General features: G+C 61.9%; 33 protein-coding genes (1 of these 33 running past the window's edge). 23 read left to right on the forward strand and 10 right to left on the reverse strand.

Translation table 11 applies throughout. The features are described from left to right. The 9 genes in view from HX807_RS01220 to HX807_RS01260 are tightly spaced (at most 51 nt apart) and all read left to right on the forward strand, a layout consistent with a single transcriptional unit that may run on beyond the window. Positions 1 to 162, forward strand: partial view of a fimbrial protein gene (locus HX807_RS01220; protein WP_023659208.1) — the 3' end only. Its footprint begins 360 nt before the window's first position; the window shows 162 of its 522 coding nt (coding positions 361-522); its start codon lies off the left edge, out of view; its stop codon occupies positions 160 to 162. 51 nt (positions 163 to 213) lie between these two features. Then, positions 214 to 774: a fimbrial protein gene (locus HX807_RS01225; protein WP_023659209.1), complete on the forward strand. Its 561-nt coding sequence runs from the start codon at positions 214 to 216 to the stop codon at positions 772 to 774. Between the two features lie 16 nt (positions 775 to 790). Beyond that, positions 791 to 3,403, forward strand: a complete 2,613-nt coding sequence (locus HX807_RS01230) for an outer membrane usher protein (RefSeq protein ID WP_158213531.1) — start codon at positions 791 to 793, stop codon at positions 3,401 to 3,403. Further along, positions 3,400 to 4,152 (forward strand): fimbria/pilus periplasmic chaperone, encoded by a 753-nt coding sequence (locus HX807_RS01235; protein ID WP_134327278.1) that lies wholly within the window; start codon positions 3,400 to 3,402, stop codon positions 4,150 to 4,152. The genes HX807_RS01230 and HX807_RS01235 overlap by 4 nt, the downstream gene beginning before the upstream one ends. A 21-nt stretch (positions 4,153 to 4,173) precedes the next feature. After that, positions 4,174 to 4,755: a fimbrial protein gene (locus HX807_RS01240; RefSeq protein ID WP_003216422.1), complete on the forward strand. Its 582-nt coding sequence runs from the start codon at positions 4,174 to 4,176 to the stop codon at positions 4,753 to 4,755. Between the two features lie 10 nt (positions 4,756 to 4,765). Then, positions 4,766 to 5,263, forward strand: a complete 498-nt coding sequence (locus tag HX807_RS01245; RefSeq protein WP_177036182.1) for a fimbrial protein — start codon at positions 4,766 to 4,768, stop codon at positions 5,261 to 5,263. A 14-nt stretch (positions 5,264 to 5,277) separates the two neighbouring features. Next, positions 5,278 to 5,757, forward strand: a complete 480-nt coding sequence (locus tag HX807_RS01250) for a fimbrial protein (protein ID WP_003216426.1) — start codon at positions 5,278 to 5,280, stop codon at positions 5,755 to 5,757. Between the two features lie 11 nt (positions 5,758 to 5,768). After that, positions 5,769 to 6,302 carry a fimbrial protein gene (locus tag HX807_RS01255; RefSeq protein WP_023659210.1) on the forward strand — a complete coding sequence of 178 codons (534 nt, stop codon included), beginning with the start codon at positions 5,769 to 5,771 and terminating at the stop codon, positions 6,300 to 6,302. A 36-nt stretch (positions 6,303 to 6,338) separates the two neighbouring features. Next, positions 6,339 to 7,310, forward strand: a complete 972-nt coding sequence (locus HX807_RS01260) for a fimbrial protein (RefSeq protein ID WP_177036181.1) — start codon at positions 6,339 to 6,341, stop codon at positions 7,308 to 7,310. Between the two features lie 13 nt (positions 7,311 to 7,323). Here HX807_RS01260 and HX807_RS01265 read toward each other — a convergent pair whose 3' ends face one another. From HX807_RS01265 to HX807_RS01275, 3 genes are all read right to left on the reverse strand, one after another. Beyond that, entirely contained in the window at positions 7,324 to 12,429 is a 5,106-nt protein-coding gene (locus HX807_RS01265; protein ID WP_177049074.1) for an NEL-type E3 ubiquitin ligase domain-containing protein, read from the reverse strand. A 135-nt stretch (positions 12,430 to 12,564) separates the two neighbouring features. Further along, positions 12,565 to 15,657, reverse strand: coding sequence for a transglycosylase domain-containing protein (locus HX807_RS01270; RefSeq protein ID WP_177049075.1), 3,093 nt, complete (start codon positions 15,655 to 15,657; stop codon positions 12,565 to 12,567). Between the two features lie 253 nt (positions 15,658 to 15,910). Beyond that, positions 15,911 to 16,369, reverse strand: coding sequence for a transposase (locus HX807_RS01275; RefSeq protein ID WP_032899435.1), 459 nt, complete (start codon positions 16,367 to 16,369; stop codon positions 15,911 to 15,913). A gap of 638 nt (positions 16,370 to 17,007) precedes the next feature. Between HX807_RS01275 and HX807_RS01280 the strand changes: the two genes are divergently transcribed. Then, the gene (locus HX807_RS01280; protein WP_003216436.1) at positions 17,008 to 18,420 is read left to right on the forward strand and encodes an amino acid permease; all 1,413 of its coding nucleotides are present in this window, start codon (positions 17,008 to 17,010) and stop codon (positions 18,418 to 18,420) included. Positions 18,421 to 18,465: 45 nt separating this feature from the next. On the opposite strand, the gene HX807_RS01285 is transcribed toward HX807_RS01280, so the two are convergent. From HX807_RS01285 to HX807_RS01300, 4 genes are all read right to left on the reverse strand, one after another. Continuing rightward, a complete protein-coding gene (locus HX807_RS01285; RefSeq protein ID WP_177049076.1) occupies positions 18,466 to 19,590 on the reverse strand; it encodes an OpgC family protein in 1,125 nt (374 codons plus the stop codon). A gap of 143 nt (positions 19,591 to 19,733) precedes the next feature. Then, positions 19,734 to 20,030, reverse strand: coding sequence for a cupin domain-containing protein (locus HX807_RS01290; RefSeq protein WP_003216439.1), 297 nt, complete (start codon positions 20,028 to 20,030; stop codon positions 19,734 to 19,736). Positions 20,031 to 20,096: 66 nt separating this feature from the next. Continuing rightward, positions 20,097 to 21,716 carry an FMN-binding glutamate synthase family protein gene (locus tag HX807_RS01295; protein WP_003216444.1) on the reverse strand — a complete coding sequence of 540 codons (1,620 nt, stop codon included), beginning with the start codon at positions 21,714 to 21,716 and terminating at the stop codon, positions 20,097 to 20,099. Between the two features lie 130 nt (positions 21,717 to 21,846). Beyond that, the gene (locus HX807_RS01300; protein WP_003216446.1) at positions 21,847 to 22,611 is read right to left on the reverse strand and encodes a LuxR C-terminal-related transcriptional regulator; all 765 of its coding nucleotides are present in this window, start codon (positions 22,609 to 22,611) and stop codon (positions 21,847 to 21,849) included. Between the two features lie 93 nt (positions 22,612 to 22,704). Here HX807_RS01300 and HX807_RS01305 point away from each other — a divergent pair, with 93 nt between their 5' ends. The 5 genes from HX807_RS01305 (at position 22,705) to HX807_RS01325 (ending at position 27,441) form a co-directional block, all read left to right on the forward strand. Beyond that, positions 22,705 to 23,526, forward strand: coding sequence for a carbon-nitrogen hydrolase family protein (locus HX807_RS01305; protein ID WP_177049077.1), 822 nt, complete (start codon positions 22,705 to 22,707; stop codon positions 23,524 to 23,526). Positions 23,527 to 23,754: 228 nt separating this feature from the next. Next, positions 23,755 to 25,080, forward strand: a complete 1,326-nt coding sequence (locus HX807_RS01310; protein WP_003216451.1) for an APC family permease — start codon at positions 23,755 to 23,757, stop codon at positions 25,078 to 25,080. Between the two features lie 100 nt (positions 25,081 to 25,180). Beyond that, positions 25,181 to 25,453, forward strand: a complete 273-nt coding sequence (locus HX807_RS01315; RefSeq protein ID WP_003216453.1) for a type B 50S ribosomal protein L31 — start codon at positions 25,181 to 25,183, stop codon at positions 25,451 to 25,453. A gap of 182 nt (positions 25,454 to 25,635) precedes the next feature. Further along, complete coding sequence (locus tag HX807_RS01320) at positions 25,636 to 26,982, forward strand: HD domain-containing phosphohydrolase (RefSeq protein ID WP_023659212.1); 1,347 nt, start codon at positions 25,636 to 25,638, stop codon at positions 26,980 to 26,982. A gap of 48 nt (positions 26,983 to 27,030) precedes the next feature. After that, positions 27,031 to 27,441 carry an NUDIX domain-containing protein gene (locus HX807_RS01325; RefSeq protein ID WP_008435540.1) on the forward strand — a complete coding sequence of 137 codons (411 nt, stop codon included), beginning with the start codon at positions 27,031 to 27,033 and terminating at the stop codon, positions 27,439 to 27,441. A gap of 113 nt (positions 27,442 to 27,554) precedes the next feature. Here HX807_RS01325 and metR read toward each other — a convergent pair whose 3' ends face one another. Together metR and HX807_RS01335 are read right to left on the reverse strand one after the other, a co-directional pair. Beyond that, complete coding sequence (metR, locus tag HX807_RS01330) at positions 27,555 to 28,472, reverse strand: transcriptional regulator MetR (RefSeq protein ID WP_003216460.1); 918 nt, start codon at positions 28,470 to 28,472, stop codon at positions 27,555 to 27,557. Positions 28,473 to 28,568: 96 nt separating this feature from the next. Continuing rightward, positions 28,569 to 34,145, reverse strand: a complete 5,577-nt coding sequence (locus tag HX807_RS01335; RefSeq protein WP_177049078.1) for a dermonecrotic toxin domain-containing protein — start codon at positions 34,143 to 34,145, stop codon at positions 28,569 to 28,571. Positions 34,146 to 34,348: 203 nt separating this feature from the next. On the opposite strand from HX807_RS01335, the gene HX807_RS01340 reads away from it, so the two are divergent. Together HX807_RS01340 and HX807_RS01345 are read left to right on the forward strand one after the other, a co-directional pair. After that, entirely contained in the window at positions 34,349 to 35,368 is a 1,020-nt protein-coding gene (locus tag HX807_RS01340; protein ID WP_177049079.1) for an alpha/beta fold hydrolase, read from the forward strand. Between the two features lie 62 nt (positions 35,369 to 35,430). Continuing rightward, positions 35,431 to 36,084: a DsbA family oxidoreductase gene (locus tag HX807_RS01345; RefSeq protein WP_003216466.1), complete on the forward strand. Its 654-nt coding sequence runs from the start codon at positions 35,431 to 35,433 to the stop codon at positions 36,082 to 36,084. A gap of 203 nt (positions 36,085 to 36,287) precedes the next feature. Here the strand turns inward: HX807_RS01345 and HX807_RS01350 are convergent, their stop codons facing one another. Beyond that, positions 36,288 to 37,058, reverse strand: coding sequence for a MipA/OmpV family protein (locus HX807_RS01350; RefSeq protein ID WP_102606049.1), 771 nt, complete (start codon positions 37,056 to 37,058; stop codon positions 36,288 to 36,290). A 229-nt stretch (positions 37,059 to 37,287) separates the two neighbouring features. On the opposite strand from HX807_RS01350, the gene HX807_RS01355 reads away from it, so the two are divergent. Genes HX807_RS01355 through HX807_RS01380 form a run of 6 tightly spaced genes read left to right on the forward strand, consistent with a single transcriptional unit; the run spans position 37,288 to position 44,548 of the window. Continuing rightward, positions 37,288 to 37,992 (forward strand): MtnX-like HAD-IB family phosphatase, encoded by a 705-nt coding sequence (locus HX807_RS01355; protein ID WP_008435530.1) that lies wholly within the window; start codon positions 37,288 to 37,290, stop codon positions 37,990 to 37,992. After that, a complete protein-coding gene (locus tag HX807_RS01360; protein ID WP_003216473.1) occupies positions 37,985 to 39,379 on the forward strand; it encodes an aspartate aminotransferase family protein in 1,395 nt (464 codons plus the stop codon). The genes HX807_RS01355 and HX807_RS01360 overlap by 8 nt, the downstream gene beginning before the upstream one ends. Further along, positions 39,376 to 40,242 carry a carboxylesterase gene (locus tag HX807_RS01365; protein WP_003216475.1) on the forward strand — a complete coding sequence of 289 codons (867 nt, stop codon included), beginning with the start codon at positions 39,376 to 39,378 and terminating at the stop codon, positions 40,240 to 40,242. Before HX807_RS01360 ends, HX807_RS01365 begins: the two co-directional genes overlap by 4 nt. A 16-nt stretch (positions 40,243 to 40,258) precedes the next feature. Further along, complete coding sequence (locus HX807_RS01370) at positions 40,259 to 41,383, forward strand: GNAT family N-acetyltransferase (protein ID WP_177049080.1); 1,125 nt, start codon at positions 40,259 to 40,261, stop codon at positions 41,381 to 41,383. Then, complete coding sequence (locus tag HX807_RS01375) at positions 41,383 to 43,161, forward strand: HAMP domain-containing sensor histidine kinase (protein WP_003216479.1); 1,779 nt, start codon at positions 41,383 to 41,385, stop codon at positions 43,159 to 43,161. The genes HX807_RS01370 and HX807_RS01375 overlap by 1 nt, the downstream gene beginning before the upstream one ends. Continuing rightward, complete coding sequence (locus HX807_RS01380; RefSeq protein WP_177049081.1) at positions 43,151 to 44,548, forward strand: sigma-54 dependent transcriptional regulator; 1,398 nt, start codon at positions 43,151 to 43,153, stop codon at positions 44,546 to 44,548. The genes HX807_RS01375 and HX807_RS01380 overlap by 11 nt, the downstream gene beginning before the upstream one ends. Positions 44,549 to 44,851: the final 303 nt, after the last annotated feature.

Here is a 44,851-nt window from a genome sequence, read left to right on the forward strand (position 1 = left end):
GGTGGCAAAGCGATTGAGCTGGGCGTGCCAACCACTCCGCAGGCCATTGTTGCCGGTAATAACACCCTGCAGTTCGGCGCCTACGTACAAGGCCAGGCGACAGGCGACATCGTTCCTGGTGATTTCAGCGCAGTCACCAACTTCACCTTGGCTTATCAGTAAGTGTTTCCCCCGCCACCACTGGTGGCGGGGGAAAACTGGCGGGAGATCAAGGTGAAAACATTCATAAGTCTCGCTATTGCCTCTTCATTGACGTTGTTCATCAGCCCTTGTGATGCCGCGCAGACGCGTGTGCAAGGCGATGGGCTCGTCACGCTGGGAGGCGAGATCATCGACTCGGCCTGCGGGCTGGAAGCGGTCACTGCCGATCAGACCATCGACATGCCTCCCGAACCCATCGGCCGCCTGTTGCGAGAGGGCGCGGGGCAAATGCAGCCGTTCCAGCTACGGCTGGTCAACTGCACCGTGACGCGTCCCGACCCGCTGCGCCCCGGCGAAACGCTGCCGGACTGGGAGCATCTTCGCGTGACGTTCGACGGGCCCAGCGATATGGGCGGGCGCACCTTTGCGGCCTTTGGGGCCTCGCAGGGGGTTGCTTTCCATATTGAGGACGCCGCTGGCCAGGTGAGTGTGCCGGGAGTGCCGATGGCGCTGCTGCCGGTGGTTGATGGCGACATGACACTTCATTACAGGCTCCGCCTGGTGGGCAACGGAGTGCCGCTGTTGGCAGGGGCTCACCGCGCGGCAGTGCGGTTCAAGTTGGAATACTTTTGAAGATTGAGTTGCGTGTATGTTGAATACGTCGAAAGTCATGAATACGCTGCGCCCCAGCCTCTTTGGCGGGTTGATATCACTGGCTGGAACTGCAATGGGCGCCGGGGATATTGAGTTTAATACCGACGTTCTTGATCTGATTGATCGCTCCAATATTGACCTGTCTCAGTTTGCACGCAGTGGGTTTATCTTGCCTGGCACCTACTCGATGGTGGTCCAGCTCAATACCCAACCTATATCTGAACAATCGGTGGCGTTCTTTGCCCCCGATGATGATCCCAAAGGCAGTGTGCCCTGTTTATCGCGCGAGCTTGTCGAGCAACTGGGCCTCAAGGCGTCCGGTGCTGACCAGTTGAAGTGGTGGAAGGGCGGGCAGTGCCTGGATGTCACGGGCTTGCCTGGCATGGAGGTCAGTGCCGACCTGGGCACGTCCACCCTGGACATCAACCTTCCCCAGGCCTACCTGGAATACAGCGCCATCAACTGGGACCCGCCGTCACGTTGGGACGAGGGGGTGCCGGGGCTGCTGGTCGACTACAACATGACGGCGCAGTCCAGCTACCGCAAAGGTGACGGTACGCGCAATGACCTCAGCGGTAACGGCACACTCGGGGCCAATGCCGGGGCCTGGCGCCTGCGGGCGGATTGGCAAGGGCGTGTCGAGAAAGACCGCGAGGCGCAGGCCAGCCGGCAAAAACTGGAGTGGAGTCGCTATTACGCATATCGCGCCATTCCTGCGCTGAAGGCACGCCTGGTGTTGGGCGAGGACTACCTGTATTCGGACCTGTTCGACAGCTTCCGCTTTACCGGTGCCGGGCTCAAGTCAGACGAAAGCCAGCTGCCGCCCAACCTGCGGGGCTATGCACCGGAAGTGGTCGGGGTGGCCAAGACCAATGCAAAGGTTGTCATCAGCCAGCAGGGGCGTGTGCTCTATGAAACGCTGGTGGCGGCAGGCCCTTTTCGGATCCAGGACCTTAACGACGCCGTGTCCGGCACGCTGGATGTGCGGGTCGAGGAGCAGGACGGTTCGGTACAGAAATTCCAGCTCGATACGGCAGGCGTTCCCTACCTGACGCGTCCCGGGCAGGTTCGTTACAAGCTGTCTGCCGGGCGACCGTCCAACCTGCAGTACCACTCCCACGGTGACTTTTTCGGCACCGGCGAATTTTCCTGGGGAATCAGCAATGGTTGGTCGCTGCTGGGCGGTGCGATAACGGATAACAACTACCGTGCGCTGTCGGTGGGGGCGGGGCGGGATTTGCTGGCGTTCGGGGCCGTTTCCCTGGACGTCACCCAGTCTCGCGCCAGCCTGTGGAACCAGACACTTTCGGGCAAATCCTACCGCCTTCAATATTCCAAGAACTTTGAAGAGTACGACAGCCAGGTCACCTTCGCCGGTTACCGGTTCTCCGAGAAGAACTACTTGAGCATGAGCCAATACCTGGATGCTCGGCACTATGGGTTGAACGGTGAATTGGGTGGGCGCGGCGTGTTCGATGAAGACGGTAACTTCATTGAACACTGGAAACCCATTGGCGGTAACAAGGCGCTGTATACGGTCACGGTGAACAAACAGTTCCGCGATCTGAACACCACGGTGTATGCCAGCTACAACAAACAAACCTATTGGAACCGGCCGGACACCCAGCGCTGGAACCTGTCGGCGTCTCGTTACTTCAACGTGGGCTCTGTCAGGAACATGAGCCTGTCGCTGAATTTATATCGCACCCATGAATACCAATATAAGGACAACGGAGCAGCGCTGACGGTCAGCCTGCCATTGGGACCCACCGGCACCCTGTCGATGGATGCCAACAGGGCCGGCGGCAAAAACAGCTTTACCACACGCTACGCCGATCGCCTGGATGAACGTAACAGCTACCAGGTCAGTGCCAGCGACACCTCGGCCAGCGGCTACCTGAGCCATATTGGTGACCAGGCCGACATCGACCTCAGCGCCACGACGCAACAAGGCAATAACCGCACCCTCAGCGCATCCGTGCGTGGCGGCGGCACGCTCACCCCTTACGGCGGGGCGCTGCATCGAACCACCAGTACCGGCGGAACCCGGCTGCTGGTCGATACCGCCGGTGTGCCCGATGTGCCCGTGCGGGGCTACGGCACGCCGACCCGCAGCAACGCGTTCGGCAAGGCGGTCATCTCCGACATCACCAGCTACCAGCGTACGGCGGCCAGTGTTGACTTGGAGAAATTGCCCAGCGATGTCGAGGCCACTCAATCCGTGACGCAACTGACCCTCACCGAGGGGGCCATTGGCTACCGATCCCTGGAAGTGATTTCCGGCCAGAAGGCCATGGCGGTTCTTCGCCTGCCGGATGGCAGCGCACCGCCCTTCGGCGCCACGGTGAAAAACCGCAAGCAGCAGGACACCGGGGTGGTGAATGACGGCGGGGATGTCTACCTGAGCGGCATTCAGGCCGGCGAGCAGATGATCGTCAGCTGGGGCGGCACCGAGCGTTGCGTCCTGACGCTGCCTGTCGAGTTGCCAACGGATGCGTTCACCGATGCCCTGCAACTGCGCTGCCAGAGGGTAGCCGTCGATCAAGCCTCACCCGAGCCAGCCAGCCTGACCGGCCAGCGAAACACTATGGAGAACCCATCCTCATGAAACACCACATACGTTTTACCTACGCACTGCTGCTGACGGTCTTGAGCCAGAGCGCCAACGCCGCTGTCGGCCTGGACCGTACCCGCGTGATTTTCGACGGTGGCAAAGACGCAACCAGCGTTAACATCACCAACAACAACCCCCAGTTGCCGTACCTGGCCCAGGGCTGGATCGAGGATGAAGAGGGCAACAAGATCACCTCGCCGTTGATCGTGCTGCCACCGGTCCAACGCCTGGAGCCCGGCAAGCAGAGCCAGGTAAAAGTCCAGGCGTTGCCGGCCGCCAAATCGCTGCCCCAGGATCGGGAGACGGTCTACTACTTCAACCTGCGGGAAATTCCGCCGCGCAGCGACAAGCCCAACACCCTGCAAATCGCCCTGCAAACCCGGATCAAATTGTTTTACCGGCCGCAGGCAATTACCCCCACCCAGCAGGACCTGTCCAACCCATGGCAGGAAAAGCTGACCCTTACCCGGCAAGGCGATCACTACCAGGTGAATAACCCCACGCCTTACTACGTGACCCTGGTGGATGCGCGCAGCAGCAAGGACGGCAAGACCATACCGGGCTTCGAGCCGGTGATGGTCCCGCCCAAAGGCACGCAGGCCCTGGGGCCGACTGCCAAGGAGCTTGGCACCACCCCCTATTTGTCCTACGTGAATGATTACGGTGGCCGTCCGCTGCTGGCGTTCACCTGCAGTGGCGAGACATGCAAGGTGAACACGCAACTGTCTGTGGCCAATCAGTAGTGCCTGCTGCCGGAGAACGTCATGAAGTTGCACACAGTGAAGGTCTTGGGCGGTCTGTTGCTGGCCCTGATGGGGCCGGCGCACGCCGCGGATGACGAGGATGTGGAGGGCATGGTCGGGATGCTCAACATTCTCGGGTCCATGCATGAAACCCCCTGCAGCCTGGAGATGGCATCCCTGCACCAGACGATCGACCTGGGCCCGGTGTCGGCCAGCCAGTTGCAACGGCCCGGTGACCAGGCGACCTCCGTGGCCTTTCAACTGCTGTTCGAGGATTGCCGGCGCACCGCCGGCCGCATCGCCAGTGAACGCACGGGGAACCTGACATGGAGTGCTTATCAACCGGTGCTCTCGGTAGCGTTCATCGCACCAGCCGATGCCGACGATTCACGGCTGGTCAAGGTGCAAGGCATCACCGGGATGGGCCTGCGCCTGACCGATTCCCAGGGGCGCGATGTACAGCTGGGTTCAAGGGGGGAGCCATTGTTCTTGCCCTTGGGCCGCAACACGCAGACCTGGAACGTCCAGCCCACGCGCACCCCGGCACCCCTGACCAGCGGTGCATTCCGGGCCGTGGTGGATTTCAGGCTCAATTATGAGTAAGGGCAGAACAATGACCAGGTTAACCGGCCCGTGGGCCATTTTTATCGGTGCGGGACTGCTGTGGGCGGTCAGCCAGGGCGTGCAGGCCGATACCAACCTGACGATCCGCGCGACCATCATTGCACCTCCACCGTGCGTGATTAACAGCGGCGGCACGCTGAATGTGCCGTTCGGCAATGACCTGCTGACGTCACGGATTGATGGCGTGAATTATCGACGGGACGTGCCGTATACCGTCACCTGCAGTCCTCCCGTTTACAGCAACGCGATGACCCTGGAACTCAAGGGCGCGGCAGCCGGGTTTGATAACAAAGTGCTCTCGACCCCCAAGACCGACCTGGGGATAAAACTCTTCGCCAATGGGGCGGACTGGCCGCTGAACACGCCGCTCAGGTTTACCCATCCGACCTTTCCGGCCGTGCAGGCGGTGCCGGTCAAGCGCGCAGGCAGCACGCTAACGGGCGGGGCATTTGCGACCGCCGCCACCCTCGTGATCGAGTACCAATAATGAGGAAACGATCAATGAAATGTTGGCCACAGCGAACGTTGCTCGGCTTGTGTTGCTTCGGCTTTTTCAGTGCTGCGTCGGCCAACCTGACGTTCAACGGAACGCTGAACGAGCCGCCGCCCTGCACGATTGATTCGGGCAGCACGATTGAAGTCGATTTCGGGGATGTCGGCACCAAGCGTGTCGATGGCGTGAAATATCGCAGGGCCGTCGGCTACACCATCCGCTGCGGCGCCTCCACGCTGCCGTGGCTGTTGAAGTTGAGCGTCAAGGGCGCAGAGACAAGCTTTGATAACGCGGCCCTGCAGACCACTGCGCCTGACCTGGGCATTCGGCTGTACCAGAACAACGCGCCGTTTCGCCTCAACACGCCGCTGGACATCAGCCTGGCGGCACCGCCGACCTTGGAAGTGGTGCCGGTCAAACGGCCGGGTTCGGTCCTGAAGGCCCAAGGGTTCACGGCGGTGGCCACGCTGTTGGCTGAATACCAGTAGGAGTCGAGTGTATGCGACACGCAATGATTCATAAGGGCCTGGCCCTGCTGCTGACCTTCGGCCTGGCGGCCACGGCGCAGGCGGTGGACAACCTGAGGTTCAAGGGCAACCTGGTGGAACAGGCCTGCACCATCCGCCCGGGCGATGAAGCCATCACCCTGGAGCTGTGGGACCTGACCAGCAAGCACCTCTACATCAACACGCGCTCAGTGGGCAAACGTTTCACCCTGCACCTGGATGACTGCAATACCACCATCAGCGACTCGGTGACCATCCTGTTCAACGGTGCGGAAAACCGCGCGCTGCCCGGTTTGTTTGCGCTGGACGGTGGCAGCGGTGCCTCTGGTATCGGGCTGGGTTTGGAGACACTGAGCGACAAGCCGGTGCCGGTGAACAAGGTCGGCGACGAACAGAAATTGAGCCCCGGCAACAACGTCATCCTGCTCAAGGCCTATGTGCAGGGTGAGCCGGATGCCCTGCGGGACAAGACCATCGGGCACGGCAGCTACCGTGTGACTTCGACGTTTACGCTGGATTATCCGTAACGGTAAACCGTTATGCATGGGATGAAAGAGAACAACATGAAACGACTATTTGGAGCCGTTGTGCTGCTTGCCCTGGCTGGCGTCACGACGACCGTGAAAGCGGCTGATTGCCGGGTCAATGGCGGCAATTGGCAACGGGTGAGCATTGGCGGGACGTTGAACCTGCAGGTTCCGGTGAATGTGCGGCTGGAGGTGAATGAGCCGCGCATTCTCCTGTCCGGGGTGAGGATCGAATGCCGGTTTGAACCGGACAGCTATACCCCGGATGGACGGCAGGACTACTGGGCCACCGGGACGAGGATCGGGCCGGCCTGGTCGCCTGGTCCGAAGTTCGTCAGCCAGACGACCGGCTTGCGTATCAATGGCAGTTATTGGAACACGCCTATCCAGGCGGGTATCAGGATTGCGACCATGCCTAACAATACGTCTCCGATCCCGATCGATGTCATCCCTTATATATTGATCCGCAACAACCCGACCAACCCGATCGACATTCGAATAGGTGACACTCTGGGCGTGTTACGTCTCGACCAGACCAACAACTACGATTCCTTTTCCACGAGCCTGCAGCTTACGTACATCGCCAACAACGACTTCACCATCTCCCCGTCGTCGTGCACGATCAACAATAACCAACCGATCGAAATCAACTTCGGCAACGTGCACCAGAGGGCGATAGGCACCGACCCCGTATCAACCACCGTTCGTACCGATCGCACGCTCACCTACCGGTGCCCGGACCCGGGGATTACCACGCCGATCACCATTACCTACAAAGGCACGCCGTCCTCGTTCAACGCCAATGCGCTGGTGATGAGCAATCCGAACGTGGGCACGGCCCTTGTCCGTCAGGGGGCTGCGGTTCGAGTCAATGGCTCGTTCCTGACCCGTATCACCAACAGTTCCGGGAGCGACGTTGTAACGTTCGCCCTGGTCAAGCAGGCGGGGTCCCTGCCTGTCGAGGGGCCGTTGAACGGCAGCGGCGTACTGGTAATGGGGGTGCCATGACACACCCATACGGTCAGACCTGGCGCGTGACGCGGTTACGTTGTTGGCTGTGGCGTTCCAAAGCCTGGTGGGTCAACTCGCGCATCCATTGTTTTTCGCGGTAGCCCAGTTCGTTGAGCAGCAGGTTGTAGCTGTCGTCCGTCATGGGTTGCCCGGTCAGCACCTGCGGGTGCGGTACACCCAGGGCGTCGGCGAGGCCGATAAGCGTGAGCCTCAACGCTTCCTTCTGCTCGGCGGGTAAGCCGTTGGCCTGGGCCAGCCTGGCCTGGGCTTCCTGCAGTTCATCAAGGCGTGCGCATTGTTCGTCGAAATGCCGGGCATTGGCCTCAAGGGTGTTCGGGTGGTGGTCGTGCAGGTACTGTTCCCAATAGGGCTCCAGCAACATCTGGTTGACCAGGCCATCGCCTTCGCCCAGCTCCAGCACCGTGCTGTAGGCCTGTTCGATCTGCGTGGGTTTTACGTCGCCGGTGTCGCGGTACAGCATGTGTTCCGACAGCCAGGGCAGGTCGAGGCGCTTGGCCAGGGAGGTCTGGTAGCTCAGGTAGACCTCCACGTCGTCCACGTTACCCATCACGCCCTCCCGTCGTTGCGAACGCAGCCATTGGCCGAGGCCGCCTTCGGCTTCGGGTTTGAGCCGATGGGCAATGTCCTCGCTGGTGATGCGGTTCAATTGCTTGAGCCGTGCATTGCCCTTTGCCAGCGTCACCAGTTTGCCCTCGCGCTCGCTGGCCGAGGCGGAGTAACGCTGGGCTTCGCTGACCAGCACTTCGATGCCCAGGTCATTGAAAATCTGTGCACTGCCGTCGGCGCACAGGCCGGGAAAACTGGCCATCTTGAACAGCTTTTCACGCAGCGCCGTATCGTTGTGGGCCGCCTCCAGCAAACGCCAGACGCGCTCGCGCAACGTTTCAAGATTGTCCCAATAGGTGTCCATGTCCTGGGGCCGCTGGAAGAAGTCGGGCGCTTCAAGGGCCTTGATCACCTCGAACAAACCCTGGGAGCCGTGCTCGCGCTCCACCGCTTGCCACAGCTCCTGGCGCCTGCCCAATAACGGCGGCCTGACCCGTTCCAGCCACGGGCCGCTCTCTCCACGGGGTTCATAGCTGCGGTTGGGGTCCAGTCCGGCGGCTTCGCGGTACTGCTCGTACAGCAGGCGCTGGTCGTTGAGCAGGGTGTTGCGGTCCAGGCGGGTATGGGCGACGGTCCGGGCCTCGGCGCTATCGGCCATGAGCGCTGGCACATGATCAATCCGGGTTTGGCTCAGGTCCAGCAGGAAACCCTCCTCCCGTGGGTGGGCAAACAGCCCGGTGGGCCATTGGGTGATGGGGGTGCGGCTCAGGAACAGGCGGCGCAGGTGCGGCATTTTCGAGATGTTCGGTGGCTGCGTCAGCGGGTTGCGGTACAGGTTCAGGTTGCGCAGGTGCTTGAGGTTTTTCAGGCGCGCAACGTCGCCGTTGAGCAGCGTGATCTGGTTTTCCCCCACGTTGAGGTCGCGCAGGTAGCGCATGTTGGCGATGGGCTCGGGCAGCCGCGTCAGTTCGTTCGCACTGACGTCCAGCTCCCGCAGGGACGGGAATGCCTGCAGAAAGGGCCACTGGCTGTCGTTGAACATGCAGTTGGCCAGCTTCAGTTGGGTGACGTGCTCGAAACCATTGCCCAGCAGCGGCAGGCTGCCGGGCAGGTCGAGGGCGCTGAGGTCCAGGCTCGCGCCGCTCTGCACCTGGCCCAAGTCGTCGCGGTGCTCGGCGAGGCGGTCTTCCCAGCAGCGATAGAGTTTGTGCGCAATGATATTTTTACGCAGTTTTTCCTCCCGGGCCATGCGGCTGTTTTTGGGATGGGGGCCGGGCAGGCGCTTCCATTGCTCCAGCTCCCGGTACAGGTTGTGCCGCTGCAGGACCAGGCGATTGAGGACATCGTTGTTCAGCCCCGGGCCGATCTCATTGAGGAACCGCTGCAGGCGTTCCTCCTCCAGGGTCGGGAACAGACTGGCCAGCACCTCCCGGGCGCGGGCCTGGCCCAGGTGCTCCTGGGCGCGGCGCAACCCGCCGAGGGCCGCGCCGCCGAGCAGGGTGGTGGTCTGCACATCTGCCGTACTGCGCAGCGGTGGCTCGGCCAGCACCCGGCGCCGTTCGGCCAGGGGTTCGAGGGTTTCCATCAGCCAATGCTTGAGCCCGGCGCCCTGGCCGGGCCGGTAGCCCAGTTCACGTTGCTGCGCTTCGGACAGCGCGCGCAACAGGCATTCATACAGGGTATCCGGCCCATGCAGGCGCTGGCCCTGCTGATCGAACAGTTCGTAGCCCACGTCGTTCTGGCGCACCAGCACCCGGCGCCGGCGGGCATCGGCCGGCCCGGCTTCACAACGCAGCGTACCGCTGACCAGGCGATCGCGGATTTGCAGGTGCAGGTCGCCAAAGCCATCGCTGTAGCGCTTGAGGGTATTGAGCACCAGGCGCTCGGTACCTTCGGTGATCGCCCAGGGCGGGAAGAACCCCGCGTAGGCCTGGACACTGTGCTGGGCGAAGCTCAGTTCCCTGGCCTGATTGAGCAGGCGCAGCGGTACGTGGTGGTCCAGGGTTTGCCGTTCGGCCGGGGTTGTGCCGGCCAGCAGGGTGTCGGCCAGCGGCCGGTCCAGCGGGCTGACCTGTTCGCGCAAACGGCGTTCATGGGGATCGGCGCTGACCTGGCGGGCCTGATGGATGTAGTCGGCGATGTCACCGGTCTGGCGCGCCACCGAGTCCGCCAGTTGATCGCGCAAGGTTTGCACGCGCAGTGCTTGCGGCACGTCGCCGCCCAGCAGGTGCCTGATCGACGGCTCATCGAGAAACTCCAGCACCCGCGCCGGCAACTCGCCGGACATCACCTCGGCCAGGCTCAATTGCAGCGTGTCGGCCGGCGATGCCTGCGGGTTGGCGTACTTGTGGGAGTCACCGCTCTTGTCCGAGCGCACGAACACTTCCAATGCCTTGGTTTGGGGCCAGCCCGGCAGCTCGGTGATGGTCTGCTCGAACCAGGCGGACGTCGCATCCAGCGGCAGCGGTGCGCCGGCGCGAATGGTGTGCACGGTCTGTGTGGCAGCGCGCTGGGCTTCATAGCGATTGAGGGTCGCTTCCAGCAGCGGCGGGGTCGGCCGGTTTTGCACGTAAAGGTTGCGCAGCACACCGTCGTCGGCACCGCTGATGCGTTGCATCTGCTGCAGTTGCTGGTTGCTGAAGGGCGCCGTGCGCGGCCCCAGGCGGCGCATCAGCGTGGCGCTGTCCCAGGTGCGCGGTTGCTCGGCTTCATGTACGAAGGCGCCGTCGCCGTTGAACCGCACCAGGGGTTGATAGGCGTTGGCGCGCTCCGGGTGAGCGATACGCGTGTCGCCGGTTTCAGGGTCTGCCTGCACTTCGAAGTGAGTACCTTGCAGCGCGAGGATCTGCTTGCCCCGATGGGTGTGCAGGCCGTCGACAATGGGCGGCTGGTCGAGGTTTTTCACAGCATAGGGCGCAATATCCGGGTGCCACAGGCGCGTGCTGCCGTCGGGCCGCACCACCGGGCGCAAGCCTTCGACGAAGGGGCTGAGCTTGAGCCGTGCGACATGGCCCAACTGGCTGGCAGCACCGAACAAGGCAAACTGGATCACGCTGTCGGCCACCGCGACCACTTGCTCCGCCGCCTCGGCACCACGCCCCTGGGCCCAATCGACAATCCCCTCGAACACCTCGTCGGTGATCTGGTACAGGCTGTAGGCGAGCATCGCTTCCCCCAGCAGCGGCACGAAGGGCGTCAGCACCAGCAGCGCCGCATTGAAGATATCCCCGAGGATTTTTTCCAGGTTGTCCCACCAGGCCCAGCGCGCGTGGCGGTCGGCGGTGGCGGTGGGCACGGCGATGTCCAGGGCATCGTTGACGATCTTGTTCAACTTGAGGCGGTACTGGTAATTCCACAGGTCATTTTCGGCGGCGAGCGTTGAGCGATTGACGTGATCGTCACCGATAGCCTGCACGCTGAATTGCAGGTTTGGCTGGGTGGTCGGGGTGTCGCGCCAGCTGGGACGCGGGTCGGTGTGGGCGGTTTGATGCCAGCGCACACGGCTCAAGCGTGTATTGAGCCCGGCAAAGAATTCACCGCGCCTGGCGTGGTCGATGAACTGGCTGAAGAAGGTCTGGTAGCGCTGGCTGTCCCGCAGTTTTTCCGTGAGGTGGCTGAGGAAGGCCGCAGGCGAAGGGTATTGCTTCAGAGGGTGTTCGGGGTCTGCGGGGATGTACACCAGCACCTTGCCGACGGGTCGGGTGGGCTGCGGGACAAACAGCAACAGGATGCCGGTCAATGCCGTGTTCATCAGGCTCAGGGTATGGCATCCAAGCGCCTGACCGTCCAGCAGCGCGACGCGGCCGGCGATCAGGTCGAGCACGGCGCCGTGGGCATCGGCGTCGATGTCCCGGTTGATCAAGGCCAGGTGCGCCGCCGTACCCAGGGCAGTCTTCTGAGTGGCAATCATCTGCAGGCGCACGGCCCGGGTCACCGCCGGGTCATAGAACCCCAGGGCCTGGCGCAGGCTTTTCTGGTAGCGGGCGCCCAGGTCCAGGGTGCGGCAGATGTGCTTGAACTGTTCAGCGGTCAATACCGCGCCGGTGATGGAGTGGCGCAAGGTCAGTGTATCCCGCTGCCCGCGTGGGTCTTCGGCGGACAGGAAGGCGTAGTCGACGAAGGTGTCCGAGGCGGCAAAGTTGGCCAGCGCGACGTCCAGCAGCGACAGGGTTTTGCTTTGCTCCCCACGATTGAAATCGTGCACCCACCAGGCAACTTTGGCGCTGGCATACAGCCGCAGGCAGGTGGTTCTGACGTCGATCTCGCCATAGACCTTCAAGGCATTTTTCAGCAGCGGTTCGGCGAAGGCGTACACGTCGGTCAATGCCTGGAATCGCTGGTCCATCGCAGCCTGCTGCTGCCAGTGTGCGGCGATCGCGGGCTTGAGCGCTTGATGCTGGCTGGCGCTGGCATGGGGATAGTGGCGGATGCCTTGGTGGGCGACGTCGTTGAGTGCGCGCAGGCGGAGTGGCGAGGTGGTTTTCAGCCAGTGCGGCAGGGCGTTTTCGATAAACGCGTGGTGCAGGGACTGGTCGGGTATGTCGGCCATGGGGGCAACCTGTAGAGCTCAAAAAGAAGGCTTGAGTCTATGCACCGGCACGGCTGCGGATAAGTTTGAATAGTGGGTGGAAACCGCGGCGGATCCCTCAGTAATCCGCAAGTGAAAAGCGCAAGGATAGGCCCATCAGCGCACGCTGCATAAGCTGTTGTTGCCCGGTTGCAGATAGGGCGTAAGAATCGGCGCCATGCCCTTGAGTACCTGTACCGGCAACGCCGAAGTGAACTTGAAACCCTGGGCCGAAGCGCCGGGGACGAAGGCGGTCAGCGTGCCGAAATGATGCTCGCCGATGTAGAACACGAAGGTCGCCGTGCGGTTGATCGCCTTGGAGCTGAGAATCCGCCCGCCGGCGCCGATGGCTTCGATCCGGTTGTCGCCGGTACCGGTCTTGCCGCCCATGGCCAACGGCGTACCGTCCGCCAGTTTGAAGCTGCCGGACACGCGCCGTGCAGTGCCGGCGTCCACCACCTGGGACAGCGCCCCCTTGAGTGCCGTGGCCACCTCGGAAGGCATCACGCGCTTGCCGCGATTGGGGTCGTTGACCAAGCGGGTTTCGTACGGGGTGTCGGCGGCAAAGCGCAGGCTGTCGATACGCAGGGTGGGCTGGCGCACGCCATCGTTGAGGATGATCCCCACCAGTTCCGCCAGGGCCGCCGGGCGGTCGCCGGAGCTGCCGATGGCCGTGGCAAGCGACGGCACCAGATGGTCGAAGGGGTAGCCGACTTTTTGCCAGCGCTGGTGAATATCGAGGAAGGCTTCGATCTCCAGCATGGTGCGGATGCGGCTGTCGCGGGCACTCTTGTGGCGGCTCTTGAACAGCCAGCTGTAAACCTCCTGGCGCTCGTGTTCACTGGCGGCGGTGGCCTGGGTGAAGGTGGCGTCGGGGTTGTTCAGCAGGTAGCCCATCAGCCACAGGTCCAGCGGGTGAACCTTGGCGATATAGCCTTGGTCAGGCAGGTCGTAGGCGCCGGGGCCGTAATTCTGGTAGAGCTTTTCGAGGCGCTCGTCGGTGAGTTTTTCAGGGCTTTTGACGCTGCTCAAGTGCGAGCGGACGAAGCTGTTGAAACTCGCCTGGCTGGCGTTGGGCAGCAGGTAACGGTGTACGGCGGCCAGGCGAATGGCGGTGGGGTGCATGCCATCGAGGAACGTGTCGAGGCGCGCCTGGGTGTCCTTGTTGCGGTACTTTTTCCAGAACTTGAGCAGGAACGTAGTGCCCTCGCGGTCGGCAAACTGGGCCAAGTATTCCTGGCGGCGCGGGTCGTTGTCGTCCTTGAGCAACTCGGCGCTGTTGTTCGGGCCCTGGTAGGTGGTGTAGCGCACCAGGTCGCGCATCAAGCGAATGAACGGCAGGTTGATGGACTCGCGCAGGGCCTCGATCAAGGTGGGATTGCGGCCGTTGTCCTGGCTGCGGAAGTTGTGGAAGTGGTGCATGCCGCCGCCGGTGAAAAAACCTTCGCCGGTGTTGGCCGAGTATTGGCGATTGAGGGCGGCGTCGAGCATGGCCGGCAGGTTGCGGTCGCTGTTCTGGATCAGGTAATCGAGGGCCCAGCGGGTGATGCGGTCCTGGTCGTCCACCGGAATCTTGCGCAGCTGGGCAGCGGGTATCGCGCCGTATTTGTCGTGCAACTCGCTGACGATTTGCAGGTAGGTGGTCATCACCCGCAGCTTGGCGGTTGAACCCAGTTCCAGCTTGCTGCCTTCGTTGATGTCGAATGGCTGGTCGGTGCTGTCGGTTTGCACGCGCACGCGGGCACCGTCGGGTGTCATCTCGTAGAGGTTGAAACTGTAGCGAACCTGAGCGGTGCTGGCGGGCGTCAGCAGCGTGGGCCCGAGCAGGCCGATCTGCGCGGCGAAGGCGGGGTCGGCGAGTTGCTTTAGGTACGTGCTGGCCTGGCTTTGCAGGTCGGCTTGCAAGGTGCTCGTGGCAGAGAGATCGAGTCGGTCGAGGTCGTACAGCGGCTGGTTGAGCAGGGCGGCCAGGCGAGTGCGGGCGACGCTGATGCCCTTGTTGGTTTCGATTGGCTGGATCGTCGGTTGTTGCTGCCAGTCACGGTAGGTGACTTTGCTGGCGAGGGCTGCGCTGGCCAGCGCCGGGTCGATCACGTTGTTTTGTGCGAGCAGGCGGATGTGGCTGTCGGTGAGGTCCGCCAGTTCCTTGTGGCCCTTGGACAGATAGTGAGACGGGCGACGCTGGGCGATCATCAGCGACAGCACCTCGCGCAACGCCAGACCCTTTTGCGGCAGCTGTTTGGGGTCGGTGCCGATGAGCAGCGCGTTTGTCTGGTTGAAGTCGGCGCCGTACCACACGCGCAAGCCTTCGGCCATGCCGTGCACTTCGCCATGGCCGGGTACCGCCGACAGGGGCACGCTGTTGAGGTAGTCGCGCACGATGTCTTGTCGGGCCGCGAGGGTTTGCGGGCCGTCCTGATACGCGCGCACGCTGGCGGAAATCATCTGGCGGATTTTCTCGCCGCCGGACAGGGTCAGGCCGTCGGGCGAGTGGCGGTATTTTTCCAGCTGCGTGGCCAGGGTACTGCCGCCTGCCGTCTGGCCGGGCAGGTGCAAGAGCTTCGCCACCTGGGACCAGGCCGCCTTGGCAAAGCGCGGCCAATCCACGGCCGGGTTGAGTTGCGGGTTTTTCGGGTCCAGCAGGTCGCGGTCTTCGATAAACAGCAGGCTGCTGACCACCACCGGCGGGATCGCCGCAAAGCTTGGGTAGAACTGTTGTGGATACGTGAACTGATACAGCGGCGCGGCGCGGCAATCGGTGATGGTCAGGCCGGCCTGGATCTTTTCCGGGTAGGGCACGAACAGGCCGCGCTGGGCGTAGGCCATCAGGTCGGGGGAGAAGCGCGCTTGAGCCTGGATCAGGTAGTCACGCTTGATCAAGCGCGGCAGGAACTCGCCGAGGGCGCTGTAGCCCAGGCGCTTGTCAAAGGGCCCGGCGCCAGGGTAAACCCGTGCATCACTGGGGCCCGAATGCATTTGGTAGGTGAGGGTTGAGGCAATGTCGGAGAAGGTCTTGGCCTGCAACCTTGAAGTGCGCATTTCCCGCAGGGCGGCAAAGCCCAGGGCGATCAGCGCAATCAGCAGCACCAGCCAGAACAGCCGCCACCACAACCGTCGGCGGGGAGGAGGGCTTTGTGGCAACGGCTGTTCATCCGGGCTATCGGTGGATACCGCAGCCTTGGTCGAAGCGTTTTGCCATAAAGCGCCCATAGTCGATTGATCCATTTACGTAGATTGATCGGACTTGGTTGAAGCTTAGACGGTGGTGGGCGAGTGGGGGGGATTTGTGAGTGTGATGCTGTTTGTGGCGAGGGGGCTTGTCCCCCGTTGGGCTGCGCAGCAGCCCCAAAACCTGCCATGAAGATCTTCCTGAAGAAATGCGGTGTGTTTACTGGGGCTGCTGCGCAGCCCAACGGGGGGCAAGCCCCCTCGCCACAGACAAGCCCTCTCCACACAGGAAAAATCAGAGCCAGGCTGCGTCCCATAGTGGGTAGTCACCAATATGTTCGACCAGGCCCGCTCGCAGAGGATTGGCGATGATGTAGCGGGCAATTTTGCGAAGGTCTTCATCGCTACGCACTGCTCGGTCATGGTAGCCAAGTTGCCAGAATCGTTCTTTGCTGCCGCGTGCGCGATTAATGGTGAGGGTGCTGCGGGATTTGGTACGTCCCACAGCCTGCGACAACGTTGTGCCTTGCAGCTCAAATAGCCAATGAAAGTGATCAGGCATGACGACCCATGCCAGAGAGTCGACCATTCCCAATTCATGGGTCTTCCTGAATTCTGCTACCAGTAGTCTTCCCAAATGGAAGTCTTTGAACAGGGGTTGCCGGTTGTGAACCACGGCGGTAATCAGATAAGGACGGCCAGATTCTGAATGTCGACCACGGCGTAACAGATGAGAGTTGGGTTGATGAAGCATTCCTTTGCTCCTTGAGGGGAAGTAGTCAATTGACGTTAGCAGCTGCTGTGGAGTGCTCTCTTGCAGTTCAGTGTCGGCGTGTTTCTCGAAGGTAGATTTGTGGCGAGCGGGCTTGTCTGTGGCGAGGGGGCTTGTCCCCCGTTGGGCTGCGCAGCAGCCCCAGTAAAGACACCGCATTTTTCCGGATAGAACTTATGGCAGGTTTTGGGGCTGCTACGCAGCCCAACGGGGGACAAGCCCCCTCGCCACAGACAAGCCCGCTCGTCACAGATAACCCCGCCACATAACCCCAAACCGTCGAGCTAGAGCCTCCCCCACCCGTAAACCCGCCAAAGGTAGGGGCATGACGCTGCACCATTACCGTGCAATACTCGCCGCCGTTTGGTGGCGATGATTCCTACGCTAACCAGGTGATGCTCCTCCGCAAAAGGCGCCTTTACCGAGAGTTCCCGCTGAATCTTGCCGTTTATAGAGTGAAAACCCCTGGGTTTAGCTTTTTATACTGCACCCCCGCTGATCTGGCCCGGCCAGACCGTTTTACCCAAAAGGTGATCCGGCAACGGTACGCCATGGCAGACCCGCCATGACGCCCCGGACTCGGTGGCTCATATCCAATAACAAGACGAGGTTGTATCCCTATGCCAGCTGGCAATCATCTGCCCCACGGCGAGACCGCTCAGGGCGGTCCGCTGAAACGCGAACTCGGCGAACGGCATATTCGCCTGATGGCTCTCGGTGCATGCATCGGCGTCGGCCTGTTCCTAGGCTCGGCCAAGGCCATTGAAATGGCCGGCCCGGCGATCATGCTGTCGTACATCATCGGCGGCCTGGCGATCCTGGTGATCATGCGCGCCCTCGGCGAGATGGCCGTGCACAACCCGGTGGCCGGTTCGTTCAGCCGCTACGCCCAGGATTACCTCGGCCCGCTGGCGGGCTTTCTCACCGGCTGGAACTATTGGTTCCTGTGGCTGGTGACCTGCGTGGCAGAAATCACGGCCGTCGCCGTGTACATGGGCGTGTGGTTCCCCGATACACCCCGCTGGATCTGGGCCCTGGCAGCACTGATCAGCATGGGCACCATCAACCTGATCGCGGTCAAGGCCTTCGGTGAGTTCGAGTTCTGGTTCGCACTGATCAAGATCGTCACCATCATCGCCATGGTGATCGGCGGCGTCGGCATCATCGCGTTCGGCTTTGGCAACGATGGCGTGGCCCTGGGCATTTCCAACCTGTGGACCCACGGCGGCTTTATGCCCAATGGCGTGCAGGGTGTGTTGATGTCCCTGCAGATGGTGATGTTCGCCTACCTGGGCGTGGAGATGATCGGCCTCACCGCCGGTGAAGCGAAGAACCCGCAGAAGACCATCCCGAGTGCCATCGGCTCGGTGTTCTGGCGCATCCTGCTGTTCTACGTCGGTGCGTTGTTCGTGATCCTGTCGATCTACCCGTGGAACGAAATCGGCACCCAGGGCAGCCCGTTCGTGATGACCTTCGAGCGCCTGGGTATCAAGACCGCCGCCGGCATCATCAACTTCGTGGTGATCACCGCAGCGTTGTCGTCGTGCAACGGCGGTATCTTCAGCACCGGGCGCATGCTCTACAGCCTGGCACAGAACGGCCAGGCCCCGGCCACGTTCGGTACCACCTCGAGCAACGGCGTGCCGCGCAAGGCGCTGCTGCTGTCGATCTTCGTGCTGTTGCTGGGCGTGCTGCTCAACTACATGGTCCCGGAAAAAGTCTTCGTCTGGGTCACTTCCATCGCCACCTTCGGCGCGATCTGGACCTGGCTGATGATCCTCCTGGCCCAGCTCAAGTTCCGCAAGAGCCTGACCCAGGCCGAACGTGACGGCCTTAAATACCGCATGTGGCTGTACCCGGTCAGCTCCTACCTGGCCTTGGCGTTCCTGGTGCTGGTGGTGGGCCTGATGGCTTACTTCCCGGACACCCGTGTGGCGCTCTACGTGGGGCCGGTGTTCCTGGTGCTGCTGACGGTGTTGTTCTACGTGTTCAAGTTGCAGCCGACTCAAGCGGCGGCACGCACCGCGAGCTGAGTTTCCTGCGCTCAACAAAAAGCCCCTTACGGGGCTTTTTGTTTTTCAGGCGGTGGCGGGAGGCGCCGGTTGGGTGAGCCGTTTGTTCAAATCCAGCCAGGCCCCCAGCAGCGCCATCAGCCCGGCGCCTACCAATGCGGTGAAGATTTGCATGGCGAAGGCATCGCCGGTGATCGCATTGATCATGTCTGCCAGTGGCGCCAGCAGCACCCCCAGGCAGAACACTTCCAGGGAGTAGCGCCCCATACGGCAGGTTTGTCGGGCCAGCCAGTTCTGCGTCCATTCGCGGCCAGGCAGCAGCTTGGCGGTGACATAGGCCAGGGCCAGGAAGTGCAGCAAACGCACGGGCGACAGGTCGGTCTTGCTGATGGGGTACAGCAGGTCACTGAGCGCCGACGGCATCAGCGCGTCGTGGATTTCCGGCCAGCGCCACGAGAGCGTGAGAACCCCCGCCAACAGCGCATACACCGCCGCAGCGACGAACAATGGCTGACGCAACAGGCGCCGAGTCTCGACAGGGCGGGGTTGCCCGGCATGAATCGCCGCCGCGCCGCCCAGCACAAACAGCAACTGCCAGGTCACCGGATTGAAATACCACACGCCGTCGGCAATCGCCGCCAGGTTCCAGCCCAGGTGCGGGGCCAGCAAGTACACCGCCAGCGAAACAGCCACCACCGCCGAGGTCTTGCGCAACAGCAACGGCAACACCAGCGGCAGGCAACCCAGCAGCACGATGTACAGCGGCAACGGGTCCATCAGGTTGGGTTTGAAGCGCAGCAACAGTTCATCCACCAGGGCTTGCTGGGGATGAGTGACGAAGTGCGTCAGGCCCATCTCTTCAACGAGGTCGCGGGTTTCCACATGGCTGTTGGCGAAGAACACGATGCCCATCAGCATCGCCAGCAGGAAGATGTGCACCACGTACAGCACCCAGGTGCGCCGCCAGATCTTCACGCAGGCGATCAGATAACCGTCGCGCTGCAGGATCTTGCCGTAGGCCAGCACGGCCGCATAACCGGCCAGGAACACGAAGACCTCCGCCGCGTCGCTGAAACCGAAGTTGCGCAAGGTGATCTGGCCCAGAGGGTTGTGGGGCACGTGATCCCAGAAAATAAAGATCAACGCCAGGCCCCGAAAAAAATCGATGCGCGGGTCGCGTCCGTTCAACATGGCAGCGGGCTCTTGAACAAGGGGTTTAGTAATGACAAGTGGACGACGGCTTCAGTCGAGCCGTACGTCGGGCGGGCGCAGGTTGGCGGTATTTGTAAGCAATTGCAAAGCTGAGTTTTTTGCTGAATGTCTCATCGCTTTGTTTAAACGTCGATGATCACCAGCGTGCCTTGGCTGCCGGCGAGTACCGCGTGGGCGATGCCGGCTTCAACCAGGTACATCTGACCGGCGCCGACGTCGATGGCCTCCTCGCCAATAGACAGGCGCAAAAGGCCGTCGATCACCAACAGCCCTTCGTTGTAGTCGTGGGTTTCTTCTTCATAAGCCTGTGCATCCATGCGCAGCACCTTGATCCGCGCCGGGCCGACCTGGCCCACGCGGGTGGATTTCCAGGTGTCCGGCAGTTGGGCGGCAAGGGCGGTGAAGTCGAGTAACGGCATGGTGAAGCTCCTTGTTTCAACGATGCCGTTCGGTGGTCCGGTTCAGCGGGGTTGTTCAGTGCGGGCTCAGGCCGCGGCGATTTCATTCGGCTCAAAACTATCGGCCCGTGCCATCTGCCACATGCGCGAATAAAACTCGCCGTTCACTTCGCCGGTGAGCAATTCGCCAGGTTTCAGGAATACATGCAACTGCGAGAACAGCTTGATCTCGGTGGCCGACATGCGCCGCACCAGGTGCTTGGCCGACAGTTGTGAAGGGTGGTCGAGACCGGCGGCAGCGAGCATTTCTGCCAGGGCCTTCAACGTGTTGCGGTGGAAGTTGAACACGCGCTGGGCCTTGTCCGGCACCACCAGTGCGCGCTGGCGCAACGGGTCCTGGGTGGCCACTCCGGTGGGGCATTTGTTGGTGTGGCAGCTTTGCGACTGGATACAGCCGATGGCGAACATGAAGCCCCGCGCCGAGTTGGCCCAGTCGGCACCGATGGCCAGGACGCTGGCGATGTCGAACGCGCTGACGATCTTGCCGCTGGCGCCGAGCTTGATCTTGTCCCGCAGGTTCAAGCCCACCAGGGTGTTGTGCACGAACAGCAAGCCTTCACGCAGCGGCACGCCGATGTGGTCGGTGAACTCCACCGGCGCGGCGCCGGTGCCGCCTTCCTTGCCGTCCACCACGATAAAGTCCGGGAGGATGCCGGTTTCGAGCATGGCCTTGGCGATGCCCATGAATTCCCACGGGTGGCCCAGGCAGAACTTGAAGCCCACCGGTTTGCCGCCCGACAGTTCACGCAGCTGGGCGATGAAGTGCATCATTTCGATAGGAGTGGAAAACGCGCTGTGGCGCGACGGCGAGATGCAGTCCTCGCCCATCATGATGCCGCGGGTGTCGGCGATTTCCTGGGTCACCTTGTGCTTGGGCAGGATCCCGCCGTGGCCCGGTTTGGCGCCTTGGCTCATCTTGATTTCGATCATCCGCACTTGCGGGTTCTGCGCCTGCACGGCGAAGCGTTCCGGGTCGAAAAGGCCGGCGCTGGTGCGGCAGCCGAAGTAGCCGCTGCCGAGCTCCCAGGTCAGGTCGCCGCCGTTTTCCCGGTGATAGGGGCTGATGCTGCCTTCACCGGTGTCATGGGCGAAGTTGCCGAGCTTGGCCCCCTGGTTGAGCGCGCGAATCGCGTTGGCGCTCAGCGAACCGAAGCTCATGGCCGAGATGTTGAACACCGAGGCCGAGTAGGGCTGCTTGCATTGCGGGCCGCCGACGATCACGCGAAACGCGCTGGGGTCGCTCAGCGGCGCGGGGCGCATGGAGTGGCCGATAAACTCAAAGCCCGACTGGTAAACGTCGATCAGCGTGCCGAAGGGTTTGTCGGCACTTTCATTCTTGGCGCGGGAATAGACCAGCGAGCGCTGGGCCCGGGAGAAGGGCAGGGCGTCGCTGTCGGATTCCAGCAGGTACTGGCGGATTTCCGGACGGATGCCTTCCACCAGGTAACGGATATTGCCCAGGATCGGGTAGTTGCGGCGCACCGCGTGGGGGCTTTGCAGCAGGTCGAAAATGCCGATCAGGCTAAGGATGCCGGTCACCACGGCGATCGGCCACAGCCATTCGTGTTCGATAAACGGCATGCTGGCGAGGGTGAAAATGACGCAGACGGCAAAGAACGCGTAACGGCTTAACAAGGACAGGCTCATACAGGGTTCCTTAGTTTTTATCCTGTAGGAGCGAGCTTGCTCGCGAAGGTCGTTAACGATAGCGCGGTTGTCTGGATGACCGCGGTGCATTGACGTTTTTCGCGAGCAAGCTCGCTCCTACAGGGCTCGATCAGGCGTTTTGCGCCTGCAGAAAAATCGAGAACAGCTCCGACTGGGATTTGATCCCTAGCTTGCTGTACATGTGTTTCTTATGGACTTTCACGGTTTCAACAGAGATTTCCAGCTTACGAGCGATTTCCTTGCTGGAGCAACCACTGAGCATCAAACGGCCCACATCCAGCTCGCGCGCGGTGAGTTGCGCGCCCCAGCCATCGTTGTGGATAGGCTGCTCCGGAGCGCTCACCTGGTTGAGTTCATGGGGCAGGCGCTGGCGCAGCAAGCCCAGTACCCACGGTTGAATCAGCGACAGCAGGGCAATCTGCTGTGGGTCAAAGCGCTGTTTGGAGCCCAGGGACAGGCACAGGGTTCGCCCATCCGGTTGCTGGCAGTTGAACTGGATTTCATCGGCCACCACGTTCAACCGGAAGTAGCGCTGGTAATACTCGGTCAGCTCGAAATGCTCCGGGGCCACTTCGGCCAGGCGAAACAGCCCGGTGCGCGAGTGTTCGCGGCTGGCGATGTAGAAGGGATCGAGCAGGTATAAACCGTTGAGGTAATCCTGGAACAGATGGTCCGGTTCACCGTCCTGGCCGGGGCATTCGGCGAACACCAGGGGTTTGTGCTCGCTGCTGAACAGCAACACCACCCAACTGTCGAACGGCACATATTGGTCCAGCAACCGGACAAGCTGCGTCCAGAAATTCGGCTGGTCCAGGGCGTCTATCATCTGCCCCACCGAACGGTGCCAGGCGATGTCTTCCAGCGACAATGTCATGCATCTACCCCCATAGGGTTAACCCGGCTGCGTGATTTCCCGAGTGTTCGCGGCTGCGCATACTGCGCCACAGATAAAGAACAAGGAATAACCATGAAGGTCGAATTTGCCCAGCTGGCAGGCCGCGATAACGGCACAGCTTACAACCTTGAGCGCGCGTTGGCGGCAATTGCTGCGTGTGCGGCGGATACCCAATTGGTCGTATTCCCGGAAACCCACCTGATGGGCTTCCCGACCGCCGGCACTGTGGCGGACGTCGCCGAACCAGTGGACGGCCCGACCGTGCAGGCGATTATCCAGGCCGCCCGTGCGCGCAATATCGCCGTGGTGATCGGCATGGCCGAGAGCGACGCGGGCCAATTCTATAACACCACCTTGATGATCACCCCGGACGGCATCGCCCTGCGCTATCGCAAGACCCACCTGTGGGCCTCGGACCGCGGCGTCTTCACCCCGGGTGACCGCTACGCCACCTGCGTGTGGAACGGCGTGCGAGTTGGCCTGTTGATCTGCTACGACATCGAATTCCCGGAAACCGCCCGGGCCCTGGCGCAGTTGGGCGCTGAAGTGTTGATCGTCACCAACGGCAACATGGACCCGTACGGCCCCACCCACCGCACTGCGATCATGGCCCGCGCCCAGGAAAACCAGGCGTTCGCGCTGATGGTCAACCGGGTGGAAGAGGGCGACGACGGCCTGATGTTCGCCGGTGGCAGTGCGCTGGTCGACCCGTTCGGCAGCTTGCTGTTTGAAGCCGGGCGCGGGGAAGGGCAGTTCCGCGTTGAACTGGACCTGGGGCAACTGGCGGCGGCGCGACAGGACTATCGCTACCTGGATGACCAGCGCTTGAAATTGCCGGGGGAGGTGATTGAGCGCGAGGACGGGACGCGGGAATTGTTGATCCCCAAACCCTGACACGGGTCTCGTGGCAAGGATGCTGTTGTGGCGAGGGGGCTTGTCCCCCGTTGGAGTGCGAAGCGCTCCCGCTTTTTCTGGGGCCGCTTCGCAGCCCAACGGGGGACAAGCCCCCTCGCCACAGAAGCTGCATTTCACCAAAAAGCTTCTTCAACCATAAAAATTATTGCGTTCGCTGCACCGACTTCAGTTCTGCCATAAATCTAATAATTGCGCGGAGAATCGCTCATGGCTCGTTTGCAACGCACCCTGTCGTTAGGGTCGGTGGTGCTGTTTGGCATCGCCTATATGACACCGATCATTGTCCTGGGCACCTTCGGTATCCTGGCGCAATCCACCGCCGGCATGGTCCCGGCCGCTTACCTGGCCGCCCTGGTGGCGATGTTCTTCACCGCCATGAGCTACGGCCGCATGGCCTCGGCGTTCCCGGTGGCCGGGTCTGCCTACAGCTATGTGCGCAAGGCCATCAGCCCCAAGCTCGGGTTTATCGCCGGTTGGGCGGTGTTGCTCGACTACCTGTTCCTGCCCATGGCCATCTGGCTGATCGGCGCGGCCTACCTGCATTCGGCTTTCCCGGCCGTGCCGCAATGGGTCTGGGTACTGGCGTTTATCGGGGTCACCAGTGTGATCAACATCATCGGCCTGAAACTTGCCAACGGCATCAACGCCTTGCTGATGCTGGTGCAGTTCCTGGTGCTGGTCGCCTTCGTCGCGCTGTGCATCCACTACATCGGCGGTGATGCGAGCAAGCCGCTGTGGACCATCACCCCGTTCTTCAACGGCCAGATGCAAATGCCGTTGATCATGAGCGGTGCGGCGATCGCCTGCTATTCGTTCCTGGGCTTTGACGCGGTCAGCACCCTGACCGAAGAAACCCGCGACCCGCGCCGCACGATTCCCCGGGCGATCATGCTGATCACCCTGATCGGCGGGCTGATCTTCGTCGGTGTGTCGTACTTCGTGCAGATCGCCCACCCATCGTTCGAGTTCACCGACGTGGATTCTGCCGCCTACGAGATTGCCCGCAACATTGGCGGCGACCTGTTTGTGTCGATCTTCCTGATCGGCCTGATCGTCGGCCAGTTCGCCTCGGGGCTGTCGGCGCAGGCCAGCGGTTCGCGGTTGCTGTTTGCGATGGGCCGCGACGGGGTGTTGCCCAAGTCGTTCTTCGGTACTTTGCACGCGCGCTTCGGTACGCCGGTCAACAGCATCCTGCTGTGTGCGGTGGTTGCGTTACTGGCGTTGAGACTGGACGTCACCACCTCCACCTCGTTCATCAACTTCGGTGCGTTCCTGGCTTTCAGCCTGGTGAACCTGTCGGTGATCTTCCACTACTGGATCGGTGCCAAGCAGCGCGGTTTGCGGGAGTTGGTGCTGTTCCTGGTGTTCCCGACCATCGGCCTGGTGGCGGATTTGTGGTTGATGGTCAGCCTTGATCACCTGGCGATTTACCTGGGCCTGAGCTGGTTGGCGATTGGCCTGGTGTACCTGGGTTTCCTGACGCGGGGCTTCTCCCGGCAGCCCCCGGAAATGGACTTTCAGGAAGCCGCATAGAAGCTTGGGGTCTATTCTTATTGCAATCGGTTCTCGTTTGGGTGCATCATTTGTGTTACTGTATAACACTTGATGTTCACCCAGACGCCCCGGAGGCCTTATGAAACCTGGTATCCACCCCGACTACCGCACCGTGTTGTTCCATGACACCGCCGCCGACGTTTTCTTCCTGATCGGTTCCACCGTGGAAACCGACCGTACGCAACAACACAGCGACGGCAACACTTACCCCTACGTACTCCTGGACGTGTCGAGTGCCTCGCACCCGGTGTACACCGGCCAACAGCGCAAGACCCAGTCCGAAGGCCGCATCGCCGGCTTCAACAAGCGATTTGCGTCGTTTGGTTCGGCCGGTAAAACCGCCGAGGCGTGATGCACCGCGCGTTACCTCAGGGCTGCTTCATTCAATGAAGTGGCCCTTTTTTATGCCTATCTGACGAAGTGATGTCGCAAGGCCATCACTGCAAAGAAAAACCGACTAAACTGCTGGGTAATGGCCAGGAGGCTGTTACCTTGACCGTAGGACACGCACATCGACGCTATACGAGGTGCCCCATGGGAGAGTCAGTGACCTTCGCAAATCCCGACCGTCCGGTGGTGCTGTTGATTGACGCACACCCGGACGTGCTGGACCGCCTGACGCAGTTGCTGCGCCTGGAACCCTTTGAATTATGCAGCGCCACCGACGCCGCTCACGCGCTGGCGATTCTGGCGCAGCAACCCGTCGACCTGGTGATGAGTGCCGCGCGCCTGCCGGACATGGACGGCGCCACCCTGCTTGCGCAGATCCACCATGATTACCCGCACACCGTGCGCATCCTGCTGACCGGTGAAACCGACCTGACGCTGATCATCAAGGCCATCAACGAAGGGCAGATCTACCGCTACCTGAGCAAACCCTGGAAAGACGAAGAACTGCTGCTGGCGTTGCGGCAATCCCTGGCCCATCAACACTCCGAGCGTGAGCGCCTGCGCCTGGAGCAATTGACCCGCCAGCAGAACGACGAACTCAAGCAACTCAACGCCAGCCTGGAAAAACGCGTGGCCTCACGCACCAGCGAGCTGCAGCAAACCGCTGACATGCTCGACCTGGCCTACGAAGAACTCAAACACAGCTACGCCACCGGCACCGAAGTGTTCTCGCTGCTGGCCAACCTGCGCTTGCCCCGAGCCAAGCAAACCAACCGGCAGATCATCGAGCTGGTGCGCACTTGGTGCCACGGCCGCGGCCTGGATGAGGCCAGCAATCGCGACCTGACCATGGCCGCCGCGCTCTACAACATCGGCAAGTTGAGTTGGAGCGACAACATGATGGTCTCTCCCAGCGACCTGCTGCACAGCACCTACCGTGAGCGGTACCGGGCGTATCCGGCCCAGAGCGAATCGTTGCTGATGACCCTGGAACCGATGAAAGACGCGGCACGCTTGATCCGCCATCACCAGGAACGCTGGGACGGCAGCGGCTTTCCCGACCACCTCAAGGGCGAAGCAATACCTGTAGGTTCGCGCCTGTTGAAACTGGCGGTGGACTTCATCGAACTGCAACGCGGCTTGATCCTTGAGCGGCAGATGAACAGTGACGAAGCGCTGCTCTACATCCGCAAATACGCCGGGCGCCTTTACGACCCGGACATGGTCGAGGACTTCATCCAGGCCTGCGCCGCGTTCCTCAGCGACGTGACCCTGGGCGACCCGTCGGTAAAGGTCCTGACCACCCGCGAACTGGCCGAAGGCATGGTGCTGGCGCGCAACCTCAACGCCGACAACGGCATGCTGCTGCTCAACGCCGGCAAGGTGTTGAACCTGCCGCTGGTGGACAAGCTGATTGCGTTCGAGGCCATGGAAGGGGCGAAGTACAGCGTGTTCATCAAGGAGCCGGATGAGGCACTGCTTTCGGGGTGAGACCGGTTCATGGGATCCTTGCGCCTTTGTATTCAAGGCGACCTTTTCATGACCTCCACCATTCGCATCGCCGCCGCCCTGCTGATCGGCAGCGACGGCCAGACCCTGCTGGTACGCAAGCGCGGCACCCAGGCCTTCATGCAGCCGGGCGGCAAGATCGATGCCGGCGAGCAACCCGCAGAGGCTTTGGCCCGTGAGCTGCACGAAGAACTGGGCCTGCGAGTTGATCCGGAGGCGGCTGTGTACCTTGGGCAGTTCTCGGCGCCGGCGGCGAATGAGCCGGGGTTCGTGGTGCAGGCCGAATTGTTCCAAGTGCACATCGACGTGCCTGTGACACCGGCTGCCGAGATTGAAGAGGTGTGCTGGATCGACCCGGCGGGCGACGGCGGTTTGCAGCTTGCGCCGCTGACCCGGGATTTGATTCTGCCGTTCTACCGCGCCTCTCTGATCCCTGCCTGATCTTGTGGCGAGGGAGCTTGCTCCCGCTGGGGGGCGAAGCGGCCCCAGGATTTTTGGGTCTGCTGCGCAGCCCGGCGGGAGCAAGCTCCCTCGCCACAGGTATCCGCTACAGGTCAGCGAACGGCGCTGACGCCGTCCAGGGTCGAAAACGAGGTGTCCTTGGCCGTCAGCAGAAAATCACGCATGTACGGCGCGTCCAGCATGTCGGCGCGAATCCCGGCGTACAGCGTGGCAAACAAACCTTTCTCCCCCAGCCGCTTGGCCTTCACATACCCCCGGGAGCTGTATTCATGCAGCGCCCAATGGGGCATGCCGCACACGCCGCGACCGCTGGCCACCAACTGCATCATCATCACCGTCAGTTCCGAGGTGCGCACCTGGGCCGGTTCTACATCCGCCGGTTCCAGGAAGCGGGTGAAGATGTCCAGGCGATCCCGCTCCACCGGGTAGGTGATCAGGGTTTCGCTGATCAGGTCTTCGGGCACGATGTACGGCTTGTTCGCCAGCGGGTGCTGGTTGGCCACGGCGAGCATGGCTTCGTAGGTGAACAGCGGTACATAGGTGATGCCCGGCAGCTCCAGCGGGTCCGAGGTCACCACCAGGTCCAGGTCGCCACGGGCCAAGGCCGGCAGCGGCGCGAAGGCGAAGCCGGAGGCCAGGTCCAGCTCGACTTCCGGCCAGGCATCGCGGAACTGGTCGATGGTCGGCATCAACCACTGGAAGCAACTGTGGCACTCGATGGCCATGTGCAAACGCCCGGCCGTGCCGCCGGCCAGGCGCGCGATGTCGCGTTCGGCACCGCGCAGCAAGGGCAGGGTGGCGTCCGCCAGTTGCAGCAGGCGCAGGCCGGCGCTGGTGAAGCGCAGCGGCTTGGTCTTGCGCACGAATAACTGCATGCCCATGCGCTCTTCCAGTTCCTTGAACTGGTGGGAGAGTGCTGATTGCGTCAGGTGCAGGCGCTCAGCGGCCTCCACCAGGCTGTCGGCTTCGCGCAAGGCGTGCAGGGTCTTGAGATGGCGGATTTCGAGCACGGGGTCTCCATGAATATAACTTGTGACAAATTCGGATCGGTTGAGTTTGTCTCATGTTGATAGGCCTGTCGACCGTCGTGCTCAAGTCCCGCCGCCTCACACCCCGGCAAAGTGCCGGGTGGCCAGCGCTCGCCCGATATTGCCGCGCCAGATAGGGTCCACCGCGGCCCCGGCTTGCGCCTGGGCGACTTGCCATTGCAGGCCCAGGTTGCGCTGCTCGGGAATCTTCAAGTGGGCCTTGATGAACTCGTCGAACTGCGCCCCGGCCTTGTCGTAATGAAAGTGCGCGTACCACAGGGTGGCGGGCGGCGTTTGTGTCAGGTCCTGAATCACGTATTCCTGAAGAAAATCCGCCCGTCCTTTCTTGCCTTCATTGAGGTTGCGGGCCGGTTCGCCCTTGCGAATCTCCACCACCCGTTGTTCGCGAAGGTAGTCCAGATAACCTTCGGTAGGGGTTTTGCTGGCGAGGGTCTGGCGGATTCGCAGGTTGCGGCCCTTGATGGTCAGCTCCGCGGCCTTGGCCCGCAGTTGGCGCACGAGGTCCTCGGTGGGGTCCAGGCGTTCCAGGCGATTGGCCCGCAGGTTCAACTCGGCCGCTTCGCTGACCAGCAGGTGTTCGAGGTCCACCGGCAGCATTTTTTGCTCGGTGTAGGCGGTGGCGCGGCTTTCGTACAGCCCGACGTTGTCCAGGCGAGCCCTGGCTTCGCTCACCACGAACGGCTTGACGTTGGACTCCGGCGGCGCGGGTTCCGAGGCGGCATTGTCCTTGAGCCGGGACTTGCCGCCGGGGCCCTTCACCCAGGTCTCGACGCGCCCGCTGGCGCTCTCAACCTGGTAAGTGGTGGCTTGGGTTTGTGGGTCGATGCTCTCGGTGCCCACCAGGGAAATATTGTCCTCGGTGTCGAATACCCGCCGTACAGGTTGCCCGGCCGGTGGGCGGCTTGCCGGCGACTCCTTGATGGCCCGGCGGGCGAGTTCGATCATCTGGTCAATGTCGACGAAAAACGCACTGAGTTGCGCCTGGTCGAAATGCTGCGGGTAACCGAGGTTCCAGGTGCGGATGGTCAGCCGGAATTGTTCATAGGCCTGTATGCAGTCTTCCAGCACCTTGCGCCGCTGTGTGATGTTGGCGCTGGCGTTGGGCAGTTCAAAATGCGAAGCCCATGCCCGGTTGACTTTGGCGTAGCTGTCCCGGGCCTGGGCCCGCAAGTAGAACCAAGACAGCTCGGCAACTTCGGGGTAAGTCTCAAGGGTATCGAAGCGGTGTAAGAATTTCAGGTGCGTGCGGTAGCTGTCATTGAGCGTACGTCGGAATTGCTCCAGCATCGGGCTTAGCCGGGTACGGTGGGCGGCATCGGTAACCTGATCGAACCAGCGGTTGAACTGGGAAAAGTCGGCATCGATCCGGTCCAGGTCACGCAGAATCTCGCTGCTGATCCTTTTACGCTGCCGCAGGATCTCCAGCATGGCGGGAACGATTGCCAAGGTGTCGAAAACCTCGGGGGAGATAGCGGTCATGTTATGGGTTTCAAGCTCCAGGACCCGTGCCTCGATCTGCTTGAAGTGATAGCGCGCCCGGTTCAGGGTGGTCAGGGTCAGGCGCGCCGCATTGCGGCTCATGTCCTCTCTGATCGCGCGCTGGCGGTTGCCGCTGGTAAAGGGCACGAACTCCGTCAGTTCCTGATACTGGCGGCTGTACAGTTCGATGTCCTGCTCGAAGGATCTGCGGATCGCCGGGCCTGCGCTGTCGGTGCGGGCCATCAGTTCTTCGGTTCGGTTAATGGAGAGCGCAATCAGGTCTTCGCGGCTGTTGATACTGTTGGCCAGCGCCTGTTGGCGGCGCAGGGCGCGGTCGGTCCACCAGCGTGGCAAGTAATCACGGATCGACTGGGGCCAGATCGGATCAAGCACTTCGGCCATATGCCCGAGCACGCTGCCGCCACCCGCCAGGCCGCCCTTGAATGCGCTGCCGTAGACGCCGTAGTGAGTGTCCCATTCGCCGTTTTCATCCAGGGCAATCGGCTGCTTGTAGGTTTTGCTGCGGGTCGGGCTCAGGCGCCAGTCCAGGGGATCGCCGGCCAGCTCAACCTGATAGATGCGCCCGCGCCGCACGATGAAGTCGCCTTCGGTATGCCGGTACACATTGCGATAAAAACCGTGGGTCTGCGGTTGCAGCCCGGCCAGCGAGATCACTCCTTCATATTCATAACCGGCGAAACGCTGTGCCGCCCGCCGAGCCTGGGTGACCGAGGGCAGGTGCAGGCTGGCGGCGCTGCTGGCCAGATGGCGCAATTGACGCTGGCGCGTGGCAGCGCGGGCGTTGATCGGCAGGGCGAGGCTGCCCGGCAGAATGTCCATGGCGCAGTCGATCAGCGACAACAGCACCGCCTCGACCTCGGCCAGGCCATGGCCGACGTTCCCGCGCAGGAACGCAGCAGTGGCCAGGTTGGCACTGGACCAGGCGTCATACAACGCGACGACCGAACCCACGAAAGGCACCAGCCCCAGGGCGATTTTCAGGTAGTTGAAGATCAGCCCGGCGCGCAGCGCATTCTGCTCCAGCAACAAGGCCGCGTTGGAGCGCGAGGTCGCGCGGTGCGCTTCTATGACGCGGCCCATATGGGCGTTCAGCAAATGGGCGGCCAGCGAGGTGGTGGCCGGCCACGGGGTTCCGACGGCAAAGACCGGATCAAAATTCCGTTGCTGGGCCTGGGCGATCCGGGCGAGGTGGGCGGCGGTGTCGCCCTTGATGGCCAGGCCGGCCAGGTAGGCGCTCATGCCGCTGACCAGGCTGAGGTCGTAGAGCGCCTTGCGGGCCAGTTCCAGGCTCGCGTAGCGCCGCAGGTCCTGGTTGTCCGGGCTGTTCGGCAGGTACAGCAGGGTCAGGCCGGAGACTTGTTCCTGAATAAACGTGACCCCTGACAGGGTGGTCGGACCGAAGTCGGTATCTTCACCGCCCGCACTCAGCGTGGCCGGCAACAGCACGATTTTCTTGTCTTCCACCTGCCAGGCATCCGCGTTGTCGGCGTCGATGGCGATGTTCAGCAGCCGCAGATCGTTGTCGTCGAATCGCCCCAGGGCCCGGGCGCGTTTGCCCTGCAGCATGAGCATCAGGCGCAGCGGCTCGGTCAGGCATTCGCGACGGTGCTGCGTGGTGAAAGGCGCCGCCGCGGGATCACCGAGGAAGGTGCGGGTGATCAAGCTTTCGTAGGCTCCGGCGAGGTCCAGCTCCTTGACCAGGGTCTTCAGGTATTCCAGGGACAGGCCGGTGGTCAGCCGGGTGGTTTCAGGGGCATTGGGGCCGGAGACATCGAGCTTCATGTAGGTCAGGCGCTGGGCCAGCGTCGGGTCGATGTTTTGCTGGGCCAGTTGCAACAATGACAGGGTGCTGCGGCGGGTACTGGGCACCGTCACATACTTGAACGGTGTACCCGGGCCCGCGTATTCGGACAGGTATTCGCGCTCCTGGCTGACCGTATCGGGCAGGTCCAGTTGCACCGACCAGGTGTGTTCAAGCTGGAAGTCTTCGCGCAGGCGTTGGTCCAGGCGGCGCTGGCCGAAGTCGTCGAAGGGTTCCAGCTCGCGCTCGAGCAGTCGCTGCGAGCGATGCAGGGCGCTGATCTGCGCGTGTATCAGGTGCTTGAGCGCCAGGCGTTCATCTGCCGGCAACTGGCTCAACTCCCCAGGCAGTGCCCCGGCCAGGGTGCTGCTGCGTTGTTGCTCGAGCAGTTGTCCATACGCCAGTTCCCGCGCCGGGCACACCGGGGTTTGCAGGGTAAACAGGGTTTGCTCTTTGAGTCTGTCCAGGCCTTCGGTTCGCTCCTGGCCGAACGGAGGCACCGGGAAGAGGGAGATCAGCGCATACGCCTGTTGTTCGCTGGCGTACAGCTGCTGTTGCAACGAGTATTCAATCGGGTCGCCGGTGAGCAGCGACAATTGCAGGGTGACGTCCTGCGCTTCGCTCGACAGCTTGAACAGCGAGTGTTCCAGGGCTTGGCGGGATTCGAAACGCTGCAGGCCCCCTGCATTGCCGGGCCAGTACAGCAACAGGCTGTGGGGCGCCGAAGAGGTCAGCGCGCTGGTCTGGGTGATGAGCAACAGGCCTGTCAGTTCCTCGGAACCTTCCCTTGGGTCACGGCTGGAGAGGATCAGGCGGGTCACCGCGACAGCCGGGCGGCGTTCCGGGGCCGCGGGGTGTTCCGTGACGGCCAGGAGCAGGCCGTGTTCTTCATCGCTGATCTGCTGGAGCGCATGCTGGATGGCGCCCTCGGCGCGCAGGGCGGCGAGCCGCGCCTGGTAGAGCGCGTCATAGTCCGGATTGGGTTTTTGCCGCAGCTCAAGTTGATCGAGGGCAGCTTTTTTGGCCAGCAGGCCGCTGGCGGCATCATTGCCGGCCTGCTCTGCGTCTTTCAGCGCTTGCATCAAACCCTTCAACTGCACCAGCCGGGCGGTTTGCTCAGGGCCATCGCCCAGGAAGCGTTCCAGTGCGCTGCGTTGCAGCCTGATCGCGGCCCAGCGTTGGCCCAGGGCAATGTCGGCGCTGAGGTGGCCGAAGGGCAGGGCAGGAGGCAGGTCGTCAGCGTCCGGGCCGGGCGTAGCTGCCGGTTGATGCGGTGCGATAAGCATCGGGATTTCCCGGCGCTGGCTGTCCAGGCGGTCGGCATCATCCAGGGCATGGCTGGCGTAACGGGCCAGGTCACTGCCATTGCGATGACGGTTGCGCAGGCTTTCCAGCTGAGCCGCGTGCAGGTGCGACAACAGGTCCAGAATGCCGTGCTCCAGGGGTTCGGTGCGCGAGCTGTATTCGACGGTGACAGCGTCAGCCGCGACGTCCGGCGGGATCAGTTGCTGATGCGCTGCGACCAGCCACTGCTCCATGTCGCGGCGTTGGCTGAAGACCATCACGCCGGGTTGCCGGCAGGGCAGGTACAGGGTTTGTGTCAACAGCGGCTCCTGGCCCACGGAGATGACCCAGGCGCCAGCCAATTTGACCTTGCTCTGGTCGGGCAGCAGCAACGCCAGCTGGCAGGTCTCGACGGGGCGTACGCCATTGGGGGTGGTGACCGGGTTGAGCACTGTCTGCAACGAGATCAGTTGTTGGGCACCCAGCCTTCCCTGGGCATAGGCCGATTGCCCGCAGGCCTCGAAATGCTGGCAGTACAGTTGTGCCGCCCGCTCGCGACGGGACAACGGCGTACCCGGCGCCCGGGTACTCCAATAGTTTTCCCAGCGGGCGCTGAGCAGTTTCCCCAGGCCCAGTGCCTGGAGCCGCTTGAGCAATTGCACGGGCGTGAGGGCTGACAGGCGGTGGGACGCCAGGCCGACCACGGTGCTGCGGGCATCCAGGTTGGGGGAGATGTCTGGAAACTGGCAGATAAATCCCCAGGCATCCACCAGGCTGACGAAGTGCTCGTCGTGATCTTCGGTCTTGAGAAATCCCAGGCCGACCGGTGCGGCGCCCAGTTGCCAATGCTCTGTGAGCAGTTGTTCGATGGAGTCGCGCACGCCGGGTGCCTGGGCAATCAGTTGATGCAGCTCCTGTTGGCTTTCGCGCCAGCGCGCTGAGGCTTGCAGGGACAGGCTCTGGTCCTGGAGGCGGGCCTGGCCTGGAAGCGACGGTGAGGCGAAGTCGCTCAGGGTGGCAGACGGGGGAAGTAGGGTGAGGTCACTCATGATGGTGTGTTCATGCTCTGGTGAGACCGGGCTTGCCGGTGAATGCACCATTAAAAAGGCGGGGCCAGGGCGTGAGGTGATAGATAGATACGCGGATGACCGTTGGGCGCCCTTCATCAAACTGTCACTGAACTGTGGCAGCGCGCTTGTACAAAGTTCATCAGACTCGCGCTCTACTGGGGTTCTGCGTTTCGGTGTTTTTCATGCGCGTGTTGTTTTTCATGGCCGCTCTGTTATTCGGCCTGCCGTCCTTTGCGGCTTCTCGATGTGATGTGAATGTCCCGACTGAACGGGTTGATCTGGAACAGGTGAGCCTGGCCTACCAGAGCATTGGTCGTGCCTCCGACCCGGCCTTGCTGCTGGTGATGGGCCTGGGCGGGCAGTTGATCCACTGGCCGGACGAAGTGGTGGTGGCCCTGTGTGAGCAGGGCTTTCGGGTGATTCGTTATGACAACCGTGATGTCGGGCTGTCCACCTGGCGCCAGGCACCGGCCAGCGCCAACCTGACCTTCGAAGTGCTGCGCTACAAGCTCGGTCTGCCGGTGGCGGCGCCCTACACCCTGACCGACATGGCGGATGACGCACTGGGCTTGATGGACGGCTTGCACATTCAGCAGTTCCACGTGCTGGGCGCGAGCATGGGCGGCATGATCGCCCAGCACCTGGCGGCCATGGCGCCGCAACGGGTGGAAAGCCTGACGCTGATCATGACCAGCTCCGGCGCCGAAGGCCTGCCGGCACCGAGTGCGGCGCTGGTGCAACTGTTGTCGCGCCGCAGCGCGCCCAATCGTGAAGTGGCCCTGGAACAACAGGCCGACCTGCTCGCGGCGCTGGGCAGTCCTTATGTGAAGGATGATCGCAAGGTGCTGTTGCAGCAGGCGGCGCAGTCGTACGACCGGGCGTTCAACCCTGACGGTGTGAAGCGCCAGATCATGGCGATCCTTGCCGAACCGAGCCGGGTGCCGTTGCTCAATCAACTGCGGGTGCCGACGCTGGTGGTGCATGGCACGGCCGATCCGTTGTTGCCGGTGATGCATGGGGTGCACCTGGCGGCGCATATCCAGGGCAGCCAGCTGCGGCTGATTCCGGGGCTGGCCCATCGCTTCCAGGAGGCGTTCAAGGCGCCGTTGCTGGCGGCGGTCTTGCCCTATTTGCAAGAGCATCGTCAGGATGCGGCGCATTGGGCGCAAATCGACCCGGTGGCGCCTGCGAAGGTTTTGTAGGGGCTTGACGGGGTGTATCGTGGGATCTTTCCGGCGTGTAATGCCAGCGAGGTTGCCTAGTCATGAGTACTCCCCTGAAAATCGATTTCGTCAGCGACGTGTCGTGTCCCTGGTGCATCATTGGCCTGCGTGGCTTGACCGAGGCCCTGGACCAACTGGGTCCGGAGGTGCAGGCCGAGATTCATTTCCAGCCGTTTGAGCTGAACCCCAACATGGCTGCCGAAGGGCAGAACATTACCGAGCACATCACTGAAAAGTACGGTTCCACGGCTGAGCAGTCCCAGGCTAACCGGGCGCGGATTCGTGATATGGGGGCGGAGTTGGGTTTTGCGTTTCGTACGGACGGGCAGAGTCGTATCTACAACACGTTTGATGCCCATCGTCTGTTGCATTGGGCGGGGCTTGAGGGGTTGCAGTACAACCTCAAGGAAGCATTGTTCAAGGCGTATTTCACTGACCAGCAGGATCCGTCTGATCACGGGACGTTGGCGGGGATTGCCGAGGGTGTTGGGCTGGATCGTGTGCGGGCAGAGGAAATTCTGGCTTCGGACGAATATGCCGCCGAGGTGCGGGAGCAGGAGCAGTTGTGGGTGTCTCGCGGGGTGACTTCTGTGCCTACCATCGTGTTCAACGATCAGTACGCGGTGAGTGGTGGGCAGCCGGCTGAGGCGTTTGTCGGGGCGATTCGGCAGATTATCAGTGAGGCCAAGGGCTGAATGGGGCTGTCAGATAAAAATCAAAAGCAGCCGACCTGAGTGTTAGAAGCAAAAGCAGAGCCGCTTTATGTGGGAGCGGGCTTGCTCGCGAAGAACCAGAGGGCGCCGCGTTGAATCAGGATGCCCGAGTCATCGTTAACGACCTTCGCGAGCAAGCCCGCTCCCACATTTGGAGCGTGCCCGCCTTTGATTTTGCTGTTGCTTCAATCAAACTTATAGCTGATGGCCGTCTGCACCTGCCCCTGATTCACATCCCCGGTCTCCTTGACGATGCTGCTATTGGCCGCTGACCCCACCAGGTGTATCCAACTGGCACTGGTCAACAGCGACCACTTCGCATCCAAAGGAAACTCAAAACTCTGCGTCAGCGTCAGGTTCTGAAACCCGGCACTGGCGTTATACGGCCGAAACCCCGAGGCCGCAGCCTCATTGGCATCCACCCCGAAAAACGTCTGCGCCTGGCGGGCATCGGCAAAGTGCGCCATCAGGCCGGTGCTGCCGATAATGCCGCTCCCCAACGGATAACCCAATTCGCCGCCGAGCTTCCCCACAACCCCGCTTTGATCACGCGCCCCGCCCACGGCCTGGCCCACCTGTGCATACACCCGCCAGAACTCAGCCGGAGCGTATTGGATGAAACCGCCGATCTCGGCCATGTCCGAAACATCGCGTAACCCACGCAACGAGCCATTGGCCGTGCGCCCCGGCAGGTAATTGATATAGGGCCCCGCGGTAAAACCGTTGGTATTGAGCGCACTCCAGGTCAGCCCATCGTCGGAACCCAGGCTGACACTCCCCCAATCCAGGTCGAAATACGGGATCGGCCGCGTTTCGTAGCGGCTGCCCGTGGGATCGTGGGGCTGATAGCTGACGCCTGCGCCGGCTTCACCGGTAATTCCGTCCGCCAGCGCAGCGCCGCAAACGCCCCACAGCCCCAGCAAACCGGTGAATACAGCAAAAGTAACCCTGAACATGGAGCCATTTCCTTTTGTGAACATGCGCGCATGAACGCGCAAACGCCCTGCCTTAGGCAAGCACTCATCTAGGTTGTAGCAAGCTACAAAAATTGTAGCAAGTTCCGACACAACCACACGCCGATACACGCCAAACCCTTTGAAAACAGGGGTTGGTGGCACTTGGCACACTCCATGCTCTATCCCCTGCAAGCGCAACAGCGCGCTCCTACTTCATAGGTAAATGCAGATGATCCACTGGCATATCGTGTGTGACTTCGACGGGACTATCACTCCTACCGACGTCATCGACAACGTCCTCCAACGCTTCGCCGGCCCCGAGTGGGAAACCATCGAGCAGGAATGGCTGGATGGGCACATCGGTTCGCGCGAATGCCTGAGCCGTCAACTGGCGCTGATCAAGGCGACCCCGGCCGAGTTGCTGGCGTATTTCGACAGCGTCGAGATCGATCCGGACTTCCCGGACTTCGTCGACCACGTCATGGGCCTGGGCGCTTCCATTGAAGTGGTCAGCGATGGCATCGAACAAGGCATCGCGCGGATTCTGTCGCGCAACTACGTGACCTTGCTGCCGATCCTCGCCAACCGCCTGCGCCAGGTCGACCAGAACAGCTGGCGCATCGACTTCCCGTATGCCAGCGACGCCTGCCGTGCCGCCTCCGGCAACTGCAAGTGCAAGTCCACGCCGCGCAACAAGCGCGTGCTGGTGATCGGCGACGGCAAGTCCGACATGTGCGTGGCCTCCACCGCCGACTTCGTCTTCGCCAAGGCCAGCCTGGCCGACTACTGCGAAACCAACAACATCCCTTACGCGCGGTTCGACACCTTCGCCGAACTGCCGGCATTGCTGGCCAAGCTGCCTCAGGGCATCGCCGCCAACGCCACCTCCTTCAGCACCTCTTCCGACAATCAGGAACTCTTCCACCATGTCTGATATCCGCATCGCTACCGCAGAAGACCAGGTTCTTCTGGATAAAGAAGCCAAGTACTGCTCCTACGGCGACACCGTTCACTACATCGACCCGCCGCGCATTTTCAGCCGTTGCGAAGGCTCCTACGTGTGGGACACCGAAGACCAGGCTTACCTCGACCTGCAAATGTGGTACTCGGCCGTTAACTTCGGTTACGCCAACCCGCGCCTGAACAACGCGCTGAAACAGCAGATCGACACCCTGCCGCAAATCGCCAGCCAGTACCTGCACAAAGGCAAGATCGAGCTGTCGGAAATGATTGCAGTCGACGCCAAGAAAAAATTCGGCCTCGACGGTCGTGTGCACTTCAACGTGGGCGGTTCGCAGTCCATCGAAGACTCCCTGAAAGTGGTGCGTAACGCCACCAACGGCAAGAGCCTGATGTTCGCCTTCGAAGGCGGCTACCACGGCCGTACCCTTGGCGCTTCGTCGATCACTTCGAGCTACCGCTACCGTCGTCGCTATGGCCACTTCGGCGAGCGCGCCAACTTCATCCCGTTCCCGTACCACTTCCGCGGCCCTAAAGGCATGACCAAGGAAGAATACGGCAGCCACTGCGTGCAGCAGTTCGCCCGTCTGTTCGAAACCGAATACAACGGTGTGTGGGACCCGAAAGTCGGCCAGAGCGAATACGCCGCCTTCTACGTCGAGCCGATCCAGGGCACCGGCGGCTACGTGATCCCGCCGATGAACTTCTACAGCGAGCTCAAACAGGTCCTCGACCAGCACGGCATCCTGATGGTTGTCGACGAAATCCAGATGGGCTTCTGGCGTACCGGCAAGCTGTGGTCGATCGAACACTTCGACGTCAAGCCGGACGTGATCGTCTTCGGCAAGGCGCTGACCAACGGCCTGAACCCGCTGGGCGGCATCTGGGCCAAGGAAGAGTTGATCAACCCTAAGATCTTCCCGCCAGGCTCCACTCACTCCACCTTCGCGTCCAACCCGTTGGGCACCGCGGTAGGCCTGGAAATGTTCAAGATGACCAGCGAAGTCGACTACGGCGCGATGGTCATGGCCAAGGGCAAATACTTCCTGGCCGGCCTGCAAGAGCTGCAAAAGCGCTTCCCGATCATCGGCGACGTCGACGGCCTGGGCCTGGCACTGCGCTGCGAAATCTGCGGCCCGGACGGCTTCACTCCGGACAAGGCGACCCTGGACTACATGGTCGAGGAAGGCATGAAGGGCGACATGGTGGTTGACGGTCAGAAACTCGGCCTGATCCTCGACGTGGGCGGCTACTACAAGAACGTGATCACCCTGGCACCGTCGCTGGAAATCAGCTACCCGGAAATCGACCTGGGCCTGAAGCTGCTCGAGCAACTGCTTGTGCGAGCGACCAAACGGTGAGCAGCCACGAGATCGACCTCGGTGAAGGTGATGCCGGCTTCGTTCTCGGTAGCGGTCCGATTGGGATCCTGTTGATCCACGGCCTGACGGGCACCCCGACGGAACTCCGTCGGGTGGCCCAGGGGTTGGCCAAGGTCGGTAACTGCACGGTGTACGTGCCGACCCTGGCCGGCCACTGCGGGGACAACAGCGACCTGCAAGCCACCGGCTGGCAGGACTGGTACGAAGGCGTGCGCAAGACCTTCGTCGCGGTGAAACAGCGTCACGAGCAGGTATTCGTCGGCGGCTTGTCGATGGGCGCGGTGATGTCGATGTACGTGGCGTCGCAGTTCCCCGGCCAGGTTGCCGGCTTGCTGATGTACTCCACGACGTTGAAGTACGACGGCTGGAGCATCAACAAGATGGCGTTCATCACGCCCTTGCTGATCCGTATTCCCTTCGGTGTGCGCCTGTTCCGCTTTACTGAAAAGCCGCCCTACGGCATCAAGAACGAGCGCCTGCGGGCGATTGTCGAGCGGCAGATGAAGGAAGGGGAGAGCAGCGAGGCGGGTCTCTTGACCATGGAGGGCGTCACGGTGCGCGAGTTGCACTGGATGAATGCCGTGGTGAAGAAGCTCATGCCATCGATCAAGACCCCGGCCCTGGTGCTGCATTCCATCGAGGATGACATCACCAGCCGTTGGAACGCCGATTACGTGGAACGCCATCTCGGCGGCCCCGTGACCAAGATCCTGCTGGACAACTGCTACCACATGATCACCGTCGACCTGCAATACCGTCGGGTGATCGAGTTGAGTGCCGAGTTTGTCGGGCAGCACGCACACGCCACAGAGGCACCTGAAGATTATCGACAGCTGGCTTGAACCCTAAGGATTTGACGTGATCACCGCCCAAGCCTTTTCGACCATTCGGGCCATCGAACGCAGTGCCTGGAACGACTGTTTTCCCGATGCCCTGGAGGATTGGGACTATTACGTGGCCGTGGAAAACGCCGCTATTGATGACTTTCAGTGGCGCTACCTCGCGGTGTTTGACGATGCAAGGCTGGTGGCGGTCGCGCCGGCGTTCATCACGCGGTATCGCCTGGATACCACCGTGTCAGGCGTAGGCAAGCGCTTTACCGAGCGCCTGGAGCGACTGTGGCCGGGTGTTTTGAAGTTGGGCCTGTATGCCATCGGCTCGCCGGTGGCGGAACAGTGCAATGCGGGTGTCGCCAGTCATGTTGCCGAATCCGGGCGCGAGGCGTTGCTTGCGCAGTTACTCGCCGCCGCGCGCCAGGATGCCGATACGTTCGGCGTCGGGCTGGTGGCGGTCAAGGATGCACCGACCAGGGACGAAGGCTGGTCAAACAGCTGCCTAGGCGCGGGTTTCCAGAGCATGCCCAGCCTGCCAACGGCCTTGTTGCCGATCCCTTTTGGTTCAGTGGACGCCTACCTCGGTTCCCTGGACAAAGCCACCCGCAAGGACCTGCGCCGCAAACTGCGTGCGCCGGGGCCGCGTGTCGAGTGGCGACGCAACATCGACGACGTACTGCCGCGCATCATGGCGCTGTATGAGGCCACCCTGGAACGCTCCGACCTGCAGTTCGAGCGACTGCCGGCGGGCTATTTCACCGGTATCCTTGAACAGCTGAAGGAACGTGCGGTCTGTGTGCTTTATTGGGTGGACGAGCAACTGGTGGCGTTCAACCTGATCCTGTTTAACCAGGATCGCCTGATTGACAAGTTTTTCGGCGAAGACAGTGACTACAGTCGCGAATACAGCCTGGCGGTGCGCAGTTGGTTAACCAACATCGACTACTGTATTCGCAACGATATTGCGTTATATGAATGTGGTCAGGCCGGCTATGCCAGCAAGTTGCTGCTGGGCTGCGAGTTCCAGGGCAACAGCATGTTTTTCCGCCACCGTAACTGGCTGGTCAACCGTGCGCTGTTCGTTGCAAAAGTGTTTCTCCGACCGGATCGATCCGACCCTGCCATGGCTGCTGCGATAAGCGAAACCTGATGATCAACAAGACCCGCCAAAAAGCCCGCCCCTTTGCCATTTCGCGTTGGAGCGTCCAGCGCAAGCTGGTGTTGGCGTTCTGGCTGGTGACGGTAATTCCGACGATGATCGCGGCGGAGCTGGCCGCCACGACGTTGTCGCAGATCTTCGACAGCAACGTGCGCATCTGGCTGCAGGAGTCGACCAAGATCGTCAAGGACGAGATCGGCGACATCCTCCACGACAACGCCCGGGTTGCCCAACTGTTCCTGCGCTATACCAAACCGCCGTCGTCGCGCCAGGCCGAGAAACACGACAAGCTGACCGCCGATATTGCCGCCGCCACCGACATCGACGTGGTGGCGCTGATCCGCAGCAGTGACCACAAAATCGTGTTTACCACCGCCGCCGATGACATCGTCAAGCAAATCAACCTGGCCAGTAATGCGGTGTTGCAGACGGTCCAGGTGGGTGGCGTGACCACCGGGGTTGTGGTGTCCACCTTCGAGACCAGCGAGGACGGCGTCGATTATCAACTGCTGGTGGCCACTTATCTGGACAGCAGTTTCCTGACCAGCGTGGCCGATGTGCATTCCCTCGACCTGCGTTTGTACCTGGCCAACCCCACCGGGTTTTCGGAGATTTTCTCCACCCAGCGCTTCGTCGATCACCCCACGCGGATTCCTTCGAGTATCGAATCCGCGCTGCGCAGCACCAAGCAACCCAGCGAACAATTCACCAACAACTACAGCGGTTTGTACTGGCCGATCTTCAACGATGCCGGCGAGCTGCAAGGGGTGATCTTCAGTGGCTTGCTGCGCCATACCAGCCTGGTGGGCCTGGTGAACCAGAGCAATCTGTTCGTGTTGATCTTCCTGCTCAGCTCGGCGTTGTCCCTTGGTGCGGGCATGCTGGTGTCCCAGCGCCTGACCCGGCCATTGCGGGATCTGTCCGAAGGCGTCAGCGCGGTGATCTCGGGTAACTATCAGCATCGTGTGGCGGTCAGCGGCGGCGACGAGCTGGCGCAACTGAGCAGCACCTTCAACCACATGACCGAGCGCCTCGGTGAGTTGCATCACCTGGAAGCGCAACTGCGCCGCCGCGACCGCCTGCATGCACTGGGCGAAGTCGCGATGGGCCTGGCCCATGAAATTCGCAACCCGCTGGGCATTATCAAGACGGCCACCCAGTTGCTGCATCGCCGCGCCGATTTGCCGGAAACCGACAAGCGTCACCTCGAATACGTGATCAGCGAAGTCAGCCGGATCAACGACCTGATCACCGAATTCCTCGACTTCGCCAAACCCAGTGCACCGCTGCGCACCGTGCAGGCGGCACGCCCGGTGGTGGAGGAGATCCTCGGCTTCTGCGGGCCTGAGCTTGCGACCCATAACATCGACGCGCAAATTGATGATGCGGCTCCCGGCGCGACGATTTATGCCGATGCCAAGCAGCTCAAGCAGGCGTGCCTGAACCTGATTCTCAACGCCATCGACGCCATGCCCGGAGGCGGGCGCCTGACCCTGGGCATCCACAGCGTGGGCGGCAACACGGTGATCAGCATCGGCGATACCGGCGAGGGCATTGCGCCGGACATGATCGAGCGGATCTTCACACCATTCGTCACCACCAAGGCCTCGGGCACGGGCTTGGGTCTGGCCAAAGTGTTCTCGATCATGGAAAGTCATGACGGCAGCATCGAATGTGTCAGCGAGACAGATGCCGGCGCCACCTTCAGCCTGTACATTCCGGCCCAGGGTGCAGACGACGGCGATGATGAGGATGGTGATGACGCATAACGTATTGGTAGTTGACGACGAACCCAAGCTCTGTGACTTGCTTTCGTCGGCCTTGAGCCAGAGCGGGATCCAGGTGTTTACCGCCGGCAACGGCCTGCACGCGCTCAAGGTGCTGGAGCAGGAAGACATCGACCTGGTGATCAGCGACTGGCGCATGCCCGGCATGGACGGGCCGGCGCTGCTGGCGGAAGTCAAGGTGCGCTACCCGCAGTTGCCGGTGATCGTGATGACCGCCTACAGCACCGTGAAAAACGCGGTGCAGTCGATGCGCAACGGCGCCTACGACTATATCGCCAAGCCCTTCGATATCGACGAGCTGGACATCACGGTGGCGAAGGCCCTGCAGTTTCGCGACATCATGCGCGACAACGCGCGCATGCGTGCCGAGTTGGATGAACATGCGCAGTTCGACAGCCTGGTGGGTGACAGCCCGGCGTTCCGCCGCGTGCTGCACGCCGTGGACTCGGTGCGCGACAGCAACGCTACGGTGCTGCTGACGGGCGAAAGCGGCACCGGCAAGGAGATGGTCGCCCGCGCCATCCACAAGCACGGCAACCGCGCCGACAAGCCGTTTGTGGCGGTCAACTGCGCGGCAATCCCCGAAGGTTTGCTGGAAAGCGAGATGTTCGGCCACCGCAAGGGCGCCTTCACTGGCGCCGTGGCGGATCGGGTCGGGCGCTTCATGCAGGCCGACAAGGGCACGTTGTTTCTCGATGAAGTGGGTGACATGCCGTTGGCGTTGCAGGCGAAAATCCTGCGGGCCTTGCAGGAGCGGGTGATCGAGCCGGTGGGTGACCCGCGCGAGCGCAAGGTGGATGTGCGAGTGATCGCTGCCACCAACAAGAATTTGCTGGATGCGGTGGCGAACAAAGAGTTTCGTGAAGACCTTTACTACCGCTTGAACGTATTTCCGATTCCGCTGCCGGCCTTGCGTGAGCGGGTGGAAGATATCGCGCCGCTGGCCCGGCACTTTGCCCAGACCTTGAGTGCCACGGCGGGCAAACGCATCACCGGTTTCAGCCCCGAGGCGTTGCAGGCCATGGCGGCGTATTCCTGGCCGGGCAATATTCGTGAGCTGCAGAACTGTGTGGAGCGGGCGACCATTGTCGCGGCGACGCCGGTGATCGAGGATATTGATTTGCCGGCGTATCTGTTTGCTTCGACGCCTGCTGAGGATGGGGTGGGCGCGATACTCAGCAACGGGCCGGGTGTGCCGCAGGATCTGGATGCGGCGCTGGCTGAGGTGGAGAAGGCTTACATCATGGCTGCGTTGCAGGAGAGCAACGGGGTGCAGGCTGCGGCGGCGCAGAAGATCGGGATTTCCGAGCGCAGTTTTTGGTATCGGTTGAAGAAGCTGGGGATTCAGGTGGACAAGATTGTTCGCTAGGGGGCGCTGAGCGGTTGCTTGGGGGCATATCCGTTATTTAGGTAACGGCGGCTTATGGTTCCGCTCTTACAGCGAGTCACTTTTGGCAAACGCCCGGAATGCCGGCCCAGCCAAAAGTAAAAGGTCTTTGCCCCGCCACTCGGTGCCTCGCTTAGGCTCGGCATGCCCGCACTCCGGCCATCGTGGTTGACGGGGTGCCTAAGATCAAAAGCAAAAGCACAGCGGCCTCCCGGCCGGCTTGAGTGTTAAAAGCAAAAGCAAAAACCAGAGCGAAAACAGAGCTGCTTTTCTGTGGGAGCGGGC

This window comes from Pseudomonas sp. D8002 (genome assembly GCF_013385695.1).
Classification (GTDB): domain Bacteria; phylum Pseudomonadota; class Gammaproteobacteria; order Pseudomonadales; family Pseudomonadaceae; genus Aquipseudomonas.

Bases quoted from the DNA above. Each gene is read 5' to 3' on its own strand.
- HX807_RS01315 (WP_003216453.1), top strand. From the start codon at position 25,181: ATGAAACCTGGTATCCACCCCGACTACCGCACCGTGTTGTTCCATGAC.
- HX807_RS01250 (WP_003216426.1), top strand. From the start codon at position 5,278: ATGAAATGTTGGCCACAGCGAACGTTGCTCGGCTTGTGTTGCTTCGGC.
- HX807_RS01335 (WP_177049078.1), bottom strand. From the start codon at position 34,145: ATGAGTGACCTCACCCTACTTCCCCCGTCTGCCACCCTGAGCGACTTC.
- HX807_RS01245 (WP_177036182.1), top strand. From the start codon at position 4,766: ATGACCAGGTTAACCGGCCCGTGGGCCATTTTTATCGGTGCGGGACTG.
- HX807_RS01340 (WP_177049079.1), top strand. From the start codon at position 34,349: ATGCGCGTGTTGTTTTTCATGGCCGCTCTGTTATTCGGCCTGCCGTCC.
- HX807_RS01305 (WP_177049077.1), top strand. From the start codon at position 22,705: ATGAAGGTCGAATTTGCCCAGCTGGCAGGCCGCGATAACGGCACAGCT.
- HX807_RS01350 (WP_102606049.1), bottom strand. From the start codon at position 37,058: ATGTTCAGGGTTACTTTTGCTGTATTCACCGGTTTGCTGGGGCTGTGG.
- HX807_RS01310 (WP_003216451.1), top strand. From the start codon at position 23,755: ATGGCTCGTTTGCAACGCACCCTGTCGTTAGGGTCGGTGGTGCTGTTT.
- HX807_RS01285 (WP_177049076.1), bottom strand. From the start codon at position 19,590: ATGTTGAACGGACGCGACCCGCGCATCGATTTTTTTCGGGGCCTGGCG.
- HX807_RS01235 (WP_134327278.1), top strand. From the start codon at position 3,400: ATGAAACACCACATACGTTTTACCTACGCACTGCTGCTGACGGTCTTG.
- HX807_RS01320 (WP_023659212.1), top strand. From the start codon at position 25,636: ATGGGAGAGTCAGTGACCTTCGCAAATCCCGACCGTCCGGTGGTGCTG.
- HX807_RS01300 (WP_003216446.1), bottom strand. From the start codon at position 22,611: ATGACATTGTCGCTGGAAGACATCGCCTGGCACCGTTCGGTGGGGCAG.
- HX807_RS01360 (WP_003216473.1), top strand. From the start codon at position 37,985: ATGTCTGATATCCGCATCGCTACCGCAGAAGACCAGGTTCTTCTGGAT.
- HX807_RS01355 (WP_008435530.1), top strand. From the start codon at position 37,288: ATGATCCACTGGCATATCGTGTGTGACTTCGACGGGACTATCACTCCT.
- HX807_RS01240 (WP_003216422.1), top strand. From the start codon at position 4,174: ATGAAGTTGCACACAGTGAAGGTCTTGGGCGGTCTGTTGCTGGCCCTG.
- HX807_RS01230 (WP_158213531.1), top strand. From the start codon at position 791: ATGTTGAATACGTCGAAAGTCATGAATACGCTGCGCCCCAGCCTCTTT.
- HX807_RS01295 (WP_003216444.1), bottom strand. From the start codon at position 21,716: ATGAGCCTGTCCTTGTTAAGCCGTTACGCGTTCTTTGCCGTCTGCGTC.
- HX807_RS01375 (WP_003216479.1), top strand. From the start codon at position 41,383: ATGATCAACAAGACCCGCCAAAAAGCCCGCCCCTTTGCCATTTCGCGT.
- HX807_RS01280 (WP_003216436.1), top strand. From the start codon at position 17,008: ATGCCAGCTGGCAATCATCTGCCCCACGGCGAGACCGCTCAGGGCGGT.
- HX807_RS01275 (WP_032899435.1), bottom strand. From the start codon at position 16,369: ATGCTTCATCAACCCAACTCTCATCTGTTACGCCGTGGTCGACATTCA.
- HX807_RS01325 (WP_008435540.1), top strand. From the start codon at position 27,031: ATGACCTCCACCATTCGCATCGCCGCCGCCCTGCTGATCGGCAGCGAC.
- HX807_RS01255 (WP_023659210.1), top strand. From the start codon at position 5,769: ATGCGACACGCAATGATTCATAAGGGCCTGGCCCTGCTGCTGACCTTC.
- HX807_RS01270 (WP_177049075.1), bottom strand. From the start codon at position 15,657: ATGGGCGCTTTATGGCAAAACGCTTCGACCAAGGCTGCGGTATCCACC.
- HX807_RS01380 (WP_177049081.1), top strand. From the start codon at position 43,151: ATGACGCATAACGTATTGGTAGTTGACGACGAACCCAAGCTCTGTGAC.
- HX807_RS01345 (WP_003216466.1), top strand. From the start codon at position 35,431: ATGAGTACTCCCCTGAAAATCGATTTCGTCAGCGACGTGTCGTGTCCC.
- HX807_RS01265 (WP_177049074.1), bottom strand. From the start codon at position 12,429: ATGGCCGACATACCCGACCAGTCCCTGCACCACGCGTTTATCGAAAAC.
- HX807_RS01260 (WP_177036181.1), top strand. From the start codon at position 6,339: ATGAAACGACTATTTGGAGCCGTTGTGCTGCTTGCCCTGGCTGGCGTC.
- HX807_RS01290 (WP_003216439.1), bottom strand. From the start codon at position 20,030: ATGCCGTTACTCGACTTCACCGCCCTTGCCGCCCAACTGCCGGACACC.